Annotated in this window: 62 protein-coding genes, 1 other RNA gene and 1 riboswitch (2 of these 64 only partly in view); of the genes, 25 read left to right on the top strand and 38 right to left on the bottom strand. The window is 39.4% G+C overall.

The features are described from left to right. On the top strand, positions 1-617 hold the 3' portion of the coding sequence (locus CSV72_RS06915) for a methionine biosynthesis PLP-dependent protein (protein WP_099677750.1). It extends 511 nt beyond the left edge of the window; only the last 617 of its 1,128 coding nucleotides appear in the window; the start codon falls outside the window, past its left edge; the stop codon is at positions 615-617. A gap of 151 nt (positions 618-768) precedes the next feature. After that, positions 769-1,530 carry a glucose 1-dehydrogenase gene (locus CSV72_RS06910; protein WP_099677749.1) on the top strand — a complete coding sequence of 254 codons (762 nt, stop codon included), beginning with the start codon at positions 769-771 and terminating at the stop codon, positions 1,528-1,530. Positions 1,531-1,617: 87 nt separating this feature from the next. On the opposite strand, the gene CSV72_RS06905 is transcribed toward CSV72_RS06910, so the two are convergent. From CSV72_RS06905 to CSV72_RS06895, 3 genes are all read right to left on the bottom strand, one after another. Continuing rightward, positions 1,618-1,800, bottom strand: coding sequence for a hypothetical protein (locus CSV72_RS06905; RefSeq protein WP_099677748.1), 183 nt, complete (start codon positions 1,798-1,800; stop codon positions 1,618-1,620). A gap of 219 nt (positions 1,801-2,019) precedes the next feature. Continuing rightward, positions 2,020-2,535 (bottom strand): type 1 glutamine amidotransferase domain-containing protein, encoded by a 516-nt coding sequence (locus tag CSV72_RS06900; RefSeq protein ID WP_099677747.1) that lies wholly within the window; start codon positions 2,533-2,535, stop codon positions 2,020-2,022. A gap of 228 nt (positions 2,536-2,763) precedes the next feature. Further along, on the bottom strand, positions 2,764-2,997 hold the full coding sequence (locus CSV72_RS06895; protein ID WP_099677746.1) for a hypothetical protein: 234 nt from the start codon (positions 2,995-2,997) through the stop codon (positions 2,764-2,766). Positions 2,998-3,114: 117 nt separating this feature from the next. On the opposite strand from CSV72_RS06895, the gene ssrS reads away from it, so the two are divergent. After that, positions 3,115-3,308: non-coding RNA, 6S RNA (ssrS, locus tag CSV72_RS06890), on the top strand. A 137-nt stretch (positions 3,309-3,445) separates the two neighbouring features. Here ssrS and CSV72_RS06885 read toward each other — a convergent pair. After that, on the bottom strand, positions 3,446-3,769 hold the full coding sequence (locus CSV72_RS06885) for a four-helix bundle copper-binding protein (RefSeq protein WP_099677745.1): 324 nt from the start codon (positions 3,767-3,769) through the stop codon (positions 3,446-3,448). Between the two features lie 150 nt (positions 3,770-3,919). Between CSV72_RS06885 and CSV72_RS06880 the strand changes: the two genes are divergently transcribed. The 3 genes from CSV72_RS06880 (at position 3,920) to CSV72_RS16715 (ending at position 5,262) form a co-directional block, all read left to right on the top strand. Continuing rightward, positions 3,920-4,405 (top strand): antibiotic biosynthesis monooxygenase family protein, encoded by a 486-nt coding sequence (locus CSV72_RS06880; RefSeq protein WP_099677744.1) that lies wholly within the window; start codon positions 3,920-3,922, stop codon positions 4,403-4,405. A gap of 66 nt (positions 4,406-4,471) precedes the next feature. Then, complete coding sequence (locus CSV72_RS06875; RefSeq protein WP_099677743.1) at positions 4,472-4,969, top strand: DUF3231 family protein; 498 nt, start codon at positions 4,472-4,474, stop codon at positions 4,967-4,969. Between the two features lie 128 nt (positions 4,970-5,097). Continuing rightward, positions 5,098-5,262, top strand: a complete 165-nt coding sequence (locus tag CSV72_RS16715; protein WP_158232171.1) for a hypothetical protein — start codon at positions 5,098-5,100, stop codon at positions 5,260-5,262. A 68-nt stretch (positions 5,263-5,330) separates the two neighbouring features. Here CSV72_RS16715 and CSV72_RS06870 read toward each other — a convergent pair whose 3' ends face one another. Genes CSV72_RS06870 through CSV72_RS06860 form a run of 3 tightly spaced genes read right to left on the bottom strand, consistent with a single transcriptional unit; the run spans position 5,331 to position 8,913 of the window. Next, positions 5,331-6,455, bottom strand: a complete 1,125-nt coding sequence (locus tag CSV72_RS06870; protein WP_099677742.1) for a Ger(x)C family spore germination protein — start codon at positions 6,453-6,455, stop codon at positions 5,331-5,333. Continuing rightward, positions 6,452-7,549, bottom strand: a complete 1,098-nt coding sequence (locus tag CSV72_RS06865; RefSeq protein WP_099677741.1) for a GerAB/ArcD/ProY family transporter — start codon at positions 7,547-7,549, stop codon at positions 6,452-6,454. The genes CSV72_RS06870 and CSV72_RS06865 overlap by 4 nt, the downstream gene beginning before the upstream one ends. After that, positions 7,546-8,913 (bottom strand): spore germination protein, encoded by a 1,368-nt coding sequence (locus tag CSV72_RS06860; protein ID WP_099677740.1) that lies wholly within the window; start codon positions 8,911-8,913, stop codon positions 7,546-7,548. The genes CSV72_RS06865 and CSV72_RS06860 overlap by 4 nt, the downstream gene beginning before the upstream one ends. A 183-nt stretch (positions 8,914-9,096) precedes the next feature. On the opposite strand from CSV72_RS06860, the gene tatA reads away from it, so the two are divergent. Next, entirely contained in the window at positions 9,097-9,312 is a 216-nt protein-coding gene (tatA, locus tag CSV72_RS06855; protein ID WP_099634380.1) for a twin-arginine translocase TatA/TatE family subunit, read from the top strand. A 115-nt stretch (positions 9,313-9,427) separates the two neighbouring features. Here the strand turns inward: tatA and CSV72_RS06850 are convergent, their stop codons facing one another. Further along, a complete protein-coding gene (locus CSV72_RS06850; protein WP_099677739.1) occupies positions 9,428-10,369 on the bottom strand; it encodes a LysR family transcriptional regulator in 942 nt (313 codons plus the stop codon). 123 nt (positions 10,370-10,492) lie between these two features. On the opposite strand from CSV72_RS06850, the gene CSV72_RS06845 reads away from it, so the two are divergent. Further along, entirely contained in the window at positions 10,493-11,194 is a 702-nt protein-coding gene (locus CSV72_RS06845) for a YczE/YyaS/YitT family protein (RefSeq protein WP_099677738.1), read from the top strand. Between the two features lie 141 nt (positions 11,195-11,335). Here the strand turns inward: CSV72_RS06845 and CSV72_RS17280 are convergent, their stop codons facing one another. The 3 genes from CSV72_RS17280 to CSV72_RS06830 form a co-directional block, all read right to left on the bottom strand. Then, positions 11,336-12,118, bottom strand: a complete 783-nt coding sequence (locus tag CSV72_RS17280) for an ASCH domain-containing protein (RefSeq protein WP_158232170.1) — start codon at positions 12,116-12,118, stop codon at positions 11,336-11,338. 240 nt (positions 12,119-12,358) lie between these two features. Beyond that, positions 12,359-12,895 carry an acyl-CoA thioesterase gene (locus CSV72_RS06835; RefSeq protein WP_099634376.1) on the bottom strand — a complete coding sequence of 179 codons (537 nt, stop codon included), beginning with the start codon at positions 12,893-12,895 and terminating at the stop codon, positions 12,359-12,361. A gap of 145 nt (positions 12,896-13,040) precedes the next feature. Continuing rightward, entirely contained in the window at positions 13,041-13,862 is an 822-nt protein-coding gene (locus CSV72_RS06830) for a Cof-type HAD-IIB family hydrolase (RefSeq protein WP_099677736.1), read from the bottom strand. 193 nt (positions 13,863-14,055) lie between these two features. On the opposite strand from CSV72_RS06830, the gene CSV72_RS06825 reads away from it, so the two are divergent. Together CSV72_RS06825 and CSV72_RS06820 are read left to right on the top strand one after the other, a co-directional pair. Next, positions 14,056-14,847 (top strand): class II aldolase/adducin family protein, encoded by a 792-nt coding sequence (locus CSV72_RS06825; protein ID WP_099677735.1) that lies wholly within the window; start codon positions 14,056-14,058, stop codon positions 14,845-14,847. Between the two features lie 49 nt (positions 14,848-14,896). Next, positions 14,897-15,643: an AAA family ATPase gene (locus CSV72_RS06820; protein WP_099677734.1), complete on the top strand. Its 747-nt coding sequence runs from the start codon at positions 14,897-14,899 to the stop codon at positions 15,641-15,643. 52 nt (positions 15,644-15,695) lie between these two features. Here CSV72_RS06820 and CSV72_RS16710 read toward each other — a convergent pair whose 3' ends face one another. Continuing rightward, positions 15,696-15,842 (bottom strand): hypothetical protein, encoded by a 147-nt coding sequence (locus CSV72_RS16710; protein WP_158232169.1) that lies wholly within the window; start codon positions 15,840-15,842, stop codon positions 15,696-15,698. Positions 15,843-15,970: 128 nt separating this feature from the next. Between CSV72_RS16710 and CSV72_RS06815 the strand changes: the two genes are divergently transcribed. Together CSV72_RS06815 and CSV72_RS06810 are read left to right on the top strand one after the other, a co-directional pair. Continuing rightward, positions 15,971-16,162, top strand: coding sequence for a hypothetical protein (locus tag CSV72_RS06815; protein ID WP_099677733.1), 192 nt, complete (start codon positions 15,971-15,973; stop codon positions 16,160-16,162). Positions 16,163-16,171: 9 nt separating this feature from the next. After that, entirely contained in the window at positions 16,172-17,815 is a 1,644-nt protein-coding gene (locus tag CSV72_RS06810) for an ABC1 kinase family protein (protein ID WP_233191127.1), read from the top strand. 34 nt (positions 17,816-17,849) lie between these two features. Here the strand turns inward: CSV72_RS06810 and CSV72_RS06805 are convergent, their stop codons facing one another. From CSV72_RS06805 to CSV72_RS06780, 6 genes are all read right to left on the bottom strand, one after another. After that, a complete protein-coding gene (locus tag CSV72_RS06805; RefSeq protein ID WP_099677732.1) occupies positions 17,850-18,362 on the bottom strand; it encodes a YcxB family protein in 513 nt (170 codons plus the stop codon). Continuing rightward, on the bottom strand, positions 18,346-18,936 hold the full coding sequence (locus CSV72_RS06800; protein ID WP_099677731.1) for a histidine phosphatase family protein: 591 nt from the start codon (positions 18,934-18,936) through the stop codon (positions 18,346-18,348). The genes CSV72_RS06805 and CSV72_RS06800 overlap by 17 nt, the downstream gene beginning before the upstream one ends. Before the next feature lie 11 nt (positions 18,937-18,947). Next, entirely contained in the window at positions 18,948-20,120 is a 1,173-nt protein-coding gene (locus tag CSV72_RS06795) for an MFS transporter (protein WP_099677730.1), read from the bottom strand. A 95-nt stretch (positions 20,121-20,215) separates the two neighbouring features. Continuing rightward, positions 20,216-20,881, bottom strand: coding sequence for a peptide-methionine (S)-S-oxide reductase MsrA (msrA, locus tag CSV72_RS06790; protein WP_099677729.1), 666 nt, complete (start codon positions 20,879-20,881; stop codon positions 20,216-20,218). Positions 20,882-20,973: 92 nt separating this feature from the next. Continuing rightward, complete coding sequence (locus CSV72_RS06785) at positions 20,974-21,528, bottom strand: GNAT family N-acetyltransferase (protein ID WP_099677728.1); 555 nt, start codon at positions 21,526-21,528, stop codon at positions 20,974-20,976. A gap of 49 nt (positions 21,529-21,577) precedes the next feature. Further along, positions 21,578-22,216, bottom strand: coding sequence for a pentapeptide repeat-containing protein (locus tag CSV72_RS06780; RefSeq protein ID WP_099677727.1), 639 nt, complete (start codon positions 22,214-22,216; stop codon positions 21,578-21,580). 80 nt (positions 22,217-22,296) lie between these two features. On the opposite strand from CSV72_RS06780, the gene CSV72_RS06775 reads away from it, so the two are divergent. Further along, positions 22,297-22,785: a DinB family protein gene (locus tag CSV72_RS06775; RefSeq protein WP_099677726.1), complete on the top strand. Its 489-nt coding sequence runs from the start codon at positions 22,297-22,299 to the stop codon at positions 22,783-22,785. A gap of 45 nt (positions 22,786-22,830) precedes the next feature. On the opposite strand, the gene ytvA is transcribed toward CSV72_RS06775, so the two are convergent. The 6 genes from ytvA to CSV72_RS06745 form a co-directional block, all read right to left on the bottom strand. Continuing rightward, a complete protein-coding gene (gene ytvA / locus CSV72_RS06770) occupies positions 22,831-23,613 on the bottom strand; it encodes a YtvA family blue-light photoreceptor (protein WP_233191125.1) in 783 nt (260 codons plus the stop codon). Positions 23,614-23,754: 141 nt separating this feature from the next. Beyond that, the gene (locus tag CSV72_RS06765; RefSeq protein WP_099677724.1) at positions 23,755-24,687 is read right to left on the bottom strand and encodes an ABC transporter ATP-binding protein; all 933 of its coding nucleotides are present in this window, start codon (positions 24,685-24,687) and stop codon (positions 23,755-23,757) included. Beyond that, the gene (locus CSV72_RS06760) at positions 24,687-25,751 is read right to left on the bottom strand and encodes an ABC transporter ATP-binding protein (protein ID WP_099677723.1); all 1,065 of its coding nucleotides are present in this window, start codon (positions 25,749-25,751) and stop codon (positions 24,687-24,689) included. The genes CSV72_RS06765 and CSV72_RS06760 overlap by 1 nt, the downstream gene beginning before the upstream one ends. A gap of 15 nt (positions 25,752-25,766) precedes the next feature. After that, complete coding sequence (gene opp3C / locus CSV72_RS06755; RefSeq protein WP_099677722.1) at positions 25,767-26,792, bottom strand: oligopeptide ABC transporter permease; 1,026 nt, start codon at positions 26,790-26,792, stop codon at positions 25,767-25,769. Beyond that, positions 26,792-27,724 carry an oligopeptide ABC transporter permease gene (opp3b, locus tag CSV72_RS06750; RefSeq protein ID WP_099662029.1) on the bottom strand — a complete coding sequence of 311 codons (933 nt, stop codon included), beginning with the start codon at positions 27,722-27,724 and terminating at the stop codon, positions 26,792-26,794. The genes opp3C and opp3b overlap by 1 nt, the downstream gene beginning before the upstream one ends. 171 nt (positions 27,725-27,895) lie before the next feature. Further along, a complete protein-coding gene (locus CSV72_RS06745; RefSeq protein ID WP_099662028.1) occupies positions 27,896-29,635 on the bottom strand; it encodes a peptide ABC transporter substrate-binding protein in 1,740 nt (579 codons plus the stop codon). Between the two features lie 190 nt (positions 29,636-29,825). Here CSV72_RS06745 and CSV72_RS06740 point away from each other — a divergent pair, with 190 nt between their 5' ends. Continuing rightward, positions 29,826-30,170: a DUF3899 domain-containing protein gene (locus CSV72_RS06740; protein WP_158232168.1), complete on the top strand. Its 345-nt coding sequence runs from the start codon at positions 29,826-29,828 to the stop codon at positions 30,168-30,170. A gap of 108 nt (positions 30,171-30,278) precedes the next feature. Here CSV72_RS06740 and CSV72_RS06735 read toward each other — a convergent pair whose 3' ends face one another. After that, entirely contained in the window at positions 30,279-30,833 is a 555-nt protein-coding gene (locus tag CSV72_RS06735; protein WP_099677720.1) for a YusW family protein, read from the bottom strand. 115 nt (positions 30,834-30,948) lie between these two features. Between CSV72_RS06735 and CSV72_RS06730 the strand changes: the two genes are divergently transcribed. Together CSV72_RS06730 and CSV72_RS06725 are read left to right on the top strand one after the other, a co-directional pair. Then, entirely contained in the window at positions 30,949-31,857 is a 909-nt protein-coding gene (locus CSV72_RS06730) for a catalase (RefSeq protein WP_099677719.1), read from the top strand. A gap of 306 nt (positions 31,858-32,163) precedes the next feature. Then, positions 32,164-33,570 carry a purine-cytosine permease family protein gene (locus tag CSV72_RS06725; protein WP_099677718.1) on the top strand — a complete coding sequence of 469 codons (1,407 nt, stop codon included), beginning with the start codon at positions 32,164-32,166 and terminating at the stop codon, positions 33,568-33,570. A gap of 374 nt (positions 33,571-33,944) precedes the next feature. On the opposite strand, the gene CSV72_RS06720 is transcribed toward CSV72_RS06725, so the two are convergent. After that, positions 33,945-34,457 carry a flavin reductase family protein gene (locus CSV72_RS06720; RefSeq protein ID WP_099634348.1) on the bottom strand — a complete coding sequence of 171 codons (513 nt, stop codon included), beginning with the start codon at positions 34,455-34,457 and terminating at the stop codon, positions 33,945-33,947. Positions 34,458-34,749: 292 nt separating this feature from the next. Between CSV72_RS06720 and CSV72_RS06715 the strand changes: the two genes are divergently transcribed. The 3 genes from CSV72_RS06715 to CSV72_RS06705 all read left to right on the top strand — a co-directional run bounded on the left by CSV72_RS06715 (position 34,750) and on the right by CSV72_RS06705 (position 37,864). Further along, the gene (locus CSV72_RS06715; RefSeq protein WP_099677717.1) at positions 34,750-35,058 is read left to right on the top strand and encodes a hypothetical protein; all 309 of its coding nucleotides are present in this window, start codon (positions 34,750-34,752) and stop codon (positions 35,056-35,058) included. Positions 35,059-35,267: 209 nt separating this feature from the next. After that, a complete protein-coding gene (locus CSV72_RS06710) occupies positions 35,268-36,101 on the top strand; it encodes a gluconate 2-dehydrogenase subunit 3 family protein (RefSeq protein ID WP_233191124.1) in 834 nt (277 codons plus the stop codon). Positions 36,102-36,118: 17 nt separating this feature from the next. After that, positions 36,119-37,864 (top strand): GMC family oxidoreductase, encoded by a 1,746-nt coding sequence (locus CSV72_RS06705; protein WP_099677715.1) that lies wholly within the window; start codon positions 36,119-36,121, stop codon positions 37,862-37,864. A 157-nt stretch (positions 37,865-38,021) separates the two neighbouring features. Here the strand turns inward: CSV72_RS06705 and CSV72_RS06700 are convergent, their stop codons facing one another. Continuing rightward, on the bottom strand, positions 38,022-39,458 hold the full coding sequence (locus CSV72_RS06700; RefSeq protein ID WP_099677714.1) for an NAD(P)H-binding protein: 1,437 nt from the start codon (positions 39,456-39,458) through the stop codon (positions 38,022-38,024). 199 nt (positions 39,459-39,657) lie between these two features. Here CSV72_RS06700 and CSV72_RS06695 point away from each other — a divergent pair, with 199 nt between their 5' ends. The 4 genes from CSV72_RS06695 (at position 39,658) to CSV72_RS06680 (ending at position 42,890) form a co-directional block, all read left to right on the top strand. Continuing rightward, positions 39,658-40,218, top strand: coding sequence for a TetR/AcrR family transcriptional regulator (locus CSV72_RS06695; protein WP_099677713.1), 561 nt, complete (start codon positions 39,658-39,660; stop codon positions 40,216-40,218). A 62-nt stretch (positions 40,219-40,280) separates the two neighbouring features. Beyond that, positions 40,281-40,745 carry a GNAT family N-acetyltransferase gene (locus tag CSV72_RS06690; protein WP_099634342.1) on the top strand — a complete coding sequence of 155 codons (465 nt, stop codon included), beginning with the start codon at positions 40,281-40,283 and terminating at the stop codon, positions 40,743-40,745. Further along, on the top strand, positions 40,742-42,088 hold the full coding sequence (locus CSV72_RS06685; protein WP_099677712.1) for an MATE family efflux transporter: 1,347 nt from the start codon (positions 40,742-40,744) through the stop codon (positions 42,086-42,088). The genes CSV72_RS06690 and CSV72_RS06685 overlap by 4 nt, the downstream gene beginning before the upstream one ends. A gap of 138 nt (positions 42,089-42,226) precedes the next feature. After that, positions 42,227-42,417, top strand: a riboswitch (cobalamin riboswitch). 251 nt (positions 42,418-42,668) lie between these two features. After that, positions 42,669-42,890: a hypothetical protein gene (locus CSV72_RS06680; protein WP_099677711.1), complete on the top strand. Its 222-nt coding sequence runs from the start codon at positions 42,669-42,671 to the stop codon at positions 42,888-42,890. 48 nt (positions 42,891-42,938) lie between these two features. Here CSV72_RS06680 and CSV72_RS06675 read toward each other — a convergent pair whose 3' ends face one another. The 9 genes from CSV72_RS06675 to nadX form a co-directional block, all read right to left on the bottom strand. Further along, positions 42,939-44,882, bottom strand: coding sequence for an FtsX-like permease family protein (locus tag CSV72_RS06675; protein ID WP_099677710.1), 1,944 nt, complete (start codon positions 44,880-44,882; stop codon positions 42,939-42,941). Further along, entirely contained in the window at positions 44,872-45,633 is a 762-nt protein-coding gene (locus CSV72_RS06670; protein ID WP_099677709.1) for an ABC transporter ATP-binding protein, read from the bottom strand. Before CSV72_RS06670 ends, CSV72_RS06675 begins: the two co-directional genes overlap by 11 nt. A gap of 103 nt (positions 45,634-45,736) precedes the next feature. Then, a complete protein-coding gene (locus tag CSV72_RS06665; protein WP_099677708.1) occupies positions 45,737-46,741 on the bottom strand; it encodes a sensor histidine kinase in 1,005 nt (334 codons plus the stop codon). After that, positions 46,738-47,427, bottom strand: a complete 690-nt coding sequence (locus tag CSV72_RS06660) for a response regulator transcription factor (RefSeq protein ID WP_099677707.1) — start codon at positions 47,425-47,427, stop codon at positions 46,738-46,740. The genes CSV72_RS06665 and CSV72_RS06660 overlap by 4 nt, the downstream gene beginning before the upstream one ends. Before the next feature lie 106 nt (positions 47,428-47,533). Further along, positions 47,534-48,313, bottom strand: a complete 780-nt coding sequence (locus tag CSV72_RS06655; RefSeq protein ID WP_099677706.1) for a YqhG family protein — start codon at positions 48,311-48,313, stop codon at positions 47,534-47,536. A gap of 13 nt (positions 48,314-48,326) precedes the next feature. Next, positions 48,327-49,859 (bottom strand): DEAD/DEAH box helicase, encoded by a 1,533-nt coding sequence (locus tag CSV72_RS06650; protein ID WP_099677705.1) that lies wholly within the window; start codon positions 49,857-49,859, stop codon positions 48,327-48,329. 112 nt (positions 49,860-49,971) lie between these two features. Further along, complete coding sequence (locus CSV72_RS06645) at positions 49,972-51,414, bottom strand: vWA domain-containing protein (RefSeq protein WP_099677704.1); 1,443 nt, start codon at positions 51,412-51,414, stop codon at positions 49,972-49,974. A gap of 15 nt (positions 51,415-51,429) precedes the next feature. Next, on the bottom strand, positions 51,430-52,614 hold the full coding sequence (locus CSV72_RS06640) for an AAA family ATPase (protein WP_099677703.1): 1,185 nt from the start codon (positions 52,612-52,614) through the stop codon (positions 51,430-51,432). Between the two features lie 447 nt (positions 52,615-53,061). After that, positions 53,062-53,844 (bottom strand): aspartate dehydrogenase, encoded by a 783-nt coding sequence (gene nadX / locus CSV72_RS06635; protein ID WP_099677702.1) that lies wholly within the window; start codon positions 53,842-53,844, stop codon positions 53,062-53,064. A gap of 145 nt (positions 53,845-53,989) precedes the next feature. Between nadX and CSV72_RS06630 the strand changes: the two genes are divergently transcribed. Next, a complete protein-coding gene (locus CSV72_RS06630) occupies positions 53,990-54,766 on the top strand; it encodes a DUF2935 domain-containing protein (RefSeq protein WP_099677701.1) in 777 nt (258 codons plus the stop codon). Between the two features lie 159 nt (positions 54,767-54,925). Here the strand turns inward: CSV72_RS06630 and CSV72_RS06625 are convergent, their stop codons facing one another. Both CSV72_RS06625 and CSV72_RS06620 read right to left on the bottom strand, forming a co-directional pair. After that, complete coding sequence (locus CSV72_RS06625; protein ID WP_099677700.1) at positions 54,926-55,339, bottom strand: universal stress protein; 414 nt, start codon at positions 55,337-55,339, stop codon at positions 54,926-54,928. A 13-nt stretch (positions 55,340-55,352) separates the two neighbouring features. After that, a complete protein-coding gene (locus tag CSV72_RS06620) occupies positions 55,353-56,762 on the bottom strand; it encodes a SulP family inorganic anion transporter (RefSeq protein ID WP_099677699.1) in 1,410 nt (469 codons plus the stop codon). Positions 56,763-56,867: 105 nt separating this feature from the next. Between CSV72_RS06620 and CSV72_RS06615 the strand changes: the two genes are divergently transcribed. Continuing rightward, positions 56,868-57,295 carry the 5' portion of a recombinase family protein gene (locus tag CSV72_RS06615; RefSeq protein WP_099677698.1) on the top strand. 130 nt of this gene lie beyond the right edge of the window, so only the first 428 of its 558 coding nucleotides appear in the window; its start codon is at positions 56,868-56,870; its stop codon lies off the right edge, out of view.

The raw sequence follows: 57,295 nt of genomic DNA, 5'->3' as shown, positions 1-57,295 counted from the left end.
TTGTCGACAATACGTTCTTAACACCCTATTTCCAGCGACCTATTGAAGAAGGTGCAGATATTGTCATTCATAGTGCAACGAAATATATCGGGGGACATAATGACGTACTAGCAGGTTTAGTCGTCGCAAAGGGTGAGGATTTATGCGAACGCCTATTTACTAACCATAATGCGATTGGAGCTACATTGTCTCCCCTTGACTCATGGCTTGTCGTTCGCGGTCTAAAAACATTGCACTTACGTATGAAACAACATGACGCGAATGCGAAAGCAATGGTATCTTATTTAGAACAAGAACCACTCATTGTCGATGTGCTCTACGCTGGTATTGGGGGTATGTTGTCATTCCGCGTACAGAATAGCGAGTGGGTGGGACCATTCCTTGAAAACATGAACCTTATTTCATTCGCTGAAAGTTTGGGTGGTGTGGAAAGCTTTATCACGTATCCGACTACACAGACACATATGGATATTCCATTGGAAGAACGTAATCGCCGTGGAGTGGACGACCGTCTGCTACGTTTCTCAGTTGGAGTCGAAGATGTAGACGATTTGATTGCTGATGTGAAACAAGCTCTTTATGCTGCAAAAGAAGTAGTCGGAGGCATAAAAGTTTAATAATAGTAAACAGTACAACTCGAACCGTCAGTTTAACTATGACAGTTCGAGTTTTTTATGTAGTCAAAGCAATGAAGCTAAATCTTTCAATAGTTAGACATTAAAGTATATAATAAAAAAGAACATACGAATATTATTGGAGGCGATATTGTTGAAACGTTTAGAAAATAAAGTAGCAGTTGTAACTGGCGCTGGTTCTGGGATTGGACGAGAAATTGCTGAGCTATATGCGCGTGAAGGTGCAAAGCTTATCATTGCAGATATGAATATGGAAGGTGCGGAAGAAACTGTCCAGACGATCAAAAGTGCTGGCGGTGAAGCGCTAGCAGTTAAAACCAACGTGACAGTTGAGGAAGATGTACAAAAAATGATTGATACAGCAGTTGAGCGATTCGGTACACTTGATATTCTAGTGAACAATGCCGGGATTATGGACAATATGTACTCTGCGGCTACAGTGACAGATGAAGTATGGGACAAAGTATTAGCAATCAACACAACAGGTGTGATGCGTGCAACTCGTAAAGCATTGGCTATCTTCGAAGAGAAAAAATCAGGGGTTATCGTCAACATGGCTTCTATCTCAGCAGTGACAGGTGGTAGAGGTGGTTTTGCTTACACCGCTTCAAAGCATGCGGTCGCAGGGATGACAAAAAGCGTTGCTTCTCAATACGGTCCATTAAACATCCGCTGTAACGCAATTGCCCCAGCGCAAATACCAACTAATATCACAAACAGCTTGACCCAACCGGATGAATTCGGCATGAAGCAAGCATTAAGGGGCGTAAACATGATGAGCCGTCCAGGAACTAAGGAAGAAATTGCAAACATTGCACTATTCCTTGCATCAGATGAATCCTCTTATGTTAACGGCGTCATCATGGAAGCTGACAATGGATGGTCTGCATATTAAGATTTACTATCTCTTGGCAACAAGAATTGGAAACATTTGAATAAATCCATATAAAAAAGCATCCAAAATTTTGGATGCTTTTCTATATTAGTGAGCTTGATTCCATTTTTTCTTTTCACTTGCATAGACGACCGCTGCCGGTGCTGCGATAAACGCAAGTGCCGCCATTCCGGCGAACATACCTGTCAGTTCTTTACTTCCAAAGGAAAACCCAGCTGCTGCACCTAATGCAATCCCTGCTAATACCGCCAAAGCAACAATCTTATACATGTTAGATCCCCGACCTTTCATTTGTAAGACGCGATCGTCTCTCCGGTTTATTCGTTGTTTTTAGCATACTCTCATTGAGAACCTTTTTCAAGTACAATTGAGAATCTTTTTCAACGAATGTTAAAATGTATTGTTATCGTATGTTGTAAGCAGCGGAATAATGTGCAGAAGACACAAAAAAACGTCAAGGCTTTTACACCTTGACGATCGAAGTAGTTATTATTTTTCTAAAATTATTAGTGATTCACGATTAAATGCCGGAATATCGTCAGGTGTACGGCTTGTTACGAGTTGGTTCTGACAAACTACTACTTCTTTGTCCGCGTATTTTGCACCTGCATATTCCATATCTACACGAATGGACGTATATCCTGTTGCATCGCGTCCTTCAAGTGCTTTTGCTGTAATGAGCAATTGTGGACCATGGCAAATTGCAAATACAGGTTTTTCTGCATCCATAAATTCTTTGACAAATTTTACGAAACGATCATCTGCACGCAAAACGTCAGGTGAAAATCCGCCCGGAATAAACAAAGCATCATAATCCGATGATTTAGCGTCAGCAATTGCTTTATCAATTTTCACTTTTGTATTTTCTTTCATCCCTGTTACTGCAGTTCCCGCTTCCGCGCCAATCACTTCTACTTCATGTCCAGCTTCTTTGTACGCTGTAGCCGGTTTCATATATTCTGAGTCCTCAAACATATCTCCAAGTACTGTTGCTATTTTAGCCATAATGCTTACCACTCCTTATGTGATGTACTGTATATACTATTCCACATTACAAAGTGTCTAAACATCATCTACGATTTAGTTCTACTTCAGAGTACAGGCTTTACAGAAACCAAGCATCGCAATAAGCTTTGAATAGACGTAATATATGGCGCAATCACTGCCTTTTCAGCACAAACGGGGTAAACTATAGTCCCACCAATTTTATAATAACAGGGCAGAGTCATTCACCTAAAAGAATATTCCGATAATGACTAGTATAGCGATAATAATACCACCGACTTGTCCGATTACAGCAGATGAAACGATTGGTTTCTTTTGAAATATATCAATCAGCTCAATATCTTCACGAAGCTGTTTTACCTCTTTACGAAGTACATCCACTTCTTGATTCAACGTACTGATTTCCTCTGCCTGTCTTGTAACTAGTTGTTGTTTTTCTGAGTTGTTTTCATGCTGTTCCATACATGACCACCCCTTGTCTAGTCTTTTCATTTCTATACATTCTATCATACGTTTTAGTTTCAACAAACAGAAGAACTTTCCATTTGCATTTCCTCTATTCCGGGTGTAAGATAAATCTACAAGCTGTATTGTTCGTATGACATTAAGTTTTAACCTTTAAGCTGTAAAAGGGAGTTTATTACGAAACGGAAATGGCATGCTGGATTCCTTTTAGCAATTCAGACATACAGGAACGTTTTCCGCAAACACCCACTTTGAGGAGTGGTGGTTTAAAACTTTCTATGACTAAGTACGGCAAACACGGCTTACATAAACAGGGGAAAACCTTCCATACTTGTATGGAAGGTTTTTTGTTTTGTATGTGAAATCATTTAATAAGAGAAGCTAGCTCTTGCAAAGAAAAAACACCTACGTAAAAACGAAAAATGCTTTATCTTCATTTAAGAAATTAAGCTACACTGCGACAAGCTTCCGCACATTTCCGACACGCTTCAGCACACTGTTTGCAGTGATCATGATCGTGTTTTCCACATTCTTCAGCACACTGCTCACAAACTTCCGCACAGAGTTGCAAGATTTTGTCTGTAAATGGACTTTGTCGAGTAATCGACTGGATTGCATATGAACAAATGTCAGCACACTCTCGATCGAATCGAATGCAGTCCGCCATCATACGAACGTCTTCTTCTTTTAGACATGCGTCAAAACAATGATTACACGCCTTTATACAATCCTCTAATGCATTCAGTACATCTGCGTACTTTTGATTCATTCAATCTCCTCCAAAAGTATTTTTCTTACTCTTCCCTCCTATTTTCGATAGTAAACCAACAGCACTGTTTTCTTATTCATTGAAAGCATTTTCATTTCTCCGTTATACTATATAGTAATTAACAAAATAGAAAAAGATGAGGTGTCTGAAATGAAACTATTTAAATGGACAGGTCCACTAGAAGATGCAGGTAACTTACCAGAAGAAGCACGTGCGTCATTAATGAATAATGATGAAGAAGTGCTCGTGCTTCAAGAAGCGGAAACGACAACTCTCGACCATGCCGTCGAATACGATATTTTAGATCAAAGCGGAGATTTACCATCTGGTCGTTTCGCAGTATTAAACAATATTCCTGTAACAGAAGAAGGTAGAGAAACGTTTGAACAGCGCTTTAATAATCGTGCGCGTCTTATAGAGGCAGAACCAGGATTCGTAGCAATCCGTGTATTGCGACCTGTACACTCCGGCACATATGTGATCTTAACTATGTGGGAAGACGAAGAGTCCTTCAAAAACTGGCAAGAGTCGCAAGCTTATGGAAAAGCACATGCAAAACGTGGCACAAAAGATGGCGTCGATCAGCGTCCTAACATTTTCTCAGGACCTTCATTTGTGACGACGTATAAAAAATAAGTATAAATTATCGAAATCTGCAAAGACTACTCATGAAGTGAAAATAATGATGAGGAGAGTGTTTTTGTGGGTATTTTAGATGGTAATCCAAAAGATCAACCTATGCATTATGGGGAAATCACAGCTATATGGGCGTTCATGGGTGCCAATAACGGTCTAATCAGCGGATATGAAGCATTCGTTAATCACGCGGAAGATACGGATCTCATTCGTCTGCTTGAAGAAGCAATTAAAACTATGAAAGCGGAGAACAAAGATTTCGGCAAAGTGCTGAAAGCAAATGGCATCACACCGCCACCCGCACTTCCGGAAAGACCAAAAGCTAATGCTGAAGACATTCCTGCGGGCGCACGCTTTATGGACCCGGAAATCAGCGGAGCCGTGTCCATTAATGTTGGACAAGGACTCGTTTCATGTAGCATGGCTATGGGTCAATGTCTACGTGAAGACGTTGCAGCCATGTTTGCAAAGTGTCATATGGAGAAAGTAGCATTCGGCGCCAAATTATTGAGCTTAAATAAATCAAAAGGTTGGATTTTCCCACCACCATTGCATTTGCACTAATCAACATATAACTTCGCCAAGCGTATATCGCTGGCGAAGTTTTTTTATTATGAATAGAATCTGTAGTTGTGCTCATCCTAACTGTGCCAAAGAAATTCATCTAAAAGTTAGGAAGGATGTGGATTCCCATGAAAAAACGGAAGCCTGAGAGAAAACAACAAGAACGACCTGTACAGCTTGAACGACCACAGCGGCTGGAAAGTATGGAGTTTGGTGAGGAGTTTACCTTCGATCAGAAACGCCAGCAACCCGCTAACTTAGAAATCCAAGAGCGACGTAATCATAGAAAGTAAAATAAACTTTCGTAAAAACTAATACAAAACGTCATCCAATACTGTGATGGATGACGTTTTTCTACTAATTATTCTATCGTTCCAGTTCCCTGTAGTTCTACGTCCACAGTAACTTTAAACTCTATATCAGGGTATGCTTTTTGCCATGTAGTAAATACATCCTCTGTATGCAACCGTGTCGCTCGGTAATGTAAGCCAAAACCAAAAGGATCCAGATTTTCCTCTTGCATTTTACTTAGAAAGTGAACAACTTTTTGTTCCACTTCTTTTGAGGCCACTTTGTTATATTCGTCTAATCTAGCAATAGATAAATCTTTACTGGCTTCACCTATCGTTCCTTTCATCCCAATATGCATATCTATAGCATGCGGTGCTGTATTCCCTTTATTGGGTACATATTGATACGTCATCTTACTTTGGCTTATGTCCAATAATAACTCAAGACTTCCTTCTTTGACTAGATAAGTAAATCCAGTTGAATGTTTCAATAATGAATTAAAGTACTTTGTTTCAATGGTAGACAGAATAACCGGATCCTCCCTTCCATCAACTACTACAGAATTATTTACTATTAGCTCATCGCCTTTTTCATTTGTTTCAATTAATGGTACAACAGCATTAATACCGTCAGAGAGGATATCCCTGCGCAATTCAAACAAATAAGTCGTCACGACATATGGACTATCATTCGCTGTCGCTCCAAAAAAGTTGATTAAAGAAACCGATGCCGGTGCTTCGGTATCTGGCTCTACTTTCAAAATCGTTTCGGCAGAAGGTCTGGCACCTGCAACATATGCGATTAATTCGATATCACCGCGTCGAATAAAATAATCCATGAACGATTGCATATCATCCCTTAGAAGTTTTTCATGAACAACAATTGTTTTCATATGACCTAGTTCCAATACTTTGTCTACATGTGTCTCCAGCATACGAATCGCTTCGCCTATTGAATGTCCTTCACGTGATAGGTACGCAAAACTTGGTTTAGGGGAATCTTTAATAGCGCCAAACGGCAAAGCGGCTTTCAATGTGACTTTATATCCGTTTTCAATATTTTCGGCAGGATCAATCCCAATCGCAGACACAAAAAGGCGTTTATCTATATCTTTGAACGCACAGCCATATTGAAGCAACAGACCACTCATGCATAAAACCACCATAAACCATTTACTCACTGAGAGGAATTTCAAGACTTCGCCCTCCTATTTACTACAAGCATTAGACTTATCAGAGCAAACAATACAATTGGAATCAAATTAAAGTAATACCTACTAAAAAGAAACAGATCATACTCCGTTACATTTAATGTTGTATAGATCGCAATGGACCAAAATACTACAAGCATTATTACAAGACTGATTTTTTCACGCAACTTTATTTTCAATTGTTCTATACCAAATGCACTTTGAAATAATTTACAAGCAACATGCCAATGAATCGTAATATTTAAAAAGGCAATCGCTAGGAATAGTAGCAAAAAAATAAATATCACACGCTCAATTACCCCGAACTTCATTCGAATAGAATCGCTGGTCAGAATCCAGGGGTACAAGATACCTTCCACTTGATCAAATCCTAATACACCTATTGGAATAAAATAGGTCGTAAAAAGTGCAAAAGCGCCCAGAAAAAACACAATTAAAGCCTGTTTGATACCAAAAGTCATTTTTTTCTTGAGGAATGAATTGAAAATAATGATATCAAAAGCTCCAATAAATAAATATGTTGTAGTAGAAAATACTGTATAGTTCGGTGGATTATCTATAAAAGTCATCGCAACCGCCACATGATCCCAACTGACCTGTTCAGCAAAGTAAAGTTTTACTATATAATATATAGCGGCAGGTAACGACAAAACAAACACCAATTCAAGTGTAAATAATATATTTCGACTCTGCATGATTACTCCAAAAGTGATCACTGGTATGAACATCGCAATTACTAAATAAACAGACATCTCAGGTGTTAAAAATCGTAAAAGAATATCTATATATGTAATCAGAGTCTGAAGACCTGAAACATACCAAATTACACCAAGGAAAAATAATGCCGGAACAGAAATCCACTTCGATAGATATAAAGTTAAAATTTGCGGTAAGCTCTTCCCTGGAAACGCTTTGAATGAAGTGATCAATGCCCAGTTTATAAATACGCCAAAAAACAACGCAATGATCATCGTGACAATTGCCCCTTCTTCACTTTTAGCGAAAAAAATTCTTGGACTAGCGGCAATGAGGTTAGCTATCATATTGGATATAAGTAAAAAATAAACAAAGCGGCTCATGAATCATCCACCTTCAATTCTTCCTGTCTATTTTTCCAAAACATCCGTAAATATGGCTCACCGAAACTGTCTTTGTTCACCAAATACAACAACAAACCCAGCATTCCGAGTATCATACCTGCTAGACCAAATGCCGTCGTATATAACAATAGTAAGAAACGGCAGACGCGGACAGCATAATTCATTTCACTTATTGGGATAACAAAAGTGGAAATTGCTACAAGGGAGACGACGATGACCATGATGTTTGATGTCAATGCAGCCTCTACTGCTGCAGTTCCTAGTATCAGCCCCCCAACTGTTGTAGCCGTAGCGCTGATACTATTTGGCAACCGCATACTAGCTTCAGTTAGCAGTTCAATAAAGATCAACATGAAAAACACTTCAATAAATGAGGGATACGGAACGCCAATCCTACTCGCTGCCACAGTCAGGGCAAGCTCTGTTCTAAGGACTTCCGGAGTATAGGAAGTAACACCAACATATATAGATGGCAACATAATACATGTAAACAATCCTGCATATCTAAGAAATCGTATTAACGATACTACCCAAAAGGAGTAATACGCATCTTCCATCGAAAGCATAAAATCAAAGAACGTTGTAGGTGCAATAATTGCATGAGGGCTTCCATCTACTAATATAATGACTTTTCCAACCGCCATATTATGTAGTATACGATCTGGGCGCTCAGTCAGAAGACTGGTTGGAAACAAGCTGTATTTTTTATTGTTCAAGTAATACTGTAAGTCTCCGCTTGCCTGAACCAGCTCTACATCCAACGTTAGAATACGCTTTTTTATTTTCTTCAATAGCTGAAGGTTTACTCTTTCCCCATCGTAAATTAATGCAATATTACGATTCGAAGCATCTTCCAATTGCATGGGTTCAATAATCAAGGACGGCTTATGATAACGTTGCCGCATTAGATTAATATTCGTCTCAATACTCTCACTGAGTCCAAGTTGGGGACCATGAATTGTAGGTTCCATAATGGCTTCTTGCACCGCATTGGCCGCTACTATCTTTAACTCAAGTAACGTGATTTGCTTGTCGATCATGACAAAGACATTACCCTTCGTTATTTCTATAAGGACCTCTTCATCCCCTGTTGGCATCTTGGTTTCATAAGGTAATGATTGAATATACTCAGAAAAATTCTGTTCGGCTGACATCTCATAGAAAGGTTTCACCACAATTTCTTGTAGTTGCATCATATCTACTACACTTTTCAAATACAAAAGGTGCACTACTCGACCTCTACTTTTCAAGGTTTTTTTCACTATATCCGCGGTTGGTTCCAGTCGTGTAGCCAAACGTGTAAAGTATGCAGGTGGTTCTATATGACGTGTTGCTTCATCCATATTCATCACTTCTCTCTCAACAAACTAGTTATTTGTTAGTTTGTCCAATCATTGGAAATTTAATCATTAGAGGGATGAATTACTCTTCTTCATTTAAATCTTCAAATAGTGTTTTATGCGATAAAATATAGGTTATGATATATAGAGGACTACATTTTTCAAGCAATGAGAGGAGGAATCGCTATGAACTTAGCAGCAATTGGAGTACCTGGCTTAATTATTATTTTAGTGATTATTTTAATTTTGTTCGGCCCTCGTAAATTACCCGAAATTGGTTCGGCAGTAGGAAAGACGTTGTCTGAATTCAAGAAATCTGCAAAAGACATTATGGATGACGATGATGATGAGCCCAAGAAAATAGAAGTGCAAAAAGTAGAAACGAAAGAACAAGTGAAATAAAAATCTATACAAAAAATCCAATCACGTATGTGATTGGATTTTTACGTATATATATTATGATGAGGTTACACAGATAAACCACGTGAAAAAAATACTCACTGTACTTTAAACACACTCAATTATAATGGTCTTGGTCTTGGACTTGGTCTTCAATCGTACCATATCGGTTACTCTCGTTATGTACAGAATCCACTAACTCCCAAAATTGAGATGTGGCTTTAGAAATTCGTTCATCCTTTGTCTTGATCATGACCGGCTCGACACGAAAATCAAATTGCGTTAATTCATAGATCTTTAACTGATCCATCGGCACAGCATATGCTACCCGTGGAATAATAGAAAACCCTAAACCTTTGCTAACCATCGCAATAACCGTTGTCAGATCTTTGCTCTCCATTACAATATTTGGTGTGGCTTGTACTTCTTGAAAAGCTTTTTGGATGTTTTCATAGTATGAATGACCTTCCATCGCAGCAAGCATAATAAAAGGATGCTCGGCAAGGTCTTGAAATGTAACGTCCTCGGATGAAAATACATCTCCCCAGCTGCGCGGACTCACCACCACATATTCCTGTTCGTTTAAAGCCAATACATCGCAGTGTGCACTATTTTCCAGTCGCAATAATAATGCTACTTCAATTTCTTTATGATCCAGCTTCTTCAGCAATTCTTCGGAATTTCCTTTTTCAATGCTAATTTTGACATCTGGAAATTGTTTACGATATATACTGACATAATGGACGAGTAAATTCAAACAGGCAGACGATACACCAATACGCAATGTTCCTGCACTACCTTTCTCAATTTCTTCGATTTGTCTCTTAACATCCTCCATGCTAAGTAGTATTTTTTTTGCATATTGATACAATATATGCCCTGTTTCTGTCAGCTCCCATTTTTGTCGATAGCGATGAATCAACGTTGTGCCAAGCTCCATCTCCAGTCTTTTCAATTGTTGACTGAGTGGTGGCTGCGCTATGTGCAGAATAAGCGCAGCTTTCGAAATGCTTTCTTGATCTACAATTTCCTTGAAATAATAAAGCTGTTTAATATCCATGATTTTCACTCCGTTATATACTATTTCATATGTCGTCTTTAACTATTATATATTATTTATATCTTTCTTTACATGATAAAATGAATGGTATTAAGTAACGAAAGCAGAGGTTTTTTCAATCGTATGAATATCATTTCCAAACGACTCACCCTATATGTAATAGGGTTATTTTTATTATCTTTAGGTGTTAGTTTCTCTATACAAGCAAACCTTGGAGTTTCCCCCGTATCATCATTAGCTTACGCTATCTCCCTCACCTCAGGATTAACCATTGGTATAACGACCATACTTGCAAATATCTTATTTGTTTTCGTGCAGATTCTTTTGAGTAAAAGACGTATCGGTATACGTGAATTCCTTGTTCAATTGTCTATCGTTTTTCTATTTGGTGTATTTATGGATTTGACACTAGCCATCGTACAGTTACTTCCTGCCCCTAACACACTAATGGGAAGATATCTATTCTTATTGATCAGTCTATATATTATATCAGCTGGATTGTTGGCCTATTTCTCAGCGAAATTGCCTTTAATGCCTTATGATGCACTAACGTATGTTGTGAGCGATCGTTTTAATATGAAATTTGGCAAGGCGAAAATTTCTAGTGATTTAGTAAACGTCGCAGTTGCGGGTATTGTTTGCTTAGTGTTTATTCAATCACTTGGGGCCATCGGAATCGGTACTATACTGGCCGCTTACTTTATCGGAAAAATTCTCGGAAAGATCATGCCGCGTTTTCAGCCACTACTGCAGAGCTGGGTGTATAAAAGTAAAGATGATGTAATCGTAGAAAGTGAAAAGATAGTTGAACCTGTTCGGCAATAATTTTTATAAAAAAAGGAGATGCTGAATGCCGTAACAATGCGGCCTCAGCATCTCCTTTTCCTACCAATAGAAGTAATTTATTTTGCACTCAAATGTCGTTATGAATACTTACTGTTAGCTCAATAACTCTACATGGCTAATTTAGTTCTTATACAACAATTTAAATGTTTCACAAACTACCGGCATTTCATAATGAAATTCTTGTTTAACTTCCTTTAATTCATTTGCGAAAAACTCTTCATGAACTTCTTGCCAATAAGGTAACGAACGATCTCCTTCACCTTCCCTATATGCATGTTCTTCCGTCACTTCATTAAAAGGCATTATTTCTACTGAAATATTTTCCACGACTGCGACCGCAATTCCATTACCGTCAAGAATGATATTGTGAAGGCCTACCACAGGTAATGGTTCACCCTCTAATTCATAGAGCAAATAGTTAGATGAAGTCGCCGTTTTAGTTCCCTCCACTACCAACTCTGCAAGTTCATCCGCCATTTGTTTCGAATTGCCGAAAGACCAGGCTTCGTAATGTTCAGGCGCATTGGGATGAACATTCTTAAATTCGTTCCATATTCGTTCAATAGACTCGTTACTAATATATTTTTTCCACGCTGTTATTCCACCTTCCAATACAGTAACATCGTAATCTTTACTAGAAAGGATGTTTGCACATTTAGTTGCAGAGTTTCCTGTTGTACATGTAATAATCATTTCTCTATTTTGGGGTAACTGCGGTATCACTTTCTCCACTTCGTCTTCTATTGTAAAAATTTCTGTTTTCGGCACGTTTATATCTTCTACCATGTTAGCTTCGATATGGAATTGATTATATTTATCCTCAGCACGTACATCTACTAGTACGAATGCTTGCTCAGCTTTTATCTTCCTGAATAACTCTTCAGCAGTGATCATTTTAACCATAAATAAATCCATCTCCTTACTATCCCTATGATACTTTTCATTATAGCTTTATCTAACTATTTTTGGATACGTTAAGCTATTTTATATAGTTGAATATATTTTTGAACAATAAAAAGATAGGTATCCTCCAAGAAAATGAATTAGAGAACGTCCTATCTATTAGTAGTATGGATCGTAGTATTGAGATTTATACATCTTTTTATAAAAAAAACTCAGTCAAACGAAGTTGACTGAGGACTTTTATGCATTCACTTGTACCGGATCGTGCCATGGATAGTTATTCGTTAATACTGAAGCCAAGTCTTTACTTTGCTGTTTACGCATTATACGAATTTCTGCGCGTTGCGGTGCAGTTTCATGTAAATATATTTCCTCTTCCGTTTCAGGAATGACACGCGGAACAGTTAGTGGCTTTTTATTTTCGTCCAATGCAACAAATGTTAATAATGATGTGGCTGCAATTTTACAATTACCAGTTGCCAAATCCTCCGCAATAACTTTTACAAAAATCTCCATAGAAGATTTTCCAGTCCAAGTCACATATGACTCAAAGCAGACTGAATCGGAAGGACGGATTGGATACAGAAAGTCTACAGAATCCATAGATGCCGTAACACAATCTGCTCTGCTGTGCCGAGCTGCTGAAATCGATGCAATTTGATCAATATCGCTCATTAAACGTCCGCCAAACAATGTATTATGATTGTTGACATCATTCGGAAATACTCTGCTTGTTCGTACGACTCTTGATTCCCGACACTGCTTTTCTAGTTTCATTGTAAATATGGCCTCCTCCAAGATGTGAACCAAATTACTCTATTAGTAATTTGAAAAATTAAAATATTCCCTTTTTGTATATCAACTAAATATACTCTTCGTTCACATAACTGTCAAGAATGAAATTTGATTCACACCTTTTGACTCACTGCTTAATACTTCCATGTAGTAATGGAATATCTTTTTCCTCCAGTAAATCTACCTCGATCAAGCCTTTCATAATACCATCTTCTGAACAAGATGCCGTGACGAAATCTGCTATTTCTTTTAATTCCGGTATGGCATTGTCCATCGCTATCCCGATACCTACCGTCTCGATCATTTGCATGTCATTTGCACCATCTCCAAATGCATAGCTATTTTCAATTGGGATATTCATATGGTCAAGCATTTTTTGAATACCAATCGCCTTGGATGCCCCTTCAGGCAACATATCCACCGCGTTATCATCCCATCTTATAAAGGAGTAACCCTTGAATAACTCCATATATTTTTCCGTTTCTTTAGGGGGCGAATAAATTTGTACTTGATTCACGTCAGAATGTAAATATACTTCCCAGTCTACAGGAGGATAAGGTATTTTTAAACGAGCGGTCCCCTCTTGTATGAGTGGATGTGCACCGACGTTCGACACAAACGACTCAAATGTGGAGTATGTCAATCCATGCCCATTTTTGTGCGCAAGCTCGGTAAGTTGCTTTATAACTTCTGGCTTCATGGGATTCGAGTAAATTACTTCTCCATCTAAGACCACATGCTGTCCGTTCATGGAAACATAGGAATCAAATGATAATTCTTCTAGCAACCACTTGAACATAAGTGGTGCTCTACCAGTACAAATAACGGTGTATATGCCTTTATCCCGTAATGCTGTCAGAGATTGTTTCGTCGATTCTAAAATCATTTTGTCATGGTCCATTAATGTTCCATCTAAATCAAAGAACACGATCTTTTTATCTTGATTCATTTTCCATACCCCTTTCATTTCTCGATGTCTACCAAGTAGTCTATCAATTTCTGATCACATATGCTGTGAAGTTGCTTAAAATGTCAATATACAAGCACTAAACACAATATACTGCATTTGATATTTTCGTAATGGCAAGTTATTCTTTTTATAGAACATATTTATTTATTAAGAATAGATGGAGGGTTATTTAATGAATTTCAGCGAAGAACGTGTACACGGAGAGAACGTAACCGATTATTTACAATATCCATTTTTTTCGACTCTTGATGAAGAGCGTCAACATAATAAACAACGATTAGCAGGTGCGTTTCGCCTGTTTGCTCGTTTCGGTTTTACAGAAGGTGTAGCAGGTCACGCGACATATCGTGATCCAGAATTAAAAGATCATATGTGGGTTAATCCGTATGGCATACCTTTCGCTAAGATCAAAGCATCCGATCTCGTCTTGGTAAATCCGGACGGTGAAGTGGTTGAGGGGAAATATTCTCTCCATAAATCTGCCCTAGTTATTCACTCTGCTATTCACGAAGCCAGACCCGACGTCATTGCTTCAGTTCACTTGCATCCAGTATACGGAAAAACATGGGCGTCGACAGGTAGACTAATTGATCCGTTAACACAAGATGCTTGTGCATTTTACAATGATCACTCTGTATTGGATGAGTTTTCTGGTGTTGTGTATGAGGAAAATGAAGGGGTAAAAGTTGCAAACGCATTAGCACATAACAAAGCGATATTTCTAAAGAATCATGGCCCATTAACGGTTGGACAAACTGTTGATGCTGCTGCATTTTGGTTTATTACGCTGGAACGTTCTTGCCAAGTTCAATTACTAGCGGAAGCTGCCGGCATTGTAAGTCCGATTCCTCCCGAGCATGCTGCGAGCACCGCTAAACAAGTTGGTAGAGATATTGATGGTTGGGAAAATTTCCAACCGCTATGGGAAAATATTGTGAGCGAAGAACCTGACCTGTTGGATTGATTTCTTTACGTAATAATCTTTTAAAAGCCATAGAGAAAAGAGGTATCATATGTATTCAGACCAATTCATACGTGGAATGCGTTTGAAACGCGATCAAGTTCCATCATTTGAAGACTATCCATTTCATTTGCCTTGTATCAACACGCTGACCGAGTTGGACTTTCATCCGAGTGTGACATTTTTTGTCGGAGAGAATGGTATGGGAAAGTCTACATTACTTGAGGGTATTGCTGTTGCCTCTGGTTTTAATCCAGAAGGCGGTTCACTGAACTTTAACTTCTCTACTTATGATTCCCATTCCGTATTGGATGAATATATTACACTCATCAAAGGCGTTATACGACCGACCGATGGATTCTTTCTGCGTGCTGAAACTTTCTACAATTTAGCAACGACTATTGAAGAGTTGGATAGTGCACCAGGTCCTAGCCCAAGGATTGTAGATGGCTACGGGGGTACTTCATTACATAAACAGTCACATGGCGAATCATTTTGGGCGACTTTCATTCATCGCTTAAGAGGGAATGGCATCTACTTACTGGATGAGCCGGAAGCAGCTTTATCACCAATGCGTCAACTATCTATGTTAAGCAGAGTTCATGATTTAGTTGGTGAAGGGTCACAATTCATAATTGCAACACACTCCCCTCTTCTATTATCCTATCCAGGCGCAAAAATCATAGAATTTTCAGATGAAGGCGCGCAAGAAACGACATTAGAAGAAACAAGTCATTACCAAATCATGAAGCAGTTTTTTGATGATAAGGACCGTATGTTGCATTATTTGCTAAAATAATTATTCATGATGAAAAAGCGATTATTTCCGAGGAAATAATCGCTTTTTGGCTTTACTTAGTTTCTTTTTTCACTTGTTCCCTTGCATCTTTCTTAATTTCTTCTACCTGTTCTTCAGCTTTTTTAGCTGCATCGTTAGCTAATTTTGCTGAACTCTTATCATTATCATCTTTAGGTGTATCTGCATAACTCTTTGTCATTTTCCACACTCCTGTCTGATTAATGTAATTATATTATTCCCCAGAACTATGAAATAAAAACACACATTTAAAATTACTTGTTTTTTCATGATACAATAAGGGTAGAACTTAAGAAAGGTGGACTACTTGTGTCTAAGAAATTGGCTCTATATTTGTCCATGCTTGTTATCGGCTTTACATTTTTATTTTTAGCGATTTTCCTCGATGTACCTGAAAAATTGAAATGGTTATTTTTAGCGATCGCAATCATATTAAATGTTAATTGCGCTGTAGCCGCGATGAGAATTGGCTTAAAAGAGATGAAACCTAATAAAAAATAAATATGTTTGATGCAGAAAGAAGGACTGCCGATGAAGCGTTCTGCTAGTTATCGTATTATACGCATCGTCTGGATTGCGGTCGTGTTTTTTATTCAAGTTACATTATTCCAGAAACGTCATCGAGGTAATTTCACTCCCGCTGTTACTGAAAAATGGAACACGCTGGTTACGAATCAAGCAAAAATCTATAAAAAGACAGCTCTTGAATTAGGTGGATTACTCGTCAAACTAGGGCAGTTCCTTTCTACACGTGCAGATATCATGCCTGCATCATTCATTAAAGAGTTAGAGGGACTTACTGATCAAGTAACAGCGGTCCCTTCTGAAAAGGCACTACAACTACTAGATGATGAATGGGGAAAACCGCATAGTGAGTACTTAACAGATATTACATCGAAGCCTGTCGCATCCGCATCAATTGGCGAAGTATACAAGGCAGTACTACATAACGGATCAGAAGTTGCTATAAAAATTCAGCGTCCAGATATCGAACGAATTTTGCACGCGGATTTTAAAGCAATACGAATTGTGATCTGGCTTGCGAAAAAGTGGTCATCATTAAGTAAACAGATTGATTTACATTTACTTTATAAAGAAATGACAGATGTAATTGGAGCGGAATTGAACTTTGTCGAAGAGATGAGAAACGGACGGGGTTTTGCCGAACGCTTCCCTAATATGATAGGTGTAAAGTTCCCCGTCTATTATGATGAATATACGACTCGAAAAGTGCTTGTAATGGAATGGATTGAAGGTTCTAAAATAACCGACCTTGCGTTTCTTGACAAGCATCATATCGATCGCAAAGATTTATCTAATCGGCTCTTTCGTTTGTTTTTAGAACAAATCCTTGAAGGTGGTCAGTTCCACGCTGATCCTCATGGCGGCAATATTCTCATACGCTCAGACGGTACGCTCGTGTTAATTGATTTCGGTATGGTAATAAATATTACAAAAGAAGATGCGGACGCGATGTTTGTCGTTACAGAAGGTGTGATTTTAAAACAATACGATCGTGTTATCGATGGTCTCGAAACTTTGAACTTTTTACTACCTAATGCAAACCGTAAAGTATTGGCAAACGCAATTGAGAAAGTTGTTAAAGCGTACGAAACAAATGATTTATATGATATGAATAGTATGGTTGTAGAAAACCTTTTACAAGATCTGCAAGTCATTGTCCGAACACAACCAGTGCAAATGCCTGCAGAATTTGCATTTTTAGGTCGTGCAGTCTCTGTTTTTGTCGGTGTACTGTATATACTAGATCCTGAAATAGATCTACTCGCTATTACCCGCCCCCGTTTAGTTGTATGGGCCAAGAAAAAGAGTAAAGATAAGAATCCCTTCACGAATAAGAAAGAGTTCCAACACACCATATTAAACGGCATTGGACAAATTCATAGTTTTGGGCCAAAAGTCTCCTCATTCTTGGATCAACCTGCATTGATTCATATGTATCTAAAACAACGAGATATAGATCAACGTACATTTCAAGTGAAGATGCAAAACCGTCTATTCGCCGGAGTCATCGCGGTTGGATCTTTCGCAACACTTGCTTATAGCTTGATAGATTCCTATACCGAACTAGCAATTGGATCAGGTAGTATACTGCTTATTTCATTTTGGAGATATCGTCGCTTAGGAAAATAAAAAAACAGAGGCTCGGTAGCCTCTGTTTTTTTATTTATGTAATGATCCGCTGTTGGATGTAACTTTTTAGCCCTTCGACCGAGTATACATCTCGCTTTGGAATAATATATGCACTCACCGTACTCGTGTATATATAGAAGTAATCCGCATCTTCTATTAACTGTTTCACGCCAGCCCATTGTACCTTTGTTTCACCAACTGCAGTCTGATCTGCTATGCCCGTCTTATTCATCTTCATAGAATGTTCCCCAACAAGACCTTCATTCTTACCGCCTCTAAGCATCTTGCTCACTTGTCGTGTAATATGAAAGTAAAAATATTTAGGATAAAAAATCACCCATAAAATAGCTGTTAATCCAAACGTAGCGAACAACGGACCTTTCGCCATATCAGTAAAAATAGATAAAAAGTATGCAAACAGTAAAAATATTAGCGGCGATATGTACCGCTGCCATTGCAATGAATTTTTACCGACTTTAGAATTTTTCACATGATATAAATTAAAAGCTACCACATCTTGTTCCGTTAATTCATAGTGGATTTCCATTTAGTCCTCCTACTAGGTGTGCTGTGTCATTTAACAGCAAGCAACTTTTCTTTTCTATATTAATTATAGTCAATGAAGCGTTATCAATCTTTATTGTATATTTATCATCTTCCATCAGAGCCACAATGATACGTTTAATAAAACTACCATGACTTACGACGAGCAGACGTTGATTGGGATTCTTCTGGACCTGTTCATTCACAAATTCAAGGCCTCGCGCTACAACATTTTCTGCCGTCTCAAACTGTAAATCTAGTTCCCTCCACAGAGGGCCCCACTTCTGTTGGCGATCTAGTTCCGTCGTTCCTTCAATCAATCCGCCACTCCGCTCGCGCAGGCGTTCGTCTTCAATGACTTTAACCCCTGACTGCGCGGCAATTAAATCTGCTGTCTGTCTAGCACGTGTCAAAGGGCTAGTGAAAATGACGTCCCATTCCTGATCCGCCAAGCGCAATGCCAGCTTCTTTGCAGTCTCTACCCCCTCTTCGTCCAAAGGAATATTCGAACTCCCTTGTGCACGCCCTTCTTTATTCCAGGCAGTCACCCCATGCCGGACAAAACCAATAATGGTCAATTCAATTCCTCCTAGATATTAGGTCTGAAAGATGGCGTTCGTTTAATCCATAGATAATTTAACACTACGCCAAGTAATAATACAAATGCTCCGAAATAAAACGGATAATCCACGTCGACATCAAATAAGGCACCACCGATGATTGGACCGAATACATTTCCAATACTCGTGAACATCGAGTTCATGCCACCGACAAAACCTTGTTCATTTCCCGCGATTTTCGACAAATAGGAAGTTGCTGCCGGTCGTATCAAATCAAACCCTACGAAGATAATCATAGTAACAGCCAGTACGGAAAAATAACTTTGCACGAACGTTGTCAGAAAAACTAAAATGGACGAAAAGACTAAACAGAAAAAGATTAGACGTTTCTCCCCTATCGTTCTCGCAAGCTTGTCGAATAACACTACTTGCGCAACTGCTCCGAGCAAGCCGCCTCCTGTAATGATGATCGCAATATCTTTCGGCGTGAATCCAAACTTATGATCGACGAACAAACTGAAAATCGATTCAAATGAAGCGAGGCCAAAAGATAAAATCAATATAATAATAAAGACGATAAAATAATGACGTGCAAAAATCCGCTTCAATCCAGGTTTAGTTGTATCCTCCGCTACCGCTTCTTGATAACGTTCCGGTTCACGCAATGCAATAAAGGAAAAGATCGCCGCAAACAAAGCCAGTCCTCCTGCAAAGAAGAAAGGAACCCGAGTACCGTATGTTGCTAAAAATCCGCCAACCCCTGGACCTAATATAAATCCTGTAGATATGGCAGCAGACATAAAACCTAATGCCTTAGATCGAGTTTCCATCGTTGTAATATCTGCAATAAAGGCAGTAACAGCTGGCATAATGAAAGCCGCACTAATCCCACCTAAAATCCGGGATGCAAATAGTACGGGCAACGTTTGTCCAATCCCAAATAAAAATTCGGAAGAACTAAAAATGATTAATCCAACGACAATCATCTTTTTTCGACCAAATGTATCTACCCATCTTCCAGAAAATGGTGAAACAAACAACTGGGCCATCGCAAATGTTGCGACCATATAGCCAACTACTGTCCCCGATATATGTAATTCGTTCATTAATCTTGGCATGACAGGTATAACTAATCCAATTCCTAAAAATGCAATTAGTAAATTGGTAAGTAGCAAACCTAACGTGATAGTTTCCTTTTTCATCTACTCTCTCCTACGCTCATTCTAAGTTGATATTGGAATATCATAGCAACCACAGTATAAAGTTACAAGAAGAACTAATTCAGCATTTACTTATTTTACCATTTTAGTCTCATGAACTTTTCAATGAGTTGTTGCCGTGCATTTTCATGTAATGGCCAGTCTATAATTTCAGTCACGATTTGATCACGTGTGCCAAATCCTTTGACGAATCCATTTAATCTCGCTGCAAATGTCGAATGGATCAGTGACTCTTCAGAAGGATACAGGGAATGTAACTTCTCCAAGACATTCGGATAACGCTTCAAATAATATTTCTGATGGCGGTCTTCAGCTAGTGTAAAATGACTTACTGGTGTAATTTCGGTTTCAATTGGTTCACCAAGCTCTTTCTCCATTTCACCCTTTACTAAATCTATTATCTGTTTTTGTTGCTGGTTGTGATAACGCAACGACGAGACATATTGTTGCCCTCTATATTGATCACGATTTGGATAGTGGTTACGCCAAAAATGTAGAAGTATTTCTTCATAAGATATATTTGTCGGATCATAATCGATTTCGACAGTTTCAGTATGATCTTCCATCGTCTTGTATGTTGGTGTTGCCGTTGTCCCACCTGTGTAACCTACGCGTGTTCTTATGACGCCTTGCAAGCTACCAAAGCGTGCTTCCGGTCCCCAAAAACATCCCATTCCAAATGTTGCGGTTTCCAACTCTCTGTTCTTCGTTAACTCATTATCAATTTCAGTAGTAGTTAGCATGATGATCCGCCCCTTTATGTTAATTGTACTATAACCAAAATATAATGATAAAAAACAGAGTCCATTTTAAAAAGGACTCTGCACGAAACGTTTCATGACTTTTCACACTTTTCCCACTCATCTTCTAACATTCCATATACGATTAAATCGTGATAATGATCATATAAAAACTCTCCATCACGAATGACTCCCTCTTTCTTAAATCCTAATCGTTCAGGAATTGCCTGACTTCTTATATTCCCCGTAGCGCACCGAATTTCTACGCGGTGGAGATCATATTCGTCAAATGCATAGTCAACCAACGAGGATACTACCGCAGTCATAATTCCTTTCCCCTGATAATCTTGAGCAAGCCAATAGCCAATACTCGTTTGCCTATTTGTATAGTTTACTGTATGGAATCCTGCAAAACCTGCCAGATGCCCTTTATACATAATACCCGCCTGGAATCCATCTTCATCAGCGAATTGTTGCAACCAAGCATGAATGATTGGACCATACTGATCCGCTTCCGTCATAGAATCAACCCACGGTAACCACTCGCGTAAGTGTTCCCTTGATCCATCCACAACAGCGAATAATTCTTCTGCATCTTTCTGTCCCACTAGTTTTAATGAAATATCCTCTGTTACTTGATGTACAAACATAGCATAGCTCCTTTAATTGAAGTTATTTTTAGTGCCTAGTCTATTTGCTTTATTCATCACGAATATCTAATCCCAACATGGAAGCGAATTGAATTGCTTGTAATGAAGATACGACACAACCATCCAATTCTTTTATAGATACTGTCATACTCTCAAATTCTGAAGTTTTGATCTCCACTCCTTTTAGAGGTGTCTCGTCAAAACTGGCAGAATCCAAATTGCACTTTATGAAATACGTATGTTTCAGTTTACAATCGAAGAAATCTGCATCTCTCACTTGGCAGTTCTCGAAACACACTCTTTCCCATCTTGCATGGACAAATGCAGAAAGGTTGCAAATACACTCCTCAAATAACACATCCGTGAATCGGGCATTTGTGAAATTGACACCGAGCATTTTACAATTATGAAAACTCACTCGGTGAATACTTATACCCGTCAAGTCTGCATTGGAAAAATCACAGTTTTCAAATCGAACATCTGTAGCAAATAGCTCTGGTAGAAAAGCACCTTGAAAACTGGAATTCTTAATGAGCATGCTTGTTAATTGTGCACGTTCTATTGTTTGCCCATCTATTCGTGAATCAATAATACTTGCATTTTGTAGGAATGGATCCTCCTCGTGTAGTAAGTCTTGTAACTGTACCGTCGTTAAACGGTTGGGTATTTTAGGTTGATTTATTTTCATTTTCAAACTCCTATTCTTCAAGCTTTTTCAAAAGATTTATTGTCTAACGAGTGGTACTATAATTAAAAGGGGTGACCATTATGGAAATTAATGATCAAGCACGTAAAGAGCTTTTAGCACAAGTAGAATACCTAACAGATGAAGTGATTAATAGACAACCGGCTGAAGACAGATGGTCCATTAAACAAATTTTACAGCATCTTTACTTAATGGAAGGTAGCGTTACAAAAACCATTCAGATTAAGCTTTCTTCCGAAGACCAAAACATTACGATAGATAAGCCAATTCAACTTACTGTTGATCGTTCTAATAAAGTAGATGCACCCCATTTTGTGACACCGACTTTAGATTATTCTACTCTCCATGACTTGAAAAGCAAGCTCACAGCTACTCACTCGACTTTACACGATGTAGCTGAAAACGCAACGGAAGATCAATTAGCAGTGAAGTCTTATCCCCACCCTATTTTTGGCGAAATGAGTCTTACACAGTGGATTCCCTTTGTCGGCTATCATGAACTGCGCCATATTGAACAAATAAAAGAAGTAAAACAACAACTCGGTATGTGATAAAGACCTCTACCATAACTTTTCGTTATGGTAGAGGTCTTTTCTCTATCGCTGAATATGGAAAATGGCTTGCTGAATACTTGAGAAGGTTTTTAATACTTGTTGAGTATCTTTAGCTGCTGCTAATTTATGTGCAAGATCTGGTGTAATGCCAGTAATATAAAGCTGACAACCCATAAGCTTCAGTACTTGCTGTATCTCTAGCAATCGATCAATAGAAGTTCCTTGTTGCCAATATAAACCTGTTATATCAATCATCACATGATCTACTTCATTTGAGTGAACGTAGTCACTCAGTTTCGTAATCAATAGATTAAATCGTTCTTCCGTCATTTGACCAATTAATGAAACAGCCGCCAGATTATCATAAATTCTCATGATGGGTAACATTAGTTGTTCTATTTCATGATCTTTCGTATGCAGCTCTTCTATTTGTCTGTATTGTACCGACACATCAGTTTGCGTACCAATACAATATGGCACATTATCAATTATAATTGGACGAAGATTAAGTCTATTCCAAAATAGTGTGCCGTCTTTTTTATAATTTTTCAATACGATCGTCAAAGGTACTCTTTCTGAAACAGCTCTTCTGATCTTCGATACCGTAGTTGGGTCTGTATCTTTACCTTGAAGAAATCTACAGTTACGCCCAAGTGTTTCTTCTTGGGTATACCCTGTCATCGTTTCGAATGTTTTGTTAGCAAAAATTATCGGATTATCTTCCTGTGAAGCATCTGTTACTAAAGCTCCTACTCTACTTCCATTAATAATCGCTTCCATCAATTGTCTTTGGACTGCCTCCGTTAATTTCTTTATTACAATCACACCCCATCAATTCAAATGGCATCTATTATTTCAATAGTAGCACAATACGCGATGAAACATACAAACCATCTGGACAACTACTGGATTTAATTTGATAGAAAAAAATCCCCCTGACACCTACATAGTCAGAGGGATAACATCTTATACCCGTGTAGCTTGCATCTCGGCGAGTTCTTTCTCTGAACATAATACAAAATGTTCAGGAGCAACTTCACGAAATTCTACTTTTTCGTCCGGTCCATATTGATGATCTTTTGGATTATATGGATGGCGTACACGTGAACGTTCATAAATTGGATCGGGTAGTGGAATCGCTGACAGCAAGGATTTTGTATAAGCGTGCATTGGATTTCGGTATAATTCATCCGCTGGAGCCATTTCCACCAGTTTACCGAAGTACATCACGCCAATACGATCGGAAATGTATTTAACCATCGATAAGTCATGAGCGATGAATAAATACGTCAGTCCTTTTTCTTCCTGTAGTTCTTTCAACAAGTTGACGACTTGTGCTTGAATAGAAACGTCCAGCGCAGAGATCGGTTCATCTGCAATGATGAACTCAGGATCTACAGCTAATGCACGTGCAATTCCGATACGCTGACGCTGACCACCTGAGAACTCATGCGGATAACGCTCAGCATGTTCACGGTTTAAACCAACAGTCTCAAGCAAATCAATTACTCGTTGCTTACGCTCCGTTTTGCCTTTTACTAGACCATGTATATCTAATCCTTCTGCAATAATATCCAAGACTTTCATCCGTGGATTCAATGAAGCATAAGGATCTTGGAAAATCATTTGCATCTTTCTATTCAATGCATGATTTTCCTTTTTGCTTTTCGGTGCGTGGACATCTACACCATTATAAAGAACTTGACCCGCTGTCGCATCATATAATCGGATCATTGTACGCCCAGTCGTGGATTTACCACAACCTGACTCCCCTACTAAACCGAATGTCTCTCCACGTTTAATAGTGAAGCTAATATCATCAATCGCACGGACTTCAGTAGATTTCCCTGCATTAAAATATTGTTTCAAGTTACGTACTTCAATTAAATTGTCTGACATCACACAGTACCTCCCGTCTGATCAACATAGTACCGGCTACCTTTAAATGTTTTCATACGTTCAATAATTAGGGCAGGCGGTTCAACCTGTGGTGCCTGCGAGTGCAACAACCATGTCGCTGCGTAATGTGTATCGCTCACTTTGAAGAAAGGAGGCTGACGCTCCATATCGATTTTCATTGCATATTCACTACGCAAAGCGAACGCATCCCCTTTTGGAGGATTTAATAAATCAGGAGGTGTGCCTGGAATTGCATACAGCTTTTGATCTTCTAAATCCATAGATGGCATTGAACTTAGTAGTCCCCATGTATAAGGATGTTGTGGATTATAGAAGATCTCATCCACTGTACCAATTTCGACAATTCGACCACCATACATAACAGCTACCCGATCGGCTACGTTTGCTACTACTCCAAGGTCATGCGTGATAAATATGATAGACGTATCGGTCTTTTTCTGGATGTCTTTCATCAGCTCAAGAATCTGCGCTTGAATTGTTACGTCTAGGGCTGTTGTCGGCTCATCTGCAATCAATATTTTCGGATTACATGCAAGCGCAATCGCAATTACGATTCGCTGACGCTGTCCACCAGAAAATTGGTGAGGGTACATCTTGTAACGATTTTCCGCATTCGGTATACCTACCAGATTTAAGAGTTCAATTGTCTGCTTGCGTGCCTCCGACTTGTTCAGCTTTTGGTGCTTCAAGATCGGCTCCATGATTTGTCTTCCAATCGTCATAGTCGGATTCAGAGAAGTCATCGGATCCTGGAAAATCATTGAAATATCTTTCCCGCGGATCTTTTGCATATTTTTTTCAGGAATTTTCGTTAGATCTTTTCCCTCAAATAGAATTTCACCGTTTTTATATTCAGCACTTGATTCAGGAAGGAGTCGCATAATAGATTTCGTCGTTACGGATTTACCTGATCCCGACTCACCTACGATAGCGAGTGTCTCTCCTTTGTGTAAATCAAAATTCACGCCACGGATTGCTTTCACTTCACCTGCAAATGTGTGGAAGGAAAGCTCGAGGTCTTTTACTTCTAATATTTTTGTCAACTTGCTCTCCTCCTCTTAATCTTTCATTTTAGGATCTAGTGCATCGCGAAGCCCGTCACCTATCAAGTTAAATGCAATCATAAGAACACTGATGACAATGGCCGGGAACAATAGTACGTATGGCTGATTCTCCATCACTTTGTATCCGTCATTAATCAATGTACCTAATGAAGCAGCTGGTGGCTGGAGTCCGATTCCGATAAAGCTTAAGAACGCTTCAAAGAAAATCGCATTTGGAATCGTAAACATCGTATTAATGATGATAATCCCAAGCATGTTCGGCAGTAAATGTCTCGTAATGATCTTTCCATCCTTGGCGCCTAGCGTTCGTGAAGCCAATACGAATTCCTGTGATTTATATTTCAACGTCTGAGCACGTACAATACGCGACATCCCTATCCAACCAGTTATGGTAATCGCGACAATGATGGCGGTTATTCCAGGGTCCATAATCATGATCATCAGAATAACGACAATCAATGTAGGAATACCGATCAAGATCTCAACAATCCGTTGCATAATATCGTCTGTCCGGCCACCAAAGTATCCGGAGATTCCTCCATATGCAACACCAATAACCATATCAATGGCTGCGGCTACAAATGCGATAAATAAAGATACACGTGTTCCTTCCCATAGTCGTGTAAATAAGTCACGACCGAGACCATCCGTACCGAACCAATAGTATTCATCCACTTTTTTCATTTCGTATAAATTGACTGTCTTCCCTGCCAGCTTACCATCCCCATCAAAAAATCCTGTAGCTTCAATTCCTGGTATTTTTGGCGGTAAGTTTGCATGCCGTAAGTTTTGCGTGTCACCCGCATGTCCATTTAAATGTGGACCTATGAGTGCCATGAGTATAACCAATAAAAGAACGACCATGCTGACAATGGCTGCTTTATTTTTGCGGAGACCCAACCATGCATCTTGCCAGAAACTCAAACTCGGTTTCTCTATACGTTCGGAATGATGCGCGTCGATTGTCACTCGTTCAAAATCTTCTTGCGTTAATTTTTCTAGTTCATTTTCATTGCGCATTATCCCTTACCTCCAGACACGCGGATACGCGGATCGATAACCCCGTATAAAATATCCACAATAAAAATAACTACAATAAGGAAAGCCGAGAACATTAATGTCGTACCCATGATCGTGGCATGATCATTCGTCATGATAGACGATACGAATTGCTCACCAATTCCTGGAATAGCAAAAATTTGTTCTACAACAAGTGAACCCGTTACCAAACCAGCTGCAAGTGGTCCGAGAACTGTGATTAAAGGTATCAATGCGTTTCGGAATGCGTGTTTGAAAGCAATTTCAAAACCATTGGCACCTTTCGCTTTAGCCAAAACAATATAATCTGAATTCAATACTTCTATCATCTCAGTCCGTATAAAGCGTGCGGATAGGGCAAGTGGCCCCATAGCGAGTGCAAGCGATGGCAGGACACTAGATTTCCAGCCGTCATTCCACAAGCCGACTGGTAATAGATGCCACTCTGAAGCAATCCAATATTGCAACAATGATGCAAATACAAAGGACGGAATGGAAATACCGAGTATCGCTAAAAAGGTGCTTCCGTAATCCCAGAATGTATTATGCTTCAATGCGGCAAGCATACCTAGTAGGATTCCGACAATAGTCCCGAAGACCATCGCTTGCGCTCCCAAGATTAAAGAAGGTTTTAATCTAGTAGCCAATAAATCGTTGACACTTTTGCCCTTAAATACGAAAGATGTTCCCAAATCACCTTTTGCCAAGTTTTTCATATAGATAGCATATTGCACAGGCTTAGGCTTATCAATTCCATACTTCTTTTCAACAATCGCTTTTTGTGTATCATTCAATTTGTTGTAAGAAGCGATCGGTGAACCTGGCAAAGTTTGCATCAGGAAAAAAGAGGCAGTTGCAATTAAAAACAGCGTTATGAACATATATACTATGCGTTTTCCAATATACTTAACCACGGTACGTTACACCTCCAAAAGAGTTTCTAACTAGTTATGCAAGTAACCACTTGACATTTTTCGACAATAAATTAAATATTGCAACTATTTACTGTTACTAAAAAGAGAGTATATGGATATCTACCCCCATATACTCTCCCCTATTAAACTTAAATCCTTACTTCATTTCAATTATTTACCTGAAATGTATGCCCACTTATAGCTATAATCTGCTCCAAATGGATGATCTACTAAGCCTTTAAAGTGAGGCTTATGCAAGAAGATCAAACCACGTTGATAAATTGGTGCAATTGCAGCGTCTTCATCAAGTAGAATTTTCTCAGCTTTTGCGAATGCTTCATAACGCTCTTCTGGCTTAAGAGCTAGTTCTCCTTTTGAATCTTCAATCAATTTATCGTACTCAGGATTAGAGTAAGACATTAAGTTGTTCGTACCATCTGTTACAAATAGATCCAAGAATGAAATCGGATCTTGGAAGTCTGGTCCCCAACCTGATACTTGAATATCATAGTCTTGGTTGCCATCCAAGTCCAAACGTACAGAGAATGGTACTTCTTTCAACGAAATTTTAAGTCCTTCTAGGTTACCTTCTAATTGAGACTTGAAGTACTCGTCCATTTTCTTAGAAAGCTCTGTGTCTCCACCTAGAATTTCAAGATCAAGAGATTCAACACCTAGTTCTTCAAGACCTTTTTTCCAGTGATCTTGTGCTTCTTCCACATTGTACTCTAAGTGATTGCCGCTTAACTCATGGAAATCTTTTTCGTTTTCATCAAATGCAAAGTTTGTTGGTACTAAGAAGTTTGCAGCTAATGAACCGTTGGCAAGTACTACATCTACCATGTCTTCCTTTTCGAAAGCTTTAGCAATGGCTTTACGGATGTTCTCATTAGCAAGTGGTGTTTCTTTACCATCACGCTCTTGGTTAAACTTAAAATAGAATACAGATGTTTCTGGTTGAACAACAGCTTCTTCATCATCGCGATATTGCATAGCTAGGTCACCGGAAACTCCAGCGCGATCTAACTTACCATCTTGATATAGTTTAATTGCTGTTGCAGAATCTTTAACGACGTTTACATTAATTTCAGTAAGCTTAACGTTTTCTGCGTCCCAATAATTTTCGTTCTTAACGTAAGTCCAGCTATCGCCAGTTCCATCCCATTTAGTTAAAACGAATGGTCCGTTTGAAAGAAGGTTATCAGAGTTTGTTGCAAATGCATCCGCCTTAGAAGCTACGAACTCTTCTTTAAGTGGATAGAAAGTTCCGAATGACATAAGTGATAAGAAATAAGGTACTGGACGCTCAAGTGTTACTTCAAACGTTTTTTCATCTACAGCTTTAACTCCTAGCTCAGATACTTCCATTTTTTCTTCAGAGATTGCTGTCGCGTTTTTCACTACGCCAGACATCATGAATGGTCCGTAAGGTGAACCAGTTGCTGGATCAATTGCACGCTGCCAAGCATAAACGAAATCGTCAGCTGTAACAGGTGTTTCATCAGCCCACATTGCATCGCGAAGTTTGAATGTATAAGTCAATCCATCTTCACTAACTTCTGCTTCTTCAGCAGCCATTGCAGGTTCTGCAATATTTTCTTGGTTTAAACGATATAAACCCTCATTAATGTTGTTTAATACGTTGAAGCCTACCTGATCTTCTACGATTGACGAGTCGACAGATGGGATAGCAGCAGATTCAGCTAAGTATAATACTTGCTCAGCATCTGGCTCTCCTTCTTCGTCTTTGGCATGCTGTTTTTCTTCTGGTTCTTCAGTTGCCGCATCTTTATCTTTATCGTCCCCGTCTGCTGCTGGCTTGTCTTCATCTTTCGAACCGCCACATGCAGCTAAGAACATACTTAGCACTAATGTTAGTGCCATCAATAAAAGCCACTTATTACTCTTCAAATTGTTGACCTCCCCTTTGGTATTTTTGAAGTACTAGCTTGTTCATTATACAAGAAAAACTTATAGATGTAAACGCTAACATTGATATTATCTTAATTTTAAACTATTGTCGAAGATTCTACACATTCTGACTCCTATCTTGTATGATAGACAGTAGTTACAAACTTTATAAATGAAAAGAAGGATTCCTATGAAACGTAATATTATTGTATTTCTCATATCTCAATTAGTAATTGTTATTTCTGTCTATTCAGTATACGGTAAAATCTCACTACTCGGCTATATTAATGCTTCCTTTTTCGTTAGTGGATTCCTGTTATTCATTGGTGGGGTTGTGTTTGTTGTCCGTACTGGCTCCTTTGACTTCTTCATGAAGAGCTCACGTAAAGTGTTTGCTAGAAAGGGTCAAAGGGAGGTAATCGAATCTATGCGTGCTCCATCCGAAGTTATATCTGCGAGTCCTGCTTGGTTTTTCATCGCAGGTATACCCACCTTCATTCTAATGATTGTAGCGCTAGGTTTATACTATCTATAAAAAAATCTCGGCACTTCCTAAAAAGGAAATGCCGAGATTTTTAATTTACTGATATATTTTTTCAGAGAATGTTGAGTCTTTCCCTCTTACCTCTTTGAAAAATCGTAATTATTTACGATCTTCTACCTCGAGCTTACTACCATCATTGAATTTGATTTCTACTTCGAATTTTTCATAATCCGCTTGAAGGTTAAAAGCTTTTAGTATGCTATCAATTGTTTCTTGTTGTGAGCTGTCTTTTGTCACATCTAGATTTTTAACTTTTGAATAGACATCATCAAATGCTTCCTGACCTTTCAAATAGATTTCATTTAGCTCATCTTCTACTTTTGCTTTAATGGGTTCATTTTCATCTTGTTCAATTTCCGCTTCATACTCTTTGTCTTTCCCGTATGAAACGTCTAATTCGATTTCTTTAAATGAAAGCTTGTCCATTTCGGCTTGCATATCTCCCGTCGCCGAGTTAGCAGAGGAATCTGTTGTAGCATCTGGTACAGCTTCACCTGCGTTTTGATTCGTATCATCAGTAGCCGGCTCTAACGGCTGCTCCACCGGTGGATTCGTTTCAGTAGAATTTTCTTTTTGATCATCCGTTGCATTCGTTCCACACCCTGCCAATGCAAGCGCCATGACTGATACTCCTGTTATTATTAGTCTTTTCATAAAAATGTTCCTCCTAAAAAGTCGTATTACTTTTATTGTTACCCTTTTTGCTACTTTCTAATCGGTTAGTTTTATTTAATGAAGGGTATGTTGGTTAGTAAAGGAGTGTTTTCAAATGAATAATCAGAATCCCTTAACTGCTAAAGAAGCAATTGACTCCATTGAATCTGCGGTACATACGGAAAGTACTTTACGCCGTGCGCACGCGACTGGTGTCGCATTTGATGCGACTTTCCAACCAACCGGGGCAGCTGTACCTTTGACAACAGCTGCTCATCTACAGCAAACGGAAGTTTCTGCTGTTGTCCGATTTTCTCACAGTTCTACGAGTTCAAACCCAAATGAGCGATTGAATCCAGTTAAAGGTATGGCCGTGCGTTTCCAAATAGCTGATGATACATTTACCAATCTGACTATGGTCAATGTACCGATCTTCATCAGTAAAACTCCTGAAGCCTTTATTCGTTTAATACAAACATTTGATTCAAGCAGTACAATGTCACAACGAATAGATGCACTGATCCATGATACAGAGCACAAAGCATTCGCCTCTATTTTAAAAGAACTAAAACCATTTCGTAATTTCGAGTCACTTCATTACTATTCTATCCATGCGTACTTTTTGAAGAACGATGATTTAGAGAGACAAGCTGTTCGATTTAAATGGCAACCCCTGCCCCAAAATGACTTTGATACTGCCAGCAACTCTATGGAAAATGAACTCATTCAAAAAGTTGAGCAAGGACATCCTGTACGTTTTCGATTACTTATGCAATTAGCTGAACAAGGCGATGCCACGAATGATCCCACTATAGCCTGGCCTGATGACCGAAAGAAAATTGAAGCAGGAATTCTTACACTGAACTCTCTTCGTGCAGATAACGCAGAATCCTTCGTCTTTGATCCAACAGTTACTATAGAAGGAATAGAATGCAGTGATGATCCGGTATTACTATTCCGCTCCGCTGCCTACGCTGAATCCGCTAAGCGACGAGGGGCTATTGAGGGAAGAATGAATCTCTAGATTTATATAGTGCAAACGATTACTAGAACCCATACCTTTTACTATTTTCACTAAATAAATTACATTATAAGGAATGGCTTGTTTTATATATTGTGGACAAGAAAGTCTATAATCATTTAGAATCTCTAGTTCTTTCTCTGGTACTATTACAAAGCCACGCTAAACTTGATTTTTTCATTATGTTTTTGTTAAACTAAAAACGTGTCAATTCAATGGACGAACCAAATTCACCATCCGATATGAATAAGAACGTGCTGGCAAGGCTAGCAGAAGGGGTTGACTACTTACTATAAGGAGCTGATGTGTATGACAAAGGAAGAAGAAAAAGTACTGGATATTATGGAAGATGATGAAACTGAAAAGGATTACTCTTTAGATCGTGTACCTCTAGAAGACCGTACTAAAAGTTGGCTGAGCATTACGAACATCACGTTCGGAATCGCAACTGCCATCTTTTATTTTCAAATGGGTAGTGTCATGGCTTTGCAATTCGGTGCACCAAACGCTATCGCGTCGGCTATTTACGCTATCATAGTAGCTGGTTTGCTTGGTACCGTAATTGCGTATTTATCCGCTAAATCCGGCATGAACGTTAACCTTTTATCACGGGGTGGCGGATTTGGCTATATCGGCTCCTCGCTAACCTCATTAATTTACGCTTCGAACTTCATTATGTATTGTGCGTTTGAAGGGTTAATTCTCGTATCAGCTGTACACTATTTCACGCCTGACTTTCCTAAGTGGATTTTGATTGTTATTTTCGGAACGCTTGTTATTCCACTTAACTGGTTCGGAATCGAGCAGCTGGACAAGCTTCAAAAATGGTCCATGCCAGTATTTATGGTGTTCCTAGTTGCAGCCATTGTTGTATCGTTCATCAAGCCGGCTGTTTATACAGGATCTGTGTTCTCCTATATGCCCGAAGGTGTTCAGTTCGGGGGTACTGCATTATTGTTCTGTATCGGGATGCACAATGGAATTATGGGGCTGACCGCCTTACTCGCTTCAGATTACGCTCGTTTCTTAAAACCATCTGATCGAAAGTTTGGTTCTATTGCAATCGGCTTCATTCCGCAGATTTTTTGTTACGGTGTAATGGGTGGACTTGGTATTTGGTTCGGTGTACGATTCTTGGAGAAAGATCCAGGCGTATATATCGTGTTATTACTGGGCATCGGTGGTGCACTGTTTACGATGCTGACACAGTTGCGAATTAACGTAACCAATATCTATAGTAGTTCCCTATCGCTATCGAATTTCTTCGAGAATGTATTCCGTTTCACTCCTGGGCGCAGATTCTGGGTAGTAATCTCGGCTGTAAGTGCTATCTTATTGATGCTCGGTGGAATCGTGGATCATCTAGATACAGTCATGACATTCCAAGGTGTGTTTCTATTTTCATGGGCTGCTATTCTTGTGACGGATGCACTGGTTGTCAAGAAGTGGCTGAAGATAGGTCCGACTTATTATGTTTCAAGACAGGAATATTTGTATAAATGGAATCCTGTCGGTGTCGCTTCGTTACTAATAGCAAGTACATTTGGAGCGATTGCAGCTTCTGGTTATCTTGGTATATTCCTACAATCCACAGCCGCATTTATCGCTGCCATATTGGCTTCAATACTGACAGTAGTAATCGCTATGTATACGAAAGGTAAATACTATTTAGTACGCGAACCAAATGATATTACAGCAGATGATAAATTAGGTTAATAATGAGCTACTTAAAAACTGAACTTCTAATTAGAAGTTCAGTTTTTGATGTTAGGATGACGAAACAACCTAACAGTTTGGCACAAAACAAAACGAATTATGCCAGCTCTACTGGAAAACGAACGCATGTAGTAATAGAAACCAGTATATCTTAAGAAGGAAATTATCCGAATTTTTTCGGTAAGAATAGTGCATACATGGAGATACAGAAAATAGAAGTCAGGCGATCATTTAATCATTCCGAAGAATTCCGTGGAATTTCTGTCCATTCATTAGGGAGTTAAATGCAACGTAAATAATAGAATATGTATGAAGAAAAGCCGTCCCATTATAAAATGAAACGGCTTTTGTATAACGGCATGAATGCTTCAAATTCAAGCTTTGTCATCTTGTTGATAGAATACAGGTGGCACAGATCCAAACACTCTACGGTGATACAGCATTGGCTCTTTGTCTTTCTCAACTTGGAGATCAACTACTTCACCAATAATGATGGTGTGGTCTCCGGCTTCAATCGTTTGGAACGTCTTACACTCAAACACACCGAATGCATCTTCAATAATAGGCAAGCCATTATCCGACATTTCCCATTCGCATGTAGAAAAACGATCTTCTACACGGCTCGCAAATGTACTACAAAGCTCTTTTTGATCTCCTGCAAGTACGTGCACTGCAAATTTACCGCCTTCAGTGAATGCTTTAATAGAAGATACTCTATGATCGATAGACCATAAGAGAAGCATTGGATCCAAGGATACAGAAGCAAACGAGTTTACTGTTAGCCCAACTGGTGTGCCATCTTCAGTTACTGCAGTAACCACTGTTACACCAGTGGGATAATTACCCATAATTTCTTTAAATAAATTCTGTTGTTCTTCTTTTTTCATGAAACATTCTCTCCTTTATAAATAAGCCAATTTGAGTAATAGATCTAGTCCATCACTTTTGAATTCGGCATGTCTACATCCATCATAGCACTTCCATCGCCTTTCTTCAGTTTTCTCCTCTTGTTGTATAGTTTTTTTAGTTTATGTATCTGTTCAACTGTTTGCTATCTTCTTCGCTAAATCGGTTATCGGTACTAAAGAATCACTTCTAGATTTATATGTTTACAAAACGTAAATACGGATATTACTACTATATGAAAGATTATCAAACATCTAGAGGAGGAAACGTATAATGGATTTGAATAAACTCAAGAAAAATAATTTATTAAAAGTAGGAGCAGCTGCCATCCTTTCTGTCGGTGTCCTCAGTGCTTGCGGAGACGATGACCCAGTTATCGATGAAAATGACGATGTTGAAGTAGATCAGCCAGCAGATGTGACACCAAACGACGATGTTGATGTGAATGAGCCAGAAGATGGTACAACAGATGATGACGTAGATGTGGATGAACCTGCAGATGATACAACAAACGATGACGTAGATATGGAAGAGCCGGAAGTAGATATAGATACAGAACCAGATACTGAAGAGAAAAATTAATAAATTGTAATCTATAATACAATCAGAACGGCCCCCTGAAATCACTTTGTGATTTCAGGGGGCTTTCATTGTTGCATATTTTTCATGAACTTTGACATTTACCATATGCAAAACTCCATATTATGTATAATCTCCACCCTTTCATCACAACATGACAAGTAGTAGTGCATTAGTAAATTATGAAAGTCCTATACAAGGAGGAGAACCAAGTGACAGAACCTAGACCGCATGAAGATACACAAAAAGGGATTAGTCGTAGAAATTTCATGAAAAATACAGGCTTAGTGGCTGGTGGTCTAGTTGGTGGATCATTATTCGGTGGTCTGCTGACTAACCAGCTACAAAAACCAGGCGCACCTATTAACTCAGAACAAGAAGGTAGCCACCTATTAGAAGCACGTACATTCTTTAGTAATAGCGAAGACTTTCTTATCCTTTCCGCTGCTACTGAAAGGTTATTTCCTACAGACGATTTAGGCCCAGGCGCTATTGAATTAGGTGTCCCCTACTTTATCGACCGACAGCTTGCTGGCGAATGGGGCATGAATGCAAAAGAATATATGAAAGGGCCATTTTTGCAGACAGGTGCGGTAGATGCATATGAAAGCCAAGCAGATTCGACCCAAGATCAAGGTCCAAATGCTGAAACGCAAGTACCTACACCAGCCTTTAGATATCAGACTCCTATGACAAGAGGAGATATTTTCCTGGAAGGTGTACAAGCATTAGAACAAACCGCACAAGAGAAATTTGAAACAAACTTCCGGAAGCTGGAGCCGCAACAGCAAGATGAGATTTTGCAGATGTTTGACGATGGAAAAGCGAAGATGAACGGTGTCGCTTCGACGACGTTCTTTAATCTATTATTACAAACGACCATTGAAGGTGCTTATGCTGACCCTGTCTATGGGGGGAACCGCAATATGGAAGGCTGGAGGATGAAGGAATTCCCTGGTCCACGTATGAGTTATACAGCGGATATAGAAAAAGAAGACTTCATCGTAATGAAACCTGAAAGCTTACGAAATTACCAAGGTCACTAAAAACAGGAGGAACTCATATGGCGAAAAAATTAAAAAAAGTAGATGTAGTCGTAGTAGGAAGCGGTTGGGCAGGTGGAGTAGTTTCTGCAGAGCTAGCTAAGGCCGGATATCAGGTAGTGACACTTGAACGAGGTAAAAAACAAGACCGACAAGATTATGTCGGTGTTAAAGATGAATTACGCTATACTGATCGTTACGAGATGATGCAAAATCTATCTCCTGAAACGATTACATCACGGGTGAAAATTGAAGACACCGCTCTACCCGTACGGACAAGAGCAGAAATGATGGCTGGGACCGATTTAGGCGGGGGGAGTGTGCACTGGGCAGGTGCTACATATCGCTGGAGAGCTATCGATTTCGAATTACGTTCCAAAACCATTGAACGGTATGGCAAAGAGAAAATTCCTGAAGGCATGACGATTCAAGACTGGGGTATTACGTATGATGAAATGGAACCTTATTACGATAAGTGGGAGAAAACCGCCGGAATTTCAGGTGAGCCCGATCCACTTGGTGACAAGCGTTCAAGTGATTACCCTAACCCGCCTATGTTAGCATCACCAGCTGTGAAATTATTTAAAGAAACGACAGAGAGAATGGGTTATCACCCCTTCCAAGTCGCTGCCGGTAACTTATCACAAGCGTATACCAATCCAGACGGTGAAAAATTAAATGCTTGTATGTTCTGCTCTTATTGTACGATGTACGGTTGTGATTTTACGGCTAAATCGGACCCATTGGCTACAGTTATTCCGACTGCACGCAAAACCGGAAACTGCGAAATTCGGACCAATTCTTTAGTACGTCGCGTTCTGCATAAAGATGGAAAAGCAACTGGTGTTATGTTCACTGATACACGTACAGGAATTGAATATGAGCAACCAGCAGACGTTGTCGTATTAGGTGCATTTTCCTTCACTAACAATCGCTTGTTGATGCTTTCTGAAATCGGGACACAGTATGATCCAACAACACGTAAAGGAACCATTGGGCGCAACTTTAATGGACAATTCAATATCACATTCCTTGGAGCGCGAGGTTACTTTGAAAAGAAGAAGTTCAATCTCTACATGGGGGCAGGTGCTCTTGGTGGTACTATGAGTGATTTTGCCGGTGATAACTTTGATCACTCTAATGTAGACTTCATCAATGGTGGCGGTATCGAAATGCGTCAATACGGTGATGGGGCTATTTCTACGAACCACGTCCCAAGCGGCACACCAAAATGGGGACCTGAATTCAAGAAAAACTCGATCCATTATGCGAATCGTTCGCTAGTCGCATGGTATACACCTGCTGTTATGTCATGGTGGCATAACTACGTAGATTTGGATCCGACATACAAAGATCAGTACGGAGATCCCCTATTACGTATAACGAATCGTTACACAGATCACGATCGGAACATGGCGAAATTCGGTATTGAGAAATGTAGTGAAATCATGAAAGAAATGGGTGCCGATATCATCGATGAGGACGTAGTGCCTGAAGAGTTCGATCATATCTATTCAGGTGGTCACTATGCGGGCGGAATTATTATGGGGGCGGACCCTGAAACATCCGCAGTGAATAACTACCTTCAAATGTGGGAGATGGACAACTTATTCGTAGTGGGTGGTTCAGCATTCCCTCAGTTCGGAGGACATCATCCGACTGCAACAATCGGCGCATTGGCATATCGTGCAGCAGAAGGTGTAGAGAAGTATTTAAAAGAAGGCGGTCAGCTTGCAAAATCCAAGCAAGAGACTTTAAACGCATAACGAAAATGTCATGTTCTAGCGTCTATTTATGAGGTTTCTGGATAAACCCCTCACTATCAGGGACCTACTTACAAACATTTCCAATGTATAGAGCTCATTAATCCCAGACAATCAAAATCCGGATCCGCAACGTAACACTGCGAATCCGGATTTTTCTTTATCGTACATTAGAAGCGACAATGCCCAATCGATCACGTTCAATAGCACCCAACTTGTACATATGCTGGCGGAAACGAGACATGACAAACGCGTGCATATTGGCTTGTATTATGTAATAGACAAACCATGGTATGGACGGTAAATAGTCATGAATCGCAATGATTACTTCATTCGATCCTGGAATCTTTCGGAACTCCATTCTGCCACGTTCATTAGATTCAGGATCCATCAAAAGGCCGCCCGTTATATAGTAGAGCGAGCGATCTTTTGTACTGCGATCTGCAGAATAACTTAACTCGAGCAATGTCCGATTACCGAGGAAGCCGATTCGGCAATTCAACTGGTCGTCCACGTCGGTTTTCACCCAAGGATTCAAGAACGTAGAAAGCCACTTTACGTAATAACGTGCAGTTTCATCCGCAGTCCAGCTATAAGGTAATTCAATTCTCTGCACTGAACGAACATCTTGCTTACGCAGACCCATTGTTGGCTTCTTCTTTGACACTTCTTTTTCTTTCATTTCCGCCTCCAGTGCTTCTCTTGCAGCTTGAATAAACGGGATTTCTCCTTCACTGATCCCTTCCATGTAACGCTTGGAATCGACGACCATTGGATGCTTCAAACTCTCTATTAACGGATATACAATCTCTTTTGGTGTTTGTGTAACTAAACGTAACCAGAGCCTCGAAAGACTTAATGAGAAGAATGGCACGTCTAACATTCTTGATCGTGTCCCCGCTACTTCAGCAGTCTTCTCCATCATCGACTTATACGTCATGACTTCAGGGCCTCCTATATCGATAGAACGTTGCGCAGGTTCAAAGTCTAGTATTAATGAACTTAATGATTTCATCACATCATCCAGTGCGATGGGCTGTGTATCGGAACGTGTCCATTTAGGTAAAAACATTACTGGAAGTCGTCTAACTAGCTTCGATAAAATCGGGAAGGAAGAACCTTTTGGACCGACTATCAGCCCTGCACGTAATGCGGTTACGGGAACGTTATACGAGCGTAAAATACGTTCCACTTCCAAGCGGCTTTTCAAATGCCGTGATAAATCTCTTTCATCTTCATCTGGAATAATTCCACCTAAATAGACAATCTGCTTAATTCCTTGTTTTTTTGCCGCCTGCGCAAAATTATCTGCCAATATAGCATCCATATCTTCAAAAGTTCCTTGAGATAATTTCGCTGATTTCAGCATGGAATGAACGAGATAAACCGCTATGTCAGCGCCAGCCAAGCTCTTCTCTGCATCTTTCATAGAAAACAGATCACAAGACCGCCACTCTACGTCTTTCGTATTCTCCCGCTGATAGCCATTACGCGACAGACCAATAACTTTCGCTTTTCCTTTTAATTTTCTCAATAGATTATTGCCAATATATCCACTAGCGCCCGCAACGGCTACAACCAATTTCCTTTCTTCCATACAATCCCACCCTCTCTTGTACGTATACAGTAAAACTACCCTGTCTAAGGAGTTTATAAGCCTATCTATTTAAATAACGCTATTTCCAAGCAGTTGTCTTTGCTTTTTATATTAAAAGTACATATACTAAATAAGAACGATGAAAACTATATATGTTTTTCTAGTTTTTATTCTGTATATAAGGATAGGGGTACGATAAATGAAAGCACGTATTATGAAAGCTTTCCTCGAGGAAGTACATGAAAAAAGTATGAAGTTCACAATGGATGATCTAGCCAAAAGACTGGGTATCAGCAAACGGACGTTATACGAACACTTTTCTTCGAAAACGGAAATTTTAGATGCGATTATTGACTCGACATTACAGGAGTTTGATGAAAAAACCGATATCATCATGAAAGACACTGAACTACAACTTGTAGATAAGATCAAGAAAGTCATTACAGTTATCCCAAAATATAATGATTTTTATAACTGGCAAATCCTTGATCAGATGAGAAAAACACATCCTGAACAATGGGAACGCGTCCACACTGCACTTCATGAATGGGATGAACTTCGCGAATTGATTGAACAGGGAATTCATGAAGGGATTATTGCAGATCAAAACGTAGAGTTACTTATGAAGTTAATTATAGATGCAACAAACTCCACACTTGATCGAAAGTTTTTCTATGAAAATCGTATTACTGTAACCGAAGCACTGGATTCTATAGTGGATATTCTGTTGTTTGGATTTATTAAGAAAAGTGTTGACTAAATAAACTAATAAAACAAAAGAAGTTTTACCGTCTTACACAAAATTGAAAGCGAGATGGAATTATGAGCCTCCACGCATGTGAGGTAACGAATGAAAATTGGCAGGATGTTGCCTATTTATCCGTACACGAAAACCAAAAGAACTTTATTGAAAGCAATTCATTTTCACTAGCACAATCTCAATTTGAACCAGAATGGAAGTCCATTGGATTATATGACGGAGAAGAATTAGTCGGCTATGCGATGCATGGACGTGAAGCAGATGGCAATGTATGGCTTGATCGCTTTATGATAGATCAGCATCACCAAGGTAAAGGTTATGCCAGCAGATTTCTTAAACTCCTACTTACCAGAATGGAAGAAAAGTATCAATGTGACAAGATATATTTAAGTATTTATCCAAGTAATAAAGCCGCACAGCATTTATACGAAAAGTTCGGTTTTAAGTTAAATGGAAAAATTGATGATGTAGGTGAATTCCCTTGCCTTATCATGGAACTTGATCTTCAAAGGAGTCCTTTGCAATGAATTCTTCTTCACCCAAATTCAATCAATTGGATACTGAGCCAGTAGGACGTATCTTTTTACGTTACTTAATACCTTCAACTGTCGGTATGTTACTAATGGCAATCAATATTGTGGCGGACGGTATCATGGTCGGTAATCGATTGGGTGCAGAAGCATTAGCGGGAGTCGGAATTTCGGCTCCCGTTTATACAATATTTTTTGCTATTTCCTTATGGATCGGTATAGGCGCCGCCACAAAATACTCCATGGCGATGGGTGCCAAAGATGTCCAGAAAGCTCGTTCAATTTTCACACATGCGATTCTTTCTATATTCTTTTTCACCATTATATTAGGCTTGACCGCCTTTATTTTTAGGGATCCGCTAGCGTACGCACTAGGAGCGAACACAACCACTTTCCCTTATGTATCGGAATACTTATTTGTGATTTTACTGTTCGGCTTTATCTTTACTGTAGAGAACACATTTAGTATTTTCGTACGGAACGACGGAGCACCGAACCTCTCAATGGCGGGGCTAATTGTGACTTCTGTCGTGAACATCATCTTGAATTATGTGTTCTTATTCATTTTGGATTACGGCGTTGCCGGTGCTGCAGTCGCTACAATTATCGCTTCCTTTATGGGTATGCTAGTACTGGTCACCCACTTCTTTAAGAAAAACAATAACCTAAAACTAATCCGCTTGAAGTTCAATAAAAAGTTGTTCTTAGCAATCCTATTTGTCGGATTTCCGAGCTTCCTTTCCGAGTTGGGGATTTCCTTCTTTACCATTACACATAATATTGCGTTCGAACGGATGGCCGGTACGGAAGGTGTTGCTGCGTTCTCTATTTTGAACTATGTACACAGTGTCATGCTGATGCTATTCCTCGGAATGGGGGGGGCGATTCAGCCACTGATTAGTTATTATCAAGGCTCTGGCAACCGAGCAAGGATGAAGGAAACCGTAAAAAAGGCCACCCTCACTGTCGTCATCGCCGGCGCTGTGTTCTTCCTCGTCGGACAATTTGCAGCAGGCGCTATCGTATCGATTTTCGGAGACTTCCCACAAGCCGTCAGAGATTTGGCTACTACTGGAATTAATCTATTCTTCTTTGCCTATTTGTTCACAGGTACGAACTTTGTCATGATGACCTTTTATCAGTCTGTCGGTAATGTGCGAATGGCCACCTGGATCACCGCTTCACGCGAAATCATTGTCATGTTAATTTTCTTGATGATCTTACCTCGCTTCTTTGGATTGAACGGTATTTGGTTGTCCATTCCAGCTTCTGAGCTTGTCGTATTTGTTGGTGTTTATTTATATCAAAGGAATGCTACTCGACATTCACTAATCAGCTAGGCATTAATCTATAAAACAGTATGGAAACATATATCGACGCCCGTTCCGTAGAATTAGTGTGATTCCGTGTCGTAGTGGCGGTGTAGCACTATTTTTGTTCCTTTCATAAATAAGAGTGATATACTGAAAGAGCAACTGAATATCGTGTTAGAGATAGGTGCGTTTATTTTTCTTAAACGCTTAAAAGGGAAATCGGTGAAAAACCGATGCTGTCCCGCAACTGTGAGTTGGAGTATAATTCGTTACCACTGTTTCACCGCAAGGGAAATGGGAAGGTGAATTATACGTTGAAGACGAGCCAGGAGACCTGCCTAGATCAGTACACACCAATACCCTACGCGGATAGGAGGTGTCAAGTGCGGCTTATGAAAAATCATACACAAGCCGACGTACGAAAAAACGGAATCAGGACATTCATTAGGTGGCTTCGATACAGTTTCTATCGATCCAACGTATATGTATTTCCTGCCGAACCGTTTAATTCGTCATGGCTTCCCACTTAACATCCTTCCAGGTATTTACCGGACGGATGTTTTTTCATGTCAACGAACCAATACAAACACGATGAGGAGAATGAATTATGCACAACCAAACAATCGAGGACTTTACAAACTTATTAAAGGATACACTGATGGCGGAACGAGTGAGCACTCACTCTACCCCCCTTCCCATACTAGTAAAAGATGTAAAGAAACAGATTTCCGAAGATCCCGCTAATAACTCAGCAGAAAAAGCTAAACAATTGGCTAATTTAGATAAAGCATATCAAATCGTAGTAGGTGAATTAGTAGGTAGTAACTAATTCGTAATAGAACACCCCTGACTTCAATATGTCAGGGGTGTTACTGTGTTATAAAGAATCTTTAATCACACGCTTATAATTCAATACGGAAAGCAAACCAAATATAGAATAAAGCGCTGTGTAGATGAACATCACAATAATCGTTGGTGTCAGCATTTCAGTACCGAATAAGAACCAGCCGGATTTCACCGCGAAATAGCTGTGGAAGAGACCAACGACTAACGGAATACCGAAATTAAATAACTGCTTTTGTTGAACCCCTTTTAGCAAATCTGTTTGTGTATAGCCCAGTTTACGAAGAATAGTGTAGTTCGATTTTTCATCTTCACTTTCGTCCATTTGTTTAAAGTATAAGATGCAGCCAGAAGTGACAAGAAAAGCGAGGCCAAGGAATCCCACGATGAACATGATCATGCCTGCACCTTGCATTTGTTTCGTTCTTTCCTCAAATTTCGATTCATGTCCTACCCAGTCGTTTATTCCCAACACATTAAATATATCATTCGCTTTTTCTAGATCATTCTCATTCTCGATATCTACTCCATGATACTCAGTAAATTCGGATGCTATAGAAGAATCATTATCTACATTCATTTTCTGGAATACTTGATCATCCACTACCGCGACAACAAAAGCATAGGTCACACGCGTCGGAAGAACGGCAACCCTTTCTGTCCCTTTCAGTGTCAGATCATAGATATGCTCTTTGCCTTGAAATACGACTTGCTGATTCGCTTGGAATTTCATGAAGTTTTCCGTCAAACTATCGGAGTTGACAAAGAGCACTTCCTTTTCTGCTACGTCTATCTCCGACAACCCTTCATCACTAATGACGATCATTTCTGTATCGGTATAACTCACATCTTGACTATCCCCAACCGGAATAGATAGAACTCTCGATAAATCAACAGGTGTAGTCAATAGATCAATAGCTGTCTCTGTAAAGGCGATGCCTTTACTTTCAAGCGCCTCTGTAAATTCCATTGCACGTGTAGTATCAGGAATGGTAAAGTCAGCGGGAATAGTTCGCTCTACTGATTTCTCTACTGAGTAATACGAGATATAACTTAACGAAAGTAATGCTATAGATAGCGCAGATAACGATGTAATAATCATTAATAGAAAAGAGTTCGATTTCATTCGAAACATAATCGAAGAGAGCGATAGTACGTCGTTAATGTTCAAATATCCCCCTTTACGTTTACGAATCAGGTTAAAGATAAAGCTGACCGATCCTTTGTAAAATAAATACGTTCCTACAATCACAGAAGCAAGTATGATAATCATCACTAGAAATAGCTGATTAATGAGCAACATACTACTAAATAGTCGGGCTGATAAATAATAGCCAAATATTATGAGGAGAATACCGAACACACCGATGACCGCTTGAAATACTGTCATCTTTTTCACTCGTTGTTGCGTCACAGTAGTCACACGGAACAAAGACAATATACTTTGTCGTTTAATGAATATCGCATTCATAATCAAAATCAATACAAAGATTGCCGCAAATACGGCCAGCGTTTGAAGTAATGCCTCTGAAGAGAAACGTAATGTCGCAACATCCGTTACACCAGTGACCTTAAATAGAACCAGCATGAGTAATCGGGACATTGAAAAGCCTAAGAATATCCCTACAACGAGGGAACCGACGTATAACATAAAATTCTCGACACTTAAAATACGAAAAACGGTTCCTTTCGTCATCCCAATCAATTGAAATAATCCAATCTCCTTACTGCGTCGTTTAATGAATAAATTGTTAGCATATAGCAAGAATACAGACACGATAGCAATCAGTAAAACTGAACCTGATTTAATAGCTGCTGCACCTTTCACCCCTCCAGTTGCATCGTCCAATGCTGGATCGAATTGCAAAGTTACGAATGAAAAGTACAAGCCTACGCTAAAAACCAGAGCAAAGATATACACATAATAATGCTTGAGGTTTTTCTTGATATTGCGGAAGATTAGCTGATTAAGCGTCATGTTGCACACCACCCAACACACCTTGCGTTTTGATAATATCATTGAAAAATTCGTTCCGCGTTTGGTCTCCTTTTTTCAGTTGCGTATAAATTTGTCCGTCTTTGATGAACACGACACGCTCACTAAAACTTGCGGCAAGAGGGTCATGAGTGACCATCACGATAGAGGCATTTCGCTTCGTGTTGAGATCACTTAGTTTATTCAACAAATCGGATGCCGCCTTTGAGTCAAGAGCGCCTGTTGGTTCATCCGCAAAAATGATGCTCGGATCATGGATGAATGCTCGTGCGGCAGACGTTCTTTGCTTTTGTCCACCTGATATTTCGTTCGGATATTTAGTAGCGATTTCGGAAATCCCTAATTCTTCTGCCACTACGCGAAATTTTTCATTGGCTAGTTTTCTAGAAATTTTCTGCACCGATAATGGAAGCAATATGTTTTCTTTTACTGTTAACGTATCGAGTAGATTATAGTCCTGAAAGATAAAGCCTAGATGACGTTTCCGGAATTCTGCCATTTGCTTTTCTTTCATATCGTTAAGTTTCTGCCCTTCAATGCTGATTGTTCCTTGGCTAACACGATCAATCGATGAAAGTACATTTAGTAGAGTCGTTTTCCCCGACCCCGATGCCCCCATGATGCTGACAAATTCACCTTTTTGTACTTCAAGGTCTAACGCACGTAACACTTCCTGTTTATTGAATTTATTGCCGTATGTTTTATAGATTTTCGATGCTTGTAAAATCACCATATCCATCACTCCTTGTTCATTCTATCTTAATCAATGTACAGACTTTTCTCCTGTCTTTGATATGACAATTAGAAAAAGCATGTGACGATACTGTCACATGCTCTTACAAACGCGCTATACGAATCATTTCGTTTTCTTTTGCAAAGATCAAAGAGAACCGCGTACCTTCTCCTACTGTTGACTCTACCTCAATCGTAATCAAGAGAGATTCTGCAACTTGTTTTGCTAAGTATAGCCCCATTCCTGTGGCAGAATGATTTTGATGGTTTGCTGTTCCAGTAAAGCCTTTATCGAAAACACGAGATAGGTCCCTTGAAGCAATTCCCTGACCAAAATCTTCGATCGATAACGTGGTGATGCCATCCCGGCTAGTACTCCGGATATTTATATCTGAATCCTCGCTGTATTTCACCGCATTCGTCAGTAATTGCCTTAGAATGAAGCCGAGCCATTTGGCATCGGTCAGTACTTCTTCTGTTTCCAATGATACATCAAAACCAATTCGCTTTTGCATACACCATTGCTTTAATGATTTTATCTCCTGAAATAGCAACTTCTGTACATCTGCCTTTTCGATATATAAATCATTCTGGATGAATGGGATGCGCTTTTGATGTAGTTGCTGGTCGAGTAACAAATGGATGCGAAGCCACTCGTACGTCAACTGTGATCGAAGCGAAGGATCTTCGGTTCGTTCGATCATTAATTGTAGCGTCGTCAGTGGTGTTTTCACTTCATGTATCCAATTCAACATGTCATCTTTCTCTTGCTCTAAACTGATTTGCAATTCATCCAACTGTTTTTTAAACACTTGAACTTGTTCGGAAATCCTTTCGGATGTAATGGCCTCGAAAGGACTGTTAGCTTCAGGTATTGCAGTTGGATCGAATGACGGTTCTAACGAATGTAAGTGTTTATAAAACCTCGTTTCTTTTCCATAACGCATGACTATAAATATAATGAAAGATAAAAAAGAAATGAATGCTATATAGACAGTAGACAAAAATGGAATACTCGTGTCCAAGTAACCCATAGCTAGAACGAGCTGTTGTAAGAAAATGAAGAACAGTATCCAACTTACTCGTTCTTTTAGAAATAATCGGATCATAATTGCTTTTCCTTCGCCATATACCCTTGCCCCACTTTTGTTTCGATCACATCTACCAAGCCGATCTCTGCGATCCGTTTACGTAAACGGTTGACATTGACCGTCAACGTATTATCGCTGACAAATCGTTCATCATCCCAAAGGCTCGTGATGATTTCTTCTCTTGATACGATTTCATTCTTTCTTTCTATTAATATTTTTATAATGTATATTTCATTTTTCGTCAACTCAATAGTCCCGTTCTCATTGGTGAGCGTACCTTTCACAAAATCCACAGCGGCATCACACCACGTTTTCACTTCCAAAGTCTGATCGATACTATAGTTATACACACGGCGTAAGATCGCTTGAATCTTTGCAACCAATACGTCAAAGTGAAACGGCTTTTGAACGAAATCATCAGCTCCGAGTTGCATTGACATCACCATATCAGTCGGATGATCCCGTGAAGACAGAAAAATAATTGGGACATTCGAATGCGTTCGAATCATCCGGCACCAATGGAATCCATTGAACTTTGGTAATTGTATATCGATGATTACAAGATCCGGTTTGATTTCCGTGAATTCTTGCAGTACATTTCCAAAATTTTGGATCCCCGCCACTGAGTAAGACCATTGCGTTAAACGTTCTTTTATTTCCTCAAATAATGTTTGATCATCTTCGATTAGCATAATTGTAAACAATGAACTCACCACACTTTTCTTGATTGCTATTAGTTTATCCTATAAACAGTCAGAATCAAAACAGCGCGTAAGTGAAAGTACATTCACTTGCGCGCTATTTTGATTTCTATTTCAAGTAAAATAATCCACCATTTACAACATCCACCGTAATCCGCGGCTTAAAACGTTCTTCCATTGCCTGCTTTTCCACCTCATAACACTCAGGTTTCGGTTCCTGCCCCTCATAGAAATAATCTAATACCGCCTGGTCTTTCTTCCATCTCTTTTCTGCTTCCTCTACCCACGTTAGATCTTCACCTTCAATTACTTTTGTGATCACAGCATCCAATCGATCAAGCGCACGGATAGGTGTAATGATAAAAGGTAAATAAAATACTTGTTCAGACGATTGGTCGGATAAATCTCGCATGCCAATAGTTTCCTGGAACTCTTTTACGACTGCCCCTGTCATCAAATTGATACCTATTGAATATAAGATCTCCTTCGTTTGATGACTGGTGAATGACACTTTATAATTGACGCCAACCCATGGTGTTAGAATTTGCTGCTCGTTGTTAGCCCCTACACGCTCATACAGTTTTACAAACTGCCCCATTTCTTTCGTTACTTGAAATAATTGATGCAATCGCGGGGACCCAAGATGGATTACTTCCCCCTTCATCCCATTTTGCAATTGCTGCATATCTGTAATTAGCGTAAGCTGCGCGGGATTCGGTATCTCATTGACACTTTCTATATACCTCCAATAAAAAGGTCGGTTCATGATTCTTTTATCCATATCGATTGTTAGTTGCACGGTTAGATAGTGTTCATTTCCATGAAGTATTTCACAGTCATTCTCCGTAAAGAATCTGTGAAGGTACGTATGGATCTCAGTCGAATGCATAAATTCTCCTCCTTCACACAGACCGTTCTTTCATTTCCAAAATATCATCTAGTTCCCCTACTACTTGTTCAAATGTCTCAATCTTTCCTTGCAACACTTTCAACACATGGTCATCAATCGTCTCTTTCACAGCTAAATTATAAATCTGTACATCGTGTTCCTGCCCTAATCGATGCACACGACCAATCCGCTGTTCCAACTTCATCGGATTCCACGGAAGATCGTAATTGATGACGTGATGGCAAAATTGAAGGTTGATTCCCTCTGCTCCGGACTCTGTCGCAATCAGCACTTGCGCTTGTTGCTTGAATAAATGCTTGATCCATTCCCTGCTACTTTTGCTTAACTTTCCGTTGAAAATGACATTCGATATGCCATTCGCATACAGATAGTCACTTAAATACAGCTGTGTCATTCGATACTCAGTAAAAATGATTACTTTTTCATTGGCTTGTATGATCAGTTCCGTGGCCTTTTTAGCTTTTGAATGAATAGATAATTTCTCAAGTTGTTCAATGACCTTTTCCACATGCGTGATTTCTTCTACTTGCTTACATTCCGGCAATAACTTCATCAATGTACCGATTGTCGCCTCGGGGCTGCTACACATTTCCCTTTGTAAAGTCATCGTGGAAAATGCATCTGAAAATACCGGCGATATTTCTTTCAGATTGGATATAGCTGTGTAGGCTTGTCTTTCATGGTCCGTGAATGTGATAGGAACTGTATGAACCTTCCGTGTGGACCATTCCACACCCGTGTCCTGTCGCCTGTTACGTACCATGATTTGGCTGACTAGTTCCTTCAAATAACTATCTCGTTCTTCGTCACGATTTTTTGCAGAGAACACGGAAGAAAACTCTTCATAGTTTCCTAAATGACCTTGTTTAAGTAGCGTCACTAGATAAAACAATTCAAACGTATCATTTTGAATCGGTGTGGCTGTAAGCAATAAACAAAATTTCTTCTTCAAACTTTGTACGAACTCATAACTAATCGTCTGATGATTTTTTAATTTATGCGCTTCATCTACAATAATCAAATCATACTCTTGCGCAAAGATTTTCTCCTTATGTGGACTGCGTTTGGCTGTGTCCATACTCATAACTACTACATCCACATAATCGAGCTCATAATTCTTTTTGTACAACAACGCAGGGATATGGAATTTTGTATATAACTCTTCCACCCATTGATTAACGAGAGAAGCGGGTACTAGTATCAGTACTTTTTTCACAAGCCCTCTCAGTAAGTATTCTTTAATGATTAGACCTGCTTCAATGGTTTTACCTAGCCCTACTTCATCCGCTAAAATCGCTTTACCGTTCATCTGTTCAATTACTCGTTCAGCCGCTTTTATTTGATGGGGTAACGGTTTTACGTTCGGTAAGTAAGCAAGTGACTGCAATCCAGTAAAATCAGTAATTAAGTTATTTTTCGTGATGGCATAGCTCATGTTATACAGCGCCGAATTACTCCATGGTTCATGGTTTTCAAGTCGTTGAATAAATCCTTCTTTCCAGGATGACGATCTTTCAATTAGCATTCCAATCACCTCAACTAGCTTGTATGTTTTGATTAGAATACCCAAAAAAGATCATATTATGATAAACAAAAAAAGACCCTTCGCATATGAAGGGTTTAAGGTATTGCATCTATTAGATTTCAAAAGCGATAAAGCTTCCTTCGTCATCAAAATCAGTTACATGAATTACACGGTCTGAGAATGATTCTGCGACGGCCGTATCTTTCCCCATCGCTAGAGTGAGTACATTAAACTTCTTTTGTTTTTTCTTCTCATTGAATTCGGTTAGGAAACTCTCGCTCATTTCATCTTCTCCATCGCTTACAAAAATGACATCTGCATGTTTGAAAGTACTGTCTTCTATTACTTCCAGGGCTCCTTGCAGTGACAGTGTAAAGTCTGTTCCTCCACCCAAATATGTTCGAGCAAGTCGTGCAAGTTCATTTGAAGTGATCTTGCCTTTAAGAAATATTTCTTTTTGAATTGTCGTGGAAAACAATAGAACGCATAGATCTCGTCGTTGCTTCTTGGCGATCGATAGAAGTGCCAAGATGAATCCTTTTGACTGATTATCAAGCAACTTCATACTTCCAGATTGGTCAAGACAAAAAATAATTGGACCTTTGCCGAGATTCTCTCGCTTCTTTTGTTCAAACTGCATCGTGTTTCCTTCCGCAAAGCGGCGCAAGAAATCTTTTTTCGTGGAGTTATTTGAATAGAGTCCTAATTCCATCGGCAAGAGACGTTCCATTTCATTCCCAATTGTAACGCCACGCCTCTCGATCGCCTCCACATAATTCGTCTTCTGTTTTTCACGTACTACTTCTTGAAAACGACCAGCCCATGCTGCAATTTCTTGCATTTTGGGATCCATCGCTACTTGGTCCGCCACTGCAAGTTGTTCACGCAATGGAACTTTCTTCAACTCTGCGTCTCCTTTACCTGCACTACTCCCACCCATCAGAGAAATCAGGCTGTCTTTTACTTTGATCGACTCTTCCACCGCTTCATCGATCGCTTGCAAAAATCGTTCGCCATTCGTTTCAAGTGTAAATTCTAGCTGATCGTTTAACTTGTCCGTAGCCTCGGCTAGTTCCTGGACAGGTCCTTCTTCTAGTTCCTCTTGTTGTTCATCCAACCGCTCAATCGGCACGTCGTCTTGTAGCACTTCTACCGCTTCCATACACTTCAGTAACTCTTCATCTAAGGCTTTTGCTTCAGCTAACCATAGATTGATCTTCTCAACCATTTTCACGGTACAGACAGTCGCGGCCAGATCGTCTAATCGAGTAAATTTTCTATATTCTTCAAAATGTTCATCTTTCATTAGCTTTTCTATAATGGTCTTGTTCGGTTTCAGTGCTGGATCCATTCCCTCTAGTAAAATTCGTGGTTTCATTTTATATAACGATGCCCAAACATCACCAAGCAATGCTTCCGTAGTAGGTAATTGTCCTTCTTCCCTGACCTTTTGCAAACCATCTGACATCTCGAACAGTTCTTTAAAACGTCTTTTATCAAATGCATCTGTATTCAGTACGGAGCGATGATTTCTAATTATTTTACTTCTTTTCATAGAATATCACTCCTTTTACATTCTAAAGAAGACTCCATATTGCTCGCCATTTTCATCTTTCTTTTCGTTCGTATCACTATAGTAAGCAGCATCCATTCGACTACTTTCCACTTCGTTTTTCAAGGATGTAATTAGCTTTTGTAAATGATCCAATTCAGTGACTCGACTAATATTTTGCTCTTTTAAATCATTTAATTCCAATGATAAAGCAGAAATTTTCTGGACAGCTTCCATGCCTGCTTCTGTTGACTGATCACGTACTGCGGAATCATAGATTTCATTCGCTTCATTTTCAATTGCTGAAAGCCTTTGTGCTAATCCATCTTGTGAATGTCTACGAACAATAGTACAAACAGTCTCTTTTTGATCTAAAGTCTCCCAAAGTGCATTCTCAAGAATCACCATATCATCTTTCTGCACGGATTTTCTTTGATTGATTAAAGCTCTCGCCTGCAAGATACTCAAAGATTGTTTGAATCGACGATCAGACGGCTGAATTCCTTCGTCTTGAAGTTCTCTTCGAATAGTAGACAATGTCTCATATACTTCATCTGGAATATGCACCTTATAAGTCATGTTTTGAAGTTGCACTAAGTCGTCCACATGCATCGTCGGAATTTCAATATGTTCGCCTTCATCTTTCATCATCGATACAAAGTTTGATTCATCCGCAATGAAATTAATTTCGAAACGTAAAAGGAAGCGGTCAAATAAAGCTTCAAGCCCTTCTCCTTCCTCGGGATATTCGTTGGAAGCGCCAATGACCGACATTAATGGGGCTTGAATGGGTTGTCCATCATTATAAAATAGTCTTTCGTTGATTAAAGTCAATAAACTGTTTAATATGGCAGAGTTTGCTTTAAAGATTTCATCCAAAAACACAAGATGTGCTTCTGGCATTTTAGTAGCGGTATTGCGCTTATATACGCCTTCTTCTAAGTCTTTTAACGACAGGGGTCCGAATACTTCTTCGGGGGTACTGAATCTTGTCAGTAACCATTGAAAATAAGACGTACCATTGACGATTTTTGCTAGCTCTACTGATAGTGCAGACTTTGCCGTCCCCGCTGGCCCAATCATTAACATATGCTGTTTGGAAAGGAGAGCTACTAAAATCCCCTCCACTTCACTTTCACGTTCAAAAAACTTCGCATTCAATGCTCTTTTTATTTCATGTAGCTTTTGTATAGTAGCATGCATGTAGACATCCCCTTTATTAATGATAACTAGCCGCTATTCTCTTTATATAACAGTGTGACTGGAATACGACGTTTTTAACCTCTCAAGCCAGAATTCTTTCATTGCCATGTATAATAAACCTTTTATTCTTGTCAAATGTTTTTCATAAGATTAGCGTTTAGGATATAGTGATTCTTTACACTAATCTTTCTATTTCTCTTACCCTTTATAATCCTAATCCACTCATCTCGACCATATTTTTCTACATGTATTTTCATTAGACTGTACAAGGATTAGGCAACCGCTAACATACTTCGTAGCAATCGTAAGTATATGTTTGAAGTAGAACTTGAGTGGTGAGATGGAGACAAAGGCAATGATTCAGTTATCTCTAATCGTTAAATAATACGATACACAAGAAAGGCTGTTCATCATGTGAAATCACAGGATGAACAGCCTTTTCTTTAGTCAGCTCCCTAAAGTAATCGCATTCCCTCTATTTTGCAAAGTAGAAACTATACTCAAGGCAGCGAGATAGCTTGTTTTAGGGTTGTTTGGCATTGGCTCATTTTCAATTAATAAATTCATTTTGCCAAAATCCCCTTTTGCTTCAATAGTATGTGTATTTCGTTGAACATTCGGATCTGCTATAACGCGTACTGCCGTTTTATCTGCTCCAAGTCCTGCAATTGATAATAGTAATGCAACGTTGACGTTTTTAGGAAACTTTTCAATGGCATCTATTGCCACACCATCAAAAATGCATTCTTCTACAGACTTCACATCAAGTCCCAGTGATTGGTAGGACTTCCTAGTCGTAATGCATACTTCCTTTAATCCACCTAATGAGTTTGCTGATTGAAGAAGATCCAATCCCCCTATTGCTCCTGAAGGTAGATAAATATGTTGCTGATTCTTCCGCGCTACTTCTTTCATTTTATTCAAATACTCAACGTCTTTAAATGCCCCGATACTACTCAATATCAGGTCCTTCTTATTCTCCAGTACTTCTTCCATATGCTCCATCGCAACTCCGATCGTTGCAGCTTCCACGACTACATCCACAGGAGAATGAATGAACTCCTGAAAGTCTGTATAAAACTTTGCACTGTACTGTGATTCTAGTCTTGGCCCCACCTCTTGGTTACGTCCGAATATCGAGACAATTTCACCATCCACTTTGCCGTTCCTATTGATACTTTCTAATAGATACTGCGCAATATTGCCAGTCCCAATTATACCGATTTTCATTTTACAACACCTCTTTCTTCAGTATATACACTCTTCCAAGAAATAGATGGCTTTCTACTTCAATACCCTGTCTATACATAAACAACACAGGGAAGGAATAGGATGGTATGGATATCAGGTAGGTAAATTAGGGGGGTATGTATAAATGGCTGGTTATACAGATAATTATGAACGTGATACGTACGGTATCATCGATTTTTGGGTGCGTAACAACTTTGAGCATGGGGAGTTTTTCGACCGAGAAATCAGTCATCATGAGTTGGAATTAGCACGCGCCAATCAGCAAATGATTGACCAAATGGGGAAAATCTTTAAAAAAACTGAATCCAAAACTGGTGATATTGGATTGATTCTCGATGAGGCAAAGAGTTCTACAAAAGAGTTCGCTGATCTACTAATTCACACGATGGATCGCGCATTGCATTGCGACGTCATCATCTCTACTCCTACTTCACTTCTTGATCATATGATACGAGAAGCCGAAGAAGCAGAGCGTGTGTTCAAATTAATTGAAACGAACTCTTACATCACGCCAGCTGACGCGACACTGCATGAGAACAACTTCTGGCTTCGTCAAATGCTTGACCACCTCATCTTCATCAGTCATTACGTAGATGCTTCCAACTATGAATTGCATGATCAAGTGCGTGCAATGACAAGGAAGTTTGAAAACCTTCTGTTACAGGCTCAATCTTTGAAGACCATCATTCGCAGACCACGCAATGAAGTTTCACCCGTGTTGAATACATTCAATCAAATGGTGATAAAAGAAGCAAAGGCACTTGAAGCTTTTAAGTTGGAATTAAGTGAACTGATTAAAGCATGTGCCGCCGTTACGACTGCTCCGCCTGATTTGTTAGAACATATTGCGAGAGAAGCCCACCATCTGTGGAAAAACCTCGAAGATCAGGTCGTAAACTAATTGTCATGTACGACGGCTGCTCCTGAACTGTATGCAATATAGAATAGATAGTAGAATATTACCGTCCTTTGATTGAATAGCATTGTTTTACATGAAGGTATCCTCTGATCATTACAAAAAAGAGATTGTCCACGCTCATATAGCGTGACAATCTCTTTTTTATTTCACTATGGTCACAGGGCATCCTACATGCTTCATTACCTTATGACTGACACTACCTAAAACCATTTCCTGAAATGAATTTAAACCACGGCTACCTATAACTAGTTTGTCTATTTTCTTTTCATTTACATAGTTGATTATTTCCTGGCTAGGATTCCCTTTAAGCATGATCACTTTCGCATCCACAGCCGCTTCCTTTGCCATAGCTAAAATCGGATGCATCTTTTGTTCGCGTTTCAATGCTAGGCTTTCAGGGCTTTGTGATAACAGTCTTTCATCTTTTGCTTTACTGTAATCTTGTACATAAATAATTTCCAACGTGACTTTAGGCAAATATTCCGCCAGCATAATCGCATGTTTCGCAGCACGCATCGCATTTTCTGATCCATCTATCGCTACAGCAATTTTCATATCGTTCACTCCCTCACAATAATTTTTCATATAATTTTTCACTCGAAGAATTTAACCCTCGAATCGTGACCACAATTCCTTTACTTTCTAGCTTAGTTATCACTTTTAAAATCGCACCTACTGCCGATTCATCCCACAGCTGACTATTTTCAAAATCAATGACAATCTGTTTGTCATTTATGTCATCAAATGCCTGAATAAACTTCGTCGTAGAAGCAAAAAATAATGGACCTTGTATTTTATAGATACCCTCTTCATTCGTTACCGAGACACGCGATATCTTCGCAACGAAGAATAATGCACTAAGAATAACTCCGATCACTACGCCTATCGCTAAGTTATGCGTGTATAAAATAATTACTACAGTAATCAGCATAACAATCGATTCTGATCGTGGTGCAGATCGAAGAAATTTAAACGATCCCCAGTTGAAAGTCGTAGCCGCCACCATAACCATGACACCCGCAAGAACAGGCATCGGAATTTTAACGACCAAATCCCCTAATACAATAATCAAAAACATTAAAAATGCTCCAGCAGTCAATGTAGATAGACGACCTCTCCCACCTGATTTAACATTGATGACGGATTGCCCTATTAACGCACAACCTGCCATTCCACCGAAAAATCCAGTGACGAAATTGGCAATACCTTGTCCGCGTGCTTCACGGTTTTTATTACTCGGTGTATCAGTCATATCATCGAGCACTTGCGAAGTCAGCAACGACTCCAGTAATCCTACGATTGACAGCGCCAATGAATACGGTAAAATAATTTTCAGCGTTTCAATGTTCAATGGGATGTCAGGGAAAAAGAATGTTGGCAATGAACTCGGCATCGTTCCCAAATCACCAATTGACTGCAATTTCACTCCAAAGAACAGCGCAATTGCCGTCATAACAACAATCGCAATCAGCGGTGCTGGTATCGCTGTAAAGAAGCGCGGTACCACATACACCATAATCAATGTGGCAATCGCGAATACATACGTCATCGTACCCGAACCGACTAGATAAGGTAGCTGTGTAATAAAGATCATAATTCCTAACGCATTTACGAATCCTAGCATGACTGAATTCGGTATGAAGCGCATTAAATTCGCGACGCCTAGTGAGCCTAAAATCAATTGAATGACACCCGTTAAGATAGTGGCTGCCAGTACGTACTCTAGGCCATGATCAGCCATTAAACTGACAAGAACTAGTGCCATTGCACCTGTAGCAGCCGATATCAATCCAGGTCGGCCTCCAACAAATGCAGTAATAACCGCAATAGTAAATGATGCATATAGCGCTACTCGCGGATCGACCCCGACGATAAACGCAAAAGCCAATGCTTCCGGTATGAGCGCTAGTCCAACGACTATACCCGCCAATATATCAGCACGCACATTCCCAAACCATTGCTGTTGTAAAGTTTGCATATTGTTCCCCTCTCGTGATGTAAAAAGTTCATCCATGGTAGAATGTAAACAGCATATCATTCTCAGTCCCATAAGTGAATAGTTTTGGGAAGTAAGGAGTAAAAAATGAAGTATGGATATATCCGTCCGATTGTAGGGGATCAGCAAGCTACTGAGCAGCTAGCGAATCTTGCCATAGACATGATTTATTTAGAGTCACATGGACTGGCTAAAAAAAGAGTTGAGCTTGAACGTCTACTAATGCATGTCCAAAGCGGAGACACATTGTACGTACAAAACATTGAGGTGTTAGCTGATTCACTTCAGCATTTGCTGGATGTTTTGCGCTTGGCAGAACGTGATCAACTCATTATTTATTTTGTGGACGAACAGCTAACTAATCAAACTATGCAATCTACTACATTGCTTCAAAACGTAGAGTTTTTCGCAAAGTTGCAAACCACTTTCCTCAGTCATTCCTCTACATTTTCCTTACAAGTTGCGAAACAACAAGGAAGAACAATTGGACGTCCAAGAAAGTCTGATGAAAATTT

Origin of the sequence: Sporosarcina sp. P20a (genome assembly GCF_002743175.1) — a bacterium.
Lineage (GTDB): Bacteria > Bacillota > Bacilli > Bacillales_A > Planococcaceae > Sporosarcina.
Note: the sequence above shows the minus strand (reverse complement) of the source record. Positions and strands in the feature narration are given on the sequence as shown.

What these genes read in the sequence shown, in the direction of transcription:
- CSV72_RS06665 (WP_099677708.1), bottom strand. Translation starts at nt 46,741, where the DNA reads ATGATCCGATTATTTCTAAAAGAACGAGTAAGTTGGATACTGTTCTTC.
- CSV72_RS06625 (WP_099677700.1), bottom strand. Translation starts at nt 55,339, where the DNA reads ATGAAAATTGCTGTAGCGATAGATGGATCAGAAAATGCGATGCGTGCT.
- CSV72_RS06740 (WP_158232168.1), top strand. Translation starts at nt 29,826, where the DNA reads ATGAAACGTAATATTATTGTATTTCTCATATCTCAATTAGTAATTGTT.
- nadX (WP_099677702.1), bottom strand. Translation starts at nt 53,844, where the DNA reads ATGAAAATCGGTATAATTGGGACTGGCAATATTGCGCAGTATCTATTA.
- CSV72_RS06735 (WP_099677720.1), bottom strand. Translation starts at nt 30,833, where the DNA reads ATGAAAAGACTAATAATAACAGGAGTATCAGTCATGGCGCTTGCATTG.
- CSV72_RS17280 (WP_158232170.1), bottom strand. Translation starts at nt 12,118, where the DNA reads ATGGTTAAAATGATCACTGCTGAAGAGTTATTCAGGAAGATAAAAGCT.
- CSV72_RS06845 (WP_099677738.1), top strand. Translation starts at nt 10,493, where the DNA reads ATGAATATCATTTCCAAACGACTCACCCTATATGTAATAGGGTTATTT.
- CSV72_RS06830 (WP_099677736.1), bottom strand. Translation starts at nt 13,862, where the DNA reads ATGAATCAAGATAAAAAGATCGTGTTCTTTGATTTAGATGGAACATTA.
- CSV72_RS06700 (WP_099677714.1), bottom strand. Translation starts at nt 39,458, where the DNA reads ATGGAAGAAAGGAAATTGGTTGTAGCCGTTGCGGGCGCTAGTGGATAT.
- CSV72_RS06720 (WP_099634348.1), bottom strand. Translation starts at nt 34,457, where the DNA reads ATGAAAAAAGAAGAACAACAGAATTTATTTAAAGAAATTATGGGTAAT.
- CSV72_RS06865 (WP_099677741.1), bottom strand. Translation starts at nt 7,549, where the DNA reads ATGAGCCGCTTTGTTTATTTTTTACTTATATCCAATATGATAGCTAAC.
- CSV72_RS06725 (WP_099677718.1), top strand. Translation starts at nt 32,164, where the DNA reads ATGACAAAGGAAGAAGAAAAAGTACTGGATATTATGGAAGATGATGAA.
- CSV72_RS06905 (WP_099677748.1), bottom strand. Translation starts at nt 1,800, where the DNA reads ATGTATAAGATTGTTGCTTTGGCGGTATTAGCAGGGATTGCATTAGGT.
- CSV72_RS06675 (WP_099677710.1), bottom strand. Translation starts at nt 44,882, where the DNA reads ATGACGCTTAATCAGCTAATCTTCCGCAATATCAAGAAAAACCTCAAG.
- CSV72_RS06885 (WP_099677745.1), bottom strand. Translation starts at nt 3,769, where the DNA reads ATGAATCAAAAGTACGCAGATGTACTGAATGCATTAGAGGATTGTATA.
- CSV72_RS06850 (WP_099677739.1), bottom strand. Translation starts at nt 10,369, where the DNA reads ATGGATATTAAACAGCTTTATTATTTCAAGGAAATTGTAGATCAAGAA.
- CSV72_RS06780 (WP_099677727.1), bottom strand. Translation starts at nt 22,216, where the DNA reads ATGAAAATAAATCAACCTAAAATACCCAACCGTTTAACGACGGTACAG.
- msrA (WP_099677729.1), bottom strand. Translation starts at nt 20,881, where the DNA reads ATGCTAACTACTACTGAAATTGATAATGAGTTAACGAAGAACAGAGAG.
- CSV72_RS06655 (WP_099677706.1), bottom strand. Translation starts at nt 48,313, where the DNA reads ATGCATTCGACTGAGATCCATACGTACCTTCACAGATTCTTTACGGAG.
- CSV72_RS06705 (WP_099677715.1), top strand. Translation starts at nt 36,119, where the DNA reads ATGGCGAAAAAATTAAAAAAAGTAGATGTAGTCGTAGTAGGAAGCGGT.
- CSV72_RS06690 (WP_099634342.1), top strand. Translation starts at nt 40,281, where the DNA reads ATGAGCCTCCACGCATGTGAGGTAACGAATGAAAATTGGCAGGATGTT.
- CSV72_RS06640 (WP_099677703.1), bottom strand. Translation starts at nt 52,614, where the DNA reads ATGCATGCTACTATACAAAAGCTACATGAAATAAAAAGAGCATTGAAT.
- CSV72_RS06895 (WP_099677746.1), bottom strand. Translation starts at nt 2,997, where the DNA reads ATGGAACAGCATGAAAACAACTCAGAAAAACAACAACTAGTTACAAGA.
- CSV72_RS06810 (WP_233191127.1), top strand. Translation starts at nt 16,172, where the DNA reads ATGCAGAAAGAAGGACTGCCGATGAAGCGTTCTGCTAGTTATCGTATT.
- CSV72_RS06620 (WP_099677699.1), bottom strand. Translation starts at nt 56,762, where the DNA reads ATGCAAACTTTACAACAGCAATGGTTTGGGAATGTGCGTGCTGATATA.
- CSV72_RS06680 (WP_099677711.1), top strand. Translation starts at nt 42,669, where the DNA reads ATGCACAACCAAACAATCGAGGACTTTACAAACTTATTAAAGGATACA.
- CSV72_RS06645 (WP_099677704.1), bottom strand. Translation starts at nt 51,414, where the DNA reads ATGAAAAGAAGTAAAATAATTAGAAATCATCGCTCCGTACTGAATACA.
- CSV72_RS06650 (WP_099677705.1), bottom strand. Translation starts at nt 49,859, where the DNA reads ATGCTAATTGAAAGATCGTCATCCTGGAAAGAAGGATTTATTCAACGA.
- CSV72_RS06715 (WP_099677717.1), top strand. Translation starts at nt 34,750, where the DNA reads ATGGATTTGAATAAACTCAAGAAAAATAATTTATTAAAAGTAGGAGCA.
- tatA (WP_099634380.1), top strand. Translation starts at nt 9,097, where the DNA reads ATGAACTTAGCAGCAATTGGAGTACCTGGCTTAATTATTATTTTAGTG.
- CSV72_RS06825 (WP_099677735.1), top strand. Translation starts at nt 14,056, where the DNA reads ATGAATTTCAGCGAAGAACGTGTACACGGAGAGAACGTAACCGATTAT.
- CSV72_RS06900 (WP_099677747.1), bottom strand. Translation starts at nt 2,535, where the DNA reads ATGGCTAAAATAGCAACAGTACTTGGAGATATGTTTGAGGACTCAGAA.
- CSV72_RS06785 (WP_099677728.1), bottom strand. Translation starts at nt 21,528, where the DNA reads ATGTTTGTACATCAAGTAACAGAGGATATTTCATTAAAACTAGTGGGA.
- CSV72_RS06835 (WP_099634376.1), bottom strand. Translation starts at nt 12,895, where the DNA reads ATGAAACTAGAAAAGCAGTGTCGGGAATCAAGAGTCGTACGAACAAGC.
- CSV72_RS06805 (WP_099677732.1), bottom strand. Translation starts at nt 18,362, where the DNA reads ATGGAAATCCACTATGAATTAACGGAACAAGATGTGGTAGCTTTTAAT.
- CSV72_RS06820 (WP_099677734.1), top strand. Translation starts at nt 14,897, where the DNA reads ATGTATTCAGACCAATTCATACGTGGAATGCGTTTGAAACGCGATCAA.
- CSV72_RS16710 (WP_158232169.1), bottom strand. Translation starts at nt 15,842, where the DNA reads ATGACAAAGAGTTATGCAGATACACCTAAAGATGATAATGATAAGAGT.
- CSV72_RS06765 (WP_099677724.1), bottom strand. Translation starts at nt 24,687, where the DNA reads ATGTCAGACAATTTAATTGAAGTACGTAACTTGAAACAATATTTTAAT.
- CSV72_RS06670 (WP_099677709.1), bottom strand. Translation starts at nt 45,633, where the DNA reads ATGGTGATTTTACAAGCATCGAAAATCTATAAAACATACGGCAATAAA.
- CSV72_RS06730 (WP_099677719.1), top strand. Translation starts at nt 30,949, where the DNA reads ATGAATAATCAGAATCCCTTAACTGCTAAAGAAGCAATTGACTCCATT.
- CSV72_RS06630 (WP_099677701.1), top strand. Translation starts at nt 53,990, where the DNA reads ATGGCTGGTTATACAGATAATTATGAACGTGATACGTACGGTATCATC.
- CSV72_RS06795 (WP_099677730.1), bottom strand. Translation starts at nt 20,120, where the DNA reads ATGAAAAAGGAAACTATCACGTTAGGTTTGCTACTTACCAATTTACTA.
- CSV72_RS06695 (WP_099677713.1), top strand. Translation starts at nt 39,658, where the DNA reads ATGAAAGCACGTATTATGAAAGCTTTCCTCGAGGAAGTACATGAAAAA.
- opp3C (WP_099677722.1), bottom strand. Translation starts at nt 26,792, where the DNA reads ATGCGCAATGAAAATGAACTAGAAAAATTAACGCAAGAAGATTTTGAA.
- CSV72_RS06685 (WP_099677712.1), top strand. Translation starts at nt 40,742, where the DNA reads ATGAATTCTTCTTCACCCAAATTCAATCAATTGGATACTGAGCCAGTA.
- CSV72_RS16715 (WP_158232171.1), top strand. Translation starts at nt 5,098, where the DNA reads ATGAAAAAACGGAAGCCTGAGAGAAAACAACAAGAACGACCTGTACAG.
- CSV72_RS06860 (WP_099677740.1), bottom strand. Translation starts at nt 8,913, where the DNA reads ATGGATGAAGCAACACGTCATATAGAACCACCTGCATACTTTACACGT.
- CSV72_RS06775 (WP_099677726.1), top strand. Translation starts at nt 22,297, where the DNA reads ATGGAAATTAATGATCAAGCACGTAAAGAGCTTTTAGCACAAGTAGAA.
- CSV72_RS06880 (WP_099677744.1), top strand. Translation starts at nt 3,920, where the DNA reads ATGAAACTATTTAAATGGACAGGTCCACTAGAAGATGCAGGTAACTTA.